The sequence below is a fragment of the Rodentibacter mrazii genome (assembly GCF_001998825.1).
GTDB classification, from domain to species: domain Bacteria; phylum Pseudomonadota; class Gammaproteobacteria; order Enterobacterales; family Pasteurellaceae; genus Rodentibacter; species Rodentibacter mrazii.
Map to the genome: position 1 here is coordinate 1 of NZ_MLHG01000008.1, position 57,671 is coordinate 57,671.

At 40.8% G+C, this 57,671-nt stretch carries 56 protein-coding genes (1 of these 56 running past the window's edge); 37 read left to right on the forward strand and 19 right to left on the reverse strand.

The window, feature by feature from the left end:
- The 3 genes from BKK47_RS12605 to BKK47_RS00805 all read left to right on the forward strand — a co-directional run.
- A partial coding sequence (locus BKK47_RS12605) for a hypothetical protein (RefSeq protein ID WP_208603955.1) occupies positions 1–182 on the forward strand: 182 nt, incomplete at its 5' end.
- Positions 183–246: 64 nt separating this feature from the next.
- Entirely contained in the window at positions 247–1,353 is a 1,107-nt protein-coding gene (locus BKK47_RS00800; protein WP_077493054.1) for a YdcF family protein, read from the forward strand.
- A gap of 92 nt (positions 1,354–1,445) precedes the next feature.
- On the forward strand, positions 1,446–2,447 hold the full coding sequence (locus tag BKK47_RS00805; protein ID WP_077493055.1) for a porin: 1,002 nt from the start codon (positions 1,446–1,448) through the stop codon (positions 2,445–2,447).
- Positions 2,448–2,641: 194 nt separating this feature from the next.
- Here the strand turns inward: BKK47_RS00805 and BKK47_RS00810 are convergent, their stop codons facing one another.
- Positions 2,642–3,937: an NAD(P)/FAD-dependent oxidoreductase gene (locus BKK47_RS00810; RefSeq protein ID WP_077493056.1), complete on the reverse strand. Its 1,296-nt coding sequence runs from the start codon at positions 3,935–3,937 to the stop codon at positions 2,642–2,644.
- Between the two features lie 134 nt (positions 3,938–4,071).
- Between BKK47_RS00810 and BKK47_RS00815 the strand changes: the two genes are divergently transcribed.
- On the forward strand, positions 4,072–5,124 hold the full coding sequence (locus tag BKK47_RS00815; protein WP_077493057.1) for an extracellular solute-binding protein: 1,053 nt from the start codon (positions 4,072–4,074) through the stop codon (positions 5,122–5,124).
- Positions 5,125–5,219: 95 nt separating this feature from the next.
- Complete coding sequence (gene proS / locus BKK47_RS00820) at positions 5,220–6,932, forward strand: proline--tRNA ligase (RefSeq protein ID WP_077493058.1); 1,713 nt, start codon at positions 5,220–5,222, stop codon at positions 6,930–6,932.
- Positions 6,933–7,020: 88 nt separating this feature from the next.
- Here proS and BKK47_RS00825 read toward each other — a convergent pair whose 3' ends face one another.
- From BKK47_RS00825 to BKK47_RS00835, 3 genes are all read right to left on the reverse strand, one after another.
- Positions 7,021–9,795, reverse strand: a complete 2,775-nt coding sequence (locus tag BKK47_RS00825) for a M16 family metallopeptidase (protein WP_077493059.1) — start codon at positions 9,793–9,795, stop codon at positions 7,021–7,023.
- A gap of 71 nt (positions 9,796–9,866) precedes the next feature.
- Positions 9,867–12,230: a TonB-dependent receptor plug domain-containing protein gene (locus BKK47_RS00830; RefSeq protein ID WP_077493060.1), complete on the reverse strand. Its 2,364-nt coding sequence runs from the start codon at positions 12,228–12,230 to the stop codon at positions 9,867–9,869.
- 251 nt (positions 12,231–12,481) lie between these two features.
- Entirely contained in the window at positions 12,482–13,201 is a 720-nt protein-coding gene (locus tag BKK47_RS00835; protein ID WP_077493061.1) for an MgtC/SapB family protein, read from the reverse strand.
- A 155-nt stretch (positions 13,202–13,356) separates the two neighbouring features.
- Here BKK47_RS00835 and rimO point away from each other — a divergent pair, with 155 nt between their 5' ends.
- The 5 genes from rimO (at position 13,357) to mutS (ending at position 21,722) form a co-directional block, all read left to right on the forward strand.
- Positions 13,357–14,694 (forward strand): 30S ribosomal protein S12 methylthiotransferase RimO, encoded by a 1,338-nt coding sequence (gene rimO, locus BKK47_RS00840; RefSeq protein WP_077493062.1) that lies wholly within the window; start codon positions 13,357–13,359, stop codon positions 14,692–14,694.
- A gap of 23 nt (positions 14,695–14,717) precedes the next feature.
- On the forward strand, positions 14,718–16,745 hold the full coding sequence (locus BKK47_RS00845; RefSeq protein ID WP_077493063.1) for a UDP-glucose:protein N-beta-glucosyltransferase: 2,028 nt from the start codon (positions 14,718–14,720) through the stop codon (positions 16,743–16,745).
- 141 nt (positions 16,746–16,886) lie between these two features.
- Positions 16,887–18,002 (forward strand): aspartate-semialdehyde dehydrogenase, encoded by a 1,116-nt coding sequence (gene asd / locus BKK47_RS00850; protein WP_077493064.1) that lies wholly within the window; start codon positions 16,887–16,889, stop codon positions 18,000–18,002.
- A gap of 52 nt (positions 18,003–18,054) precedes the next feature.
- On the forward strand, positions 18,055–19,056 hold the full coding sequence (locus BKK47_RS00855; protein WP_077493065.1) for an alpha/beta fold hydrolase: 1,002 nt from the start codon (positions 18,055–18,057) through the stop codon (positions 19,054–19,056).
- An 80-nt stretch (positions 19,057–19,136) separates the two neighbouring features.
- On the forward strand, positions 19,137–21,722 hold the full coding sequence (mutS, locus tag BKK47_RS00860) for a DNA mismatch repair protein MutS (RefSeq protein ID WP_077493066.1): 2,586 nt from the start codon (positions 19,137–19,139) through the stop codon (positions 21,720–21,722).
- Between the two features lie 99 nt (positions 21,723–21,821).
- On the opposite strand, the gene purL is transcribed toward mutS, so the two are convergent.
- Positions 21,822–25,715, reverse strand: coding sequence for a phosphoribosylformylglycinamidine synthase (purL, locus tag BKK47_RS00865; RefSeq protein WP_077493067.1), 3,894 nt, complete (start codon positions 25,713–25,715; stop codon positions 21,822–21,824).
- Positions 25,716–25,871: 156 nt separating this feature from the next.
- Here purL and BKK47_RS00870 point away from each other — a divergent pair, with 156 nt between their 5' ends.
- Positions 25,872–26,411 carry a DUF924 family protein gene (locus BKK47_RS00870; RefSeq protein ID WP_077493068.1) on the forward strand — a complete coding sequence of 180 codons (540 nt, stop codon included), beginning with the start codon at positions 25,872–25,874 and terminating at the stop codon, positions 26,409–26,411.
- Between the two features lie 46 nt (positions 26,412–26,457).
- Here BKK47_RS00870 and BKK47_RS00875 read toward each other — a convergent pair whose 3' ends face one another.
- The 3 genes from BKK47_RS00875 to lpxH all read right to left on the reverse strand — a co-directional run bounded on the left by BKK47_RS00875 (position 26,458) and on the right by lpxH (position 28,763).
- Positions 26,458–27,252, reverse strand: coding sequence for a formate/nitrite transporter family protein (locus BKK47_RS00875; RefSeq protein WP_077493069.1), 795 nt, complete (start codon positions 27,250–27,252; stop codon positions 26,458–26,460).
- 107 nt (positions 27,253–27,359) lie between these two features.
- Entirely contained in the window at positions 27,360–27,911 is a 552-nt protein-coding gene (locus tag BKK47_RS00880; RefSeq protein WP_077493070.1) for a carboxymuconolactone decarboxylase family protein, read from the reverse strand.
- A 141-nt stretch (positions 27,912–28,052) separates the two neighbouring features.
- Positions 28,053–28,763 carry a UDP-2,3-diacylglucosamine diphosphatase gene (gene lpxH, locus BKK47_RS00885; RefSeq protein WP_077493071.1) on the reverse strand — a complete coding sequence of 237 codons (711 nt, stop codon included), beginning with the start codon at positions 28,761–28,763 and terminating at the stop codon, positions 28,053–28,055.
- 86 nt (positions 28,764–28,849) lie between these two features.
- Here lpxH and BKK47_RS00890 point away from each other — a divergent pair, with 86 nt between their 5' ends.
- Entirely contained in the window at positions 28,850–29,596 is a 747-nt protein-coding gene (locus BKK47_RS00890; RefSeq protein WP_077493072.1) for a 1-acylglycerol-3-phosphate O-acyltransferase, read from the forward strand.
- Positions 29,589–30,998 (forward strand): multicopper oxidase domain-containing protein, encoded by a 1,410-nt coding sequence (locus BKK47_RS00895; protein ID WP_077493073.1) that lies wholly within the window; start codon positions 29,589–29,591, stop codon positions 30,996–30,998. The genes BKK47_RS00890 and BKK47_RS00895 overlap by 8 nt, the downstream gene beginning before the upstream one ends.
- A 148-nt stretch (positions 30,999–31,146) precedes the next feature.
- On the opposite strand, the gene BKK47_RS00900 is transcribed toward BKK47_RS00895, so the two are convergent.
- Positions 31,147–31,368 (reverse strand): SlyX family protein, encoded by a 222-nt coding sequence (locus tag BKK47_RS00900; protein WP_077475856.1) that lies wholly within the window; start codon positions 31,366–31,368, stop codon positions 31,147–31,149.
- 91 nt (positions 31,369–31,459) lie between these two features.
- Between BKK47_RS00900 and BKK47_RS00905 the strand changes: the two genes are divergently transcribed.
- The 22 genes from BKK47_RS00905 to rplQ all read left to right on the forward strand — a co-directional run bounded on the left by BKK47_RS00905 (position 31,460) and on the right by rplQ (position 42,656).
- Positions 31,460–32,182: an FKBP-type peptidyl-prolyl cis-trans isomerase gene (locus BKK47_RS00905; RefSeq protein WP_077493074.1), complete on the forward strand. Its 723-nt coding sequence runs from the start codon at positions 31,460–31,462 to the stop codon at positions 32,180–32,182.
- A 96-nt stretch (positions 32,183–32,278) separates the two neighbouring features.
- On the forward strand, positions 32,279–32,941 hold the full coding sequence (locus tag BKK47_RS00910) for a helix-turn-helix transcriptional regulator (protein ID WP_077493101.1): 663 nt from the start codon (positions 32,279–32,281) through the stop codon (positions 32,939–32,941).
- Positions 32,941–33,321, forward strand: coding sequence for a sulfurtransferase complex subunit TusD (tusD, locus tag BKK47_RS00915; protein ID WP_077493075.1), 381 nt, complete (start codon positions 32,941–32,943; stop codon positions 33,319–33,321). Before BKK47_RS00910 ends, tusD begins: the two co-directional genes overlap by 1 nt.
- Positions 33,318–33,677 carry a sulfurtransferase complex subunit TusC gene (gene tusC, locus BKK47_RS00920; RefSeq protein WP_077493076.1) on the forward strand — a complete coding sequence of 120 codons (360 nt, stop codon included), beginning with the start codon at positions 33,318–33,320 and terminating at the stop codon, positions 33,675–33,677. The genes tusD and tusC overlap by 4 nt, the downstream gene beginning before the upstream one ends.
- 10 nt (positions 33,678–33,687) lie before the next feature.
- Complete coding sequence (locus BKK47_RS00925; protein ID WP_077493077.1) at positions 33,688–33,975, forward strand: DsrH/TusB family sulfur relay protein; 288 nt, start codon at positions 33,688–33,690, stop codon at positions 33,973–33,975.
- A 160-nt stretch (positions 33,976–34,135) separates the two neighbouring features.
- Positions 34,136–34,507: a 50S ribosomal protein L14 gene (gene rplN, locus BKK47_RS00930; protein ID WP_005548786.1), complete on the forward strand. Its 372-nt coding sequence runs from the start codon at positions 34,136–34,138 to the stop codon at positions 34,505–34,507.
- 13 nt (positions 34,508–34,520) lie between these two features.
- Complete coding sequence (gene rplX, locus BKK47_RS00935; protein WP_018356927.1) at positions 34,521–34,832, forward strand: 50S ribosomal protein L24; 312 nt, start codon at positions 34,521–34,523, stop codon at positions 34,830–34,832.
- A gap of 17 nt (positions 34,833–34,849) precedes the next feature.
- On the forward strand, positions 34,850–35,389 hold the full coding sequence (rplE, locus tag BKK47_RS00940) for a 50S ribosomal protein L5 (protein WP_018356926.1): 540 nt from the start codon (positions 34,850–34,852) through the stop codon (positions 35,387–35,389).
- An 11-nt stretch (positions 35,390–35,400) separates the two neighbouring features.
- Positions 35,401–35,706, forward strand: a complete 306-nt coding sequence (rpsN, locus tag BKK47_RS00945) for a 30S ribosomal protein S14 (RefSeq protein WP_005701877.1) — start codon at positions 35,401–35,403, stop codon at positions 35,704–35,706.
- Between the two features lie 36 nt (positions 35,707–35,742).
- A complete protein-coding gene (gene rpsH / locus BKK47_RS00950; protein ID WP_018356925.1) occupies positions 35,743–36,135 on the forward strand; it encodes a 30S ribosomal protein S8 in 393 nt (130 codons plus the stop codon).
- A gap of 15 nt (positions 36,136–36,150) precedes the next feature.
- Complete coding sequence (gene rplF / locus BKK47_RS00955) at positions 36,151–36,684, forward strand: 50S ribosomal protein L6 (RefSeq protein ID WP_077475846.1); 534 nt, start codon at positions 36,151–36,153, stop codon at positions 36,682–36,684.
- A gap of 13 nt (positions 36,685–36,697) precedes the next feature.
- A complete protein-coding gene (gene rplR, locus BKK47_RS00960; RefSeq protein WP_018356923.1) occupies positions 36,698–37,051 on the forward strand; it encodes a 50S ribosomal protein L18 in 354 nt (117 codons plus the stop codon).
- 14 nt (positions 37,052–37,065) lie between these two features.
- A complete protein-coding gene (rpsE, locus tag BKK47_RS00965) occupies positions 37,066–37,566 on the forward strand; it encodes a 30S ribosomal protein S5 (protein ID WP_059366021.1) in 501 nt (166 codons plus the stop codon).
- A gap of 6 nt (positions 37,567–37,572) precedes the next feature.
- Entirely contained in the window at positions 37,573–37,752 is a 180-nt protein-coding gene (gene rpmD, locus BKK47_RS00970; RefSeq protein ID WP_026215457.1) for a 50S ribosomal protein L30, read from the forward strand.
- Positions 37,753–37,755: 3 nt separating this feature from the next.
- Complete coding sequence (rplO, locus tag BKK47_RS00975) at positions 37,756–38,190, forward strand: 50S ribosomal protein L15 (RefSeq protein ID WP_077493078.1); 435 nt, start codon at positions 37,756–37,758, stop codon at positions 38,188–38,190.
- 7 nt (positions 38,191–38,197) lie between these two features.
- The gene (gene secY, locus BKK47_RS00980) at positions 38,198–39,523 is read left to right on the forward strand and encodes a preprotein translocase subunit SecY (RefSeq protein ID WP_077493079.1); all 1,326 of its coding nucleotides are present in this window, start codon (positions 38,198–38,200) and stop codon (positions 39,521–39,523) included.
- A gap of 30 nt (positions 39,524–39,553) precedes the next feature.
- The gene (gene rpmJ, locus BKK47_RS00985; protein ID WP_005625868.1) at positions 39,554–39,667 is read left to right on the forward strand and encodes a 50S ribosomal protein L36; all 114 of its coding nucleotides are present in this window, start codon (positions 39,554–39,556) and stop codon (positions 39,665–39,667) included.
- Between the two features lie 139 nt (positions 39,668–39,806).
- Positions 39,807–40,163, forward strand: a complete 357-nt coding sequence (gene rpsM / locus BKK47_RS00990) for a 30S ribosomal protein S13 (protein ID WP_059366018.1) — start codon at positions 39,807–39,809, stop codon at positions 40,161–40,163.
- A 12-nt stretch (positions 40,164–40,175) separates the two neighbouring features.
- Positions 40,176–40,565, forward strand: a complete 390-nt coding sequence (gene rpsK, locus BKK47_RS00995) for a 30S ribosomal protein S11 (RefSeq protein ID WP_005543603.1) — start codon at positions 40,176–40,178, stop codon at positions 40,563–40,565.
- A gap of 29 nt (positions 40,566–40,594) precedes the next feature.
- Complete coding sequence (gene rpsD / locus BKK47_RS01000; RefSeq protein ID WP_018356917.1) at positions 40,595–41,215, forward strand: 30S ribosomal protein S4; 621 nt, start codon at positions 40,595–40,597, stop codon at positions 41,213–41,215.
- A gap of 31 nt (positions 41,216–41,246) precedes the next feature.
- Entirely contained in the window at positions 41,247–42,230 is a 984-nt protein-coding gene (locus BKK47_RS01005; RefSeq protein ID WP_077493080.1) for a DNA-directed RNA polymerase subunit alpha, read from the forward strand.
- A 39-nt stretch (positions 42,231–42,269) separates the two neighbouring features.
- Positions 42,270–42,656 carry a 50S ribosomal protein L17 gene (gene rplQ / locus BKK47_RS01010; protein WP_077493081.1) on the forward strand — a complete coding sequence of 129 codons (387 nt, stop codon included), beginning with the start codon at positions 42,270–42,272 and terminating at the stop codon, positions 42,654–42,656.
- Positions 42,657–42,906: 250 nt separating this feature from the next.
- Here the strand turns inward: rplQ and galU are convergent, their stop codons facing one another.
- From galU to BKK47_RS01050, 8 genes are all read right to left on the reverse strand, one after another.
- On the reverse strand, positions 42,907–43,794 hold the full coding sequence (gene galU, locus BKK47_RS01015; RefSeq protein ID WP_077493082.1) for a UTP--glucose-1-phosphate uridylyltransferase GalU: 888 nt from the start codon (positions 43,792–43,794) through the stop codon (positions 42,907–42,909).
- A 19-nt stretch (positions 43,795–43,813) separates the two neighbouring features.
- Positions 43,814–44,005, reverse strand: coding sequence for a carbon storage regulator CsrA (gene csrA / locus BKK47_RS01020; protein ID WP_077493083.1), 192 nt, complete (start codon positions 44,003–44,005; stop codon positions 43,814–43,816).
- Between the two features lie 84 nt (positions 44,006–44,089).
- Complete coding sequence (gene alaS, locus BKK47_RS01025; protein WP_077493084.1) at positions 44,090–46,714, reverse strand: alanine--tRNA ligase; 2,625 nt, start codon at positions 46,712–46,714, stop codon at positions 44,090–44,092.
- Positions 46,715–46,977: 263 nt separating this feature from the next.
- Positions 46,978–47,403, reverse strand: coding sequence for a universal stress protein UspA (gene uspA, locus BKK47_RS01030; RefSeq protein ID WP_077493085.1), 426 nt, complete (start codon positions 47,401–47,403; stop codon positions 46,978–46,980).
- A 93-nt stretch (positions 47,404–47,496) separates the two neighbouring features.
- Positions 47,497–48,795 carry a Xaa-Pro aminopeptidase gene (gene pepP / locus BKK47_RS01035; RefSeq protein ID WP_077493086.1) on the reverse strand — a complete coding sequence of 433 codons (1,299 nt, stop codon included), beginning with the start codon at positions 48,793–48,795 and terminating at the stop codon, positions 47,497–47,499.
- Positions 48,796–48,824: 29 nt separating this feature from the next.
- Entirely contained in the window at positions 48,825–49,373 is a 549-nt protein-coding gene (locus BKK47_RS01040; protein WP_077493087.1) for a YecA/YgfB family protein, read from the reverse strand.
- 113 nt (positions 49,374–49,486) lie between these two features.
- Positions 49,487–51,130, reverse strand: coding sequence for a chaperonin GroEL (groL, locus tag BKK47_RS01045; RefSeq protein ID WP_077493088.1), 1,644 nt, complete (start codon positions 51,128–51,130; stop codon positions 49,487–49,489).
- Positions 51,131–51,204: 74 nt separating this feature from the next.
- Positions 51,205–51,495, reverse strand: coding sequence for a co-chaperone GroES (locus tag BKK47_RS01050; RefSeq protein ID WP_077493089.1), 291 nt, complete (start codon positions 51,493–51,495; stop codon positions 51,205–51,207).
- A 225-nt stretch (positions 51,496–51,720) separates the two neighbouring features.
- Between BKK47_RS01050 and aspA the strand changes: the two genes are divergently transcribed.
- On the forward strand, positions 51,721–53,139 hold the full coding sequence (gene aspA / locus BKK47_RS01055; protein WP_077493090.1) for an aspartate ammonia-lyase: 1,419 nt from the start codon (positions 51,721–51,723) through the stop codon (positions 53,137–53,139).
- Between the two features lie 237 nt (positions 53,140–53,376).
- Here aspA and pckA read toward each other — a convergent pair whose 3' ends face one another.
- Together pckA and BKK47_RS01065 are read right to left on the reverse strand one after the other, a co-directional pair.
- Entirely contained in the window at positions 53,377–54,993 is a 1,617-nt protein-coding gene (pckA, locus tag BKK47_RS01060; protein WP_077493091.1) for a phosphoenolpyruvate carboxykinase (ATP), read from the reverse strand.
- Between the two features lie 181 nt (positions 54,994–55,174).
- Positions 55,175–57,490, reverse strand: coding sequence for a Tex family protein (locus BKK47_RS01065; RefSeq protein WP_077493092.1), 2,316 nt, complete (start codon positions 57,488–57,490; stop codon positions 55,175–55,177).
- A 111-nt stretch (positions 57,491–57,601) separates the two neighbouring features.
- On the opposite strand from BKK47_RS01065, the gene greB reads away from it, so the two are divergent.
- Positions 57,602–57,671 carry the 5' portion of a transcription elongation factor GreB gene (greB, locus tag BKK47_RS01070; RefSeq protein ID WP_077493093.1) on the forward strand. It continues 410 nt past the right edge of the window, so only the first 70 of its 480 coding nucleotides appear in the window; its start codon is at positions 57,602–57,604; the stop codon falls past the right edge of the window.

A 57,671-nucleotide genomic window follows, 5' to 3' on the forward strand; every position in this document is an offset into this window, starting at 1 on the left:
AACATAGTGAAATTGTTTTTATGGTAATTAATCTTAATATTAATCAGAATACTCAGAAGCTAAAAATGTTGATGAATATTATTAAACAAATAGCAAGGCATCAACTTGATTTACGCCAGCTTTGTTTAAGCGAAAATCCGAATTATCAATTCTTTTTTATGAAGGATGATTACAACATTTAAAGCGATAGAAAATGAAGATATTATCTTCATTATTCCCAAACTGAATATTGTTAAGGAGTGATCCATGAAAATGTTTAAAACCCGCCAAATTTTAACCGCACTTTTATTGGGAATGGGCGCATTCTCTCTAACTGGATGCGTGCAAAATGCTCAACCGATTTCACCTCTTGGATTGACCTTATCGGACAGTATCAGTGCACCACTAGGTAAAGAAAGCGGGCGTGGGCAACCGATCGAGAATCTCGTAGTAAAATATGCAGAAGATTATGTGAATGATCCTTACTTGAGAGAAGATGTGGTAGCTTTTCGCCGTTGGGAATGGCAGAAACTTTATCATTCTTTAGATCAAAAAGTGAAACAAACTCCCGATTATCTTAATAGTTACCGTGTTCAGGCCGAAGCCTATCTCATTAATAAAGACTACCGCCCCGCTCTTTCCCAATTAGATCAAATTTTGCGCCGTAAACCGGATGATTTACATGCACTTGCCGTCAGTATTTTGGCGGCGAAAACGCTGGAAGATGAGACACAAGTGAAACAACGTTTAAATGCCTTGGAAAAACGTTCGCCACAAGCCGCACAGGCTATGCGTGATTTTTTTCGTTTCACCGAAAGTATTCTACAACAATCGTTTTCCGACCAACCTCAAAGCCAATTATCATTTGATGCCATTGCTGTATTCGGGCAATCCCCCAATCCGGATGGATCACCCTCAAAAGGCTTATTACAACGTTTAGAAAAAACCAAGGAAATGGCGGAAAAATATCCCAATGCCAAATTGGTGCTAAGTGGTGGGCCGGTTAAAACGCCTTATGCAGAATCCGATGTGATGGCAAAATGGCTTAAAGAAAATGGGGTAAATCCAAACCGTTTTTTACTTGATCCGATTGCCCGTGATACGCCGGGAAATGCAATTGGTATGGTCAAACTATTTAAGCAACATAACTTGCATACTATTCTCGGTATAGGGACACAACTTCATATCCCAAGAGCCACCGCTGTTCTAAAAGGTTACGCTGATTATGTGGGCTATCCACTCAAGATTGATGGCGTAGGTGGCGGTAATCCACCAAGTGCCGAGAAAAAACATATTGAAGCGCTTTATACCTATGTCAATGTTGCTCGTTCAATGGGATTATTTACTCTCAGTGATTTTCAACGTTTCCAATAATCATTAAAAACCTACAATTTTTCGAGTCATCCTTCCCCGTTTAAAAGCAAAACGGGGAAGGGCTTAACACGCTTTTTAATAAGGTAAATCTGATGAAAAAACTATGTTTATTTTTACTGGTTTCGAGCATTATTCCTTCTTCTTTTGCCGTCCCGCTCTACCAACAAGAAAATTCCCGTATAGATTTACGCGGTTCACTTCGCTTTCAATTACAACATAAACAAGGTGTTCCCACAGACTTGGTCGATAACAGTTCTCGTATCAGTTTACGGCTTACCCATAAAATTAATGAAAATTTGACCGCACTTGGTAACCTAGAAATGCGTTTTACTGATAAAAGTCTCGGAGATTCAGTTTATACCCGCTATCTTTATGCAGGCTTTCAGCATAAATCACTAGGCACATTGACTTTCGGTAAACAAACAACGAATGGTGATTTACTTAGCACTGCCGATTATAGTTATAACTTAACTGATGTAAAAAAAGTAATCAAACGAGCTGACCAAGTGATTCACCTTACATCGAAGGATTTCTATGGTTTTAAACTGGGAGCTGATTATATTTTTGGTGAAAGTGGGAAACAAACCACCGACAAAAACGGGAAAGTCAAAAACCTACCCAATACCAATGGCTATGTTCTCGCACTATTTTTCAATAAAGCTTTTCAAGATTGGAAAATAGATGTCAAAGCGGGGTTTAGCCGACAGCGAAAATCAGAAACGAATGTTGATCGCAGTTTAGGCTTCGGTATGGCATTCCGCTATCAGGATTTCGCAGTCGGGTTAGATTACGGCAAGCGCCGTTATTATCAACAATACGGATTTGGCTGGCGGGGGCAACAAGTTGAATCAAAAGGCAAACAAAGTAATGCCCAATTCCGTCAAGTGGAAGAATGGTTGATTGCTGCCAAATATCAACTTAATCCGAAAAGTAAAATCTTTGCCGGCTATTTATGGGGTAAAGCCCAATCACCCATTAAAAATGGAAAAGAAAATTTCACGGCGAGAAAATTAAAAGGGGTGATTTTAGGTGCAGATTACAAATTACATCGTCAGGTTGTCGCTTTTCTTGAAGGGGCGAAATACCGCTATTAGGGAGGTGAATCAGTAAAATGGAATTTTGTTAATAATTCGGACTATGTGGTTAGTTTAGGGCTGAGAATTCATTTTTAAAGAAACGCATAAGGCTGCCGCTTCTAATTGATATGACAGTATCTGTACAGATACTGTCATATTGGCAAACTCATTAAATCAGCACTATTAAAGTGCGGTCAATTTTAAATCTGTTTTTAACGATATTTATCTAAAAACTGATAGTATTTTACTCCAATCTTCGTGGCTAAATTTTTCACCCATTTTCCGCCATAAACAGAAGGCACTTTTAATTCTTCAAAAATTTGCAGACGTTTGTCATTGCCTAAAATGGCTTCCGCAACAATACGCCCGGCTAATCCCGTTAAAGCTACGCCATGCCCCGAATAGCCATGGGCGAAATAAATATGAGGGGAAATTCGCCCAAAGTGCGGGGTTGAGTTCATGGTCATATCAATAGGTCCAGCCCAACCATAGTCAATTTTCACATTTTCTAACTGTGGGAAAACATGCAACATATTTTGTCGCATTACCGATACCATATCTTTTTCCGAACTGGAATCGCTACCGAAAAGCAGGCGATTATCCGCACTCAACCGATAATAATCGAGCAATAAATTGTTGTCGCATACGGACATACCATTATTAATCACAGAATCCGCCACAGTTTGGCTTAATGGTTCGGTAGCAATAATAAAACTTTCTACCGGCATAATTTTTCGGTTAATGCCATGGTGAATAGATTTAGGGAGAGCATCAATATAAGCATTGGTGGCTAAAACAACATCTTTAGAAATGACCGCACTTTGGTCGGTTTTCACTTCAATACAGCCGTTTTTTTCGATGAGATCCACTACCGGCGATTGTTCAAAAATCTGCACGCCAAGATCTAAACAGGCTTTCGCCAATCCCAAGCAATAATTGAAAGGATGCAAATGACCGGAATTGCTATCATATAAACCGCCCACATAAATATCGCTGCCCAGATGCTGTTTGAGTTTTGCCTTATCCCAAAGCTGCATATTTTGATAGCCAAAATTTTTGTGGCTGGCTTTTTCCATTTCAATCAGATCATCCATACGGCGATGGTTCAACGCAAGGGTGGCATAGCCTTTTTTCCAGTCGCATTGAATACCATACTTTGCGATACGTTCATCAATAATATCAATGGCCTCTAGCGACATTTCCCAAAGTTGACGGGCTTTATCAAAGCCAACTTGTTTAATATATTCATCAATGCCTTCTTCAAAACCGTTTATGGCCTGGCCACCACTTCGACCGGATGCCCCAAAGCCCACCCGAGCACCTTCCAATACCACGACTTTTTTTCCTTTCTCCGCCAATTCTAATGCCGCGGATAACCCAAAAAAGCCCGCACCGATCACACAGACATCGGCGTGTTCAATTTGTGTTAAAGCGGGAAGTTGGAAATCTTGATTGCGTGAATCAAAATAATAGGAAGGAACGTGTTCTTGATGAGCAAAAGTTAGCATAAAACCTCTCGGTGATAAAAATTGGCGAAATCTTACTCTGATGGGGAAATATGTCAAACCCTTTACAAAAAAATGCTATACTGCCCCACGCGTGTATACGCTCTTATTCACTTTTACCCTAGGAGGTCAATAAATTGAAAAAATCCCTTACTCAGCAACTCAAAAATCTTTTCCTTTCTGCAACCGCACTTTTTGCGGCCTCTGCCTTTGCCAACAACAAACTTTATGTTTATAACTGGACGGACTATGTGCCTTCCGATCTCGTTGCACAGTTCACGAAAGAAACCGGTGTAGAAGTCATTTATTCCACCTTTGAAAGCAACGAAGAAATGTATGCCAAATTAAAATTGACGGAAAACACCGGTTCTGGCTATGACGTAGTGTTTCCCTCAAGTTACTACGTTAACAAAATGATCAAGGAGAATATGTTACAGCCTCTTGATCACAGTAAATTAGAGAATTTAAAACAAATCCCAAAACACCTGTTGAACAAAGAATTTGACTCTGAAAACAAATTCTCCCTGCCTTATGTTTACGGTTTAACAGGTATTGAGGTCAATTCTGATGAGATTGATCCAAAAACCATCACCAGTTGGGCAGATTTATGGAAACCTGAATTTAAACACAAAGTGTTGATGACCAGTGATGCCCGTGAAGTTTTCCATATCGCCCTATTGTTAGATGGAAAATCCCCTAACACCACTAACGAAGAAGAAATCAAAGCGGCTTATGAACGTTTGGTGAACTTATTGCCTAATGTGATTACTTTCAATTCAGACTCACCGGAAGTGCCTTATGTGCAAGGTGAAGTAGCACTTGGAATGATTTGGAACGGCTCTGCCTATCTCGCTCATAAAGAAAATCCAAGCCTACAATTTATCTACCCGAAAGAAGGGGCGATTTTCTGGATGGATAACTATGCAATCCCTAAAACCGCAAAAAATGTGGAAGGGGCACACAAATTTATTGATTTCCTCCTTCGTCCTGAAAATGCCAAGGTAGTGATTGAGCGTATGGGCTTTTCAATGCCGAATGAAGGCGTGAAAGCCTTGCTGAGTCCGGAACTGGTAAATGACCCAACCTTGTTCCCACCTTCAGAAGAAGTGGAAAAAGGTATCATGCAAGGTGATGTGGGTGATGCCGTGGATATTTACGAAAAATATTGGAATAAATTAAAAACCAATTAATTTCTTCTTTCAAAAAAGTGCGGTTAAAAATGACCGCACTTTTTGTTATACTCCCACCAATTTTTTCTTCATTTAACGAATTTAAGGTTAATTCAATGCGTACAAGTCAATATTTATTTTCGACATTAAAAGAAACCCCGGCGGAAGCCGCCATTGTCAGCCATCAACTGATGCTACGGGCAGGAATGATTCGCCCTCTCGCAGCGGGACTTTATAACTGGATGCCAACAGGGTGGCGGGTACTACGTAAAGTAGAAAAAGTGATCCGTGAAGAAATGGATAAAAGCGGTGCGCTAGAAATTAAAATGCCGGTGGTACAACCGGCGGAACTTTGGCAAGAATCCGGTCGTTGGGAGCAATATGGCCCGGAATTATTGCGTTTTACTGATCGTGGAGAGCGTGGTTTTGTGATTGGCCCGACGAATGAAGAAGCCATTACGGATTTAATGCGTCGTGAAGTTACCTCTTATCGACAGTTACCTATTAATCTTTATCATATTCAAACCAAATTCCGTGATGAAGTCCGCCCACGTTTTGGTGTGATGCGTAGCCGTGAATTTATCATGAAAGATGCTTATTCTTTCCACACTGATAAAGAAAGTTTGCAACAAACTTATGATGTGATGTATCAAACCTATAGTAATATTTTCACTCGGTTAGGGTTGGATTTCCGTGCAGTGCAAGCAGATACGGGATCCATTGGCGGCAGCGCTTCCCATGAATTCCAAGTGTTGGCGAATAGTGGGGAAGACGATGTGATTTTCTCGACCGAATCCGACTATGCCGCCAATATTGAATTAGCGGAGGCAGTGGCGATAGGCGAACGTGCTGCCTCAACAAAAGCGATGGAATTGATTGATACGCCAAATGCTAAAACCATTGCAGAATTGGTCACACAATTTAATCAGCCTATTGAAAAAACCGTGAAAACGTTGATCGTCAAAGGGGCGAGTGAGGAGCAACCACTGGTGGCGTTAATCATTCGTGGTGATCACGAGTTGAATGAAATTAAAGCGGAAAAATTAGCGGAAGTGGCATCACCTTTTGAATTTGCCGATGAAGCAGAAATTAAAGCCAAAATTGGGGCAGGCGTAGGATCATTAGGGCCGGTCAATCTTAATATTCCTGTGATTATCGATCGTTCGGTAGCACTGATGTCAGATTTTAGCGCTGGCGCAAATATTGACGGCAAACATTATTTCAACATTAACTGGGAACGTGATGTTGCCTTGCCGAAAATCGCGGATATTCGTAATGTGGTGGAAGGCGATCCGAGTCCGGATGGCAAGGGAACGCTACTGATTAAACGTGGTATTGAAGTAGGGCATATTTTCCAACTGGGCAAAAAATATTCCGAAGCCATGAATGCCACCGTGCAAGGAGAAGACGGTCGCCCAATGGTGGTAACGATGGGTTGTTATGGTATCGGAGTAACCCGTGTGGTTGCGGCGGCCATCGAACAACATCATGACGAGCGGGGCATTATTTGGCCGACCGATGAAATTGCGCCTTTCACTGTGGCAATTGTGCCGATGAATATGCACAAATCTGAAAGTGTCCAACAATATGCAGAGGAACTTTACCGCACTTTACAGGCACAAGGCGTGGATGTGATTTTTGATGATCGCAAAGAACGCCCTGGCGTAATGTTTGCGGATATGGAGCTTATAGGTGTTCCACATATGATCGTGATCGGTGAGAAAAATTTAACAAACGGTGAAATTGAATATAAAAATCGCCGTACCGGTGAGAAAGAAATGATTGAAAAAGATCAATTATTTGATTTTCTGAAAGCAAAATTAGCTTAATTGACATAAGTGATCAGCCCCTCAAAATAGCGATATTTTAAGGGGCTGATTGTTTTATGGCTAACCTAATGGTCTAAAGTGCGGTCAATTATTGGCGTAAAATTGCCTCAAAACGGGCGGGTTTAACTAGCACTTTTTTAGCAAGTGCCTCAATCTTAGGTTTACTTGCAAGTTGCTCTAAATGTTGATAGAGATAAATTGATTGCGGATCGCCTTGTTGCCAATAGCTCTCTTCAATTAAACTTGCCACTGAGACCAATGAGTCAAATTGACGTTTAATTTGTTGCAACTGTTCAGCCTGTTTTTTGCGAAGCAAAGTTTCATCAATGCCTTGTTCAATGATCTCATCTAAAATTTGATGGGTTAATTTAATCAGTTCATCTGCTCTCTCCGGCGCACAACTAAATTCAATTTTTCCTTCAATTTGCGGCATATAGGATTCTTGACTAAACCAACTATTCACGGAATAAATACCCGATGCTTTTTCCCTCAAAACAAGGCGTAGTTTTTCTTGCACGATATCGCCAAGAATGTCTAAGGCGTATTTTTGTTCTGCTTGCCATTGGTTTTCTGCAGTAAGATAAATTTCCACATCCGCTCGTGGTTCACTTAATCCTCTCATTGAGAATGTTTTGTTCGGTGTATGGATAGGGGTAGGTTGATAAACCCGAGATTGTGTTTTCACTTCAACCGTTGCCAAATATTGTTTTGCTAATTTTTCAACATCATCTCGTGAAATATCACCAATAATGAAATAAGTGAAATCCGTTTTATCTAAGATCTTCTCTTGATAAATTTGGCTTAATTGTGCCGTAGTAAAACCCAATAATTCCGCTTGATTTTGAGTATATGCGGTGGCGATATTCGGTTGGCGTAAACGGGAAACCGCCTGCATAAATTTGGTTTCCACATCAATTTGTTTGAAATAATCTTGCGTTTCCCGGCGATATTTTTGTAGTGCGCTGTCTGAAATCGGAGCGGATTGGAGTTTTAAACGAAACAGCGTGAGTAAATTCTCCAAATCCTGTGATTTTCCTACGCCGGTGAAACCTTGCTTATCATCATCAATCACTGTTGCCAACACAAGGGGATTTTGCCCAAAAAGATGATTGATATCCGAAGAGGCAAGTTCACCTACACCGGTATCATCTACCAAAATAGTCGCCGTGCGTAATAGATGATAATCTTGATTCGGAACGGTGCGTAATCCACCACTTGTTACCGCTCTAAAATGCACTTGATTAGGTGTTTTATCGCTGTAATGGTAAATCAATTTTGCCCCGTTACTTAGGCGATATTCATCAATATTGCCTTTATCCCAATGTTTTTCCAACACCAATGAGCCGTCTTCAGAGGAAAAGTGCGGTCGTTTTGCTTGGTGTTTTTCCTTTTGCCAAGGGGATTGGGCTTGACGCATAATTTGTTCCCAACGCTGTTCAATATCTGTGGCATTGAATGGGAGTTTTTGTTCCGGTAGCGGTTGGGTCACCAATAATAATTTGGCTTTTAATGCTAACGTCTTATTAAAGGTTTCATTGATATCGCTGAGCTTGATTTCATCTAAAAAACGGCGATTTAGTTTGTAGCGGTCTTTGGCATTTAACGTGATTTGATGGTTGGCCGCAACAGCAATCAGCTCATCGGCAATTCTTAAACTGCCGCTACGAATCTCTTTTTGTTTTTCATTGAGGTGGCGAAGCCTTGTAATTTCTGCATTGAGTTCTTCCTGAGTAAAGCCGTGTTGCCGAATTTCAGCCAGAAAGGTAAACAGTGCTGTAATATTTTTTAAGTAATGCGTATTGAATAATTGCAATGAAAAAACCATTTGTAGGGTTTCTTTACCTAGATGAGAACGGTAAAAATTAGCTGAATCCAACCAGTCGCCTTGATGTTCTTCCCATTTTTGCAAACGTAAATTGACCAAACGGGTCACAATTTGCTGAATGAGATCTTGTTTGTAGTCTGTAACAGTTTCCTGCTGTTTATCCTCCTCAAAAAAACTGAGTTCCAATGCCGGAATGTTTGTGCCTTGTTCGGCAACACTTGCTACCCGCCAATGCTGAATAAGCGGAATAGAAAAGTCAATTTTATCAAGTGGTGTTTGTAAGCGTGGATCGGATTGTGCTAAGGCGTTATTCAGCAAGGTTTTGACTTGATTCGGGTCAATATCCCCCACTACGATCACCGACATATTATCCGGTCGATACCATTTATGATAAAAATCCGCCACCCGCTCACGGGAAATACGGCGAATAATCTTCATATCCCCAATGGGATCACGTAATACATAGCGTGAACCGACCATTTCAATGGCACTTTTTTTATCACCGAGGCGCAACATCGGGCTTAATCGGCGACGCCATTCTTCTTCAACCACACCACGCTCACCGTCAAGGTCTTTCGGCAAAATAGTGAGATGATTCATCCATTGATTGATGACATCAAAGGCAAGAGAGAGCTTTTCCGGGCTGTTATCGTCCAGATTTAGGGTATAAACGGTATTTTCAAAATCGGTGAAGGCATTGATATCACGGGCAAACTTCATGCCTAACTTTTCCAATGCAGTAATGATAGTATTTTCGGGATATTTTTTCGAACCGTTAAACGCCATATGCTCCACTAAATGGGCGATACCTTTTTGATCGTCATCCTCGTGCATTGAACCGGCATTGACCACTAAACGAAGATACACCCGATTTTTAGGCTCGCTGTTGTGCAAAATATAATATTGCAGTCCATTAGCCAACTTACCCTGTTTAATATCGGGATCGAAAGGCAATGTGTCGGCATCTGCTTTGTTTTGACAGGCGATAAGCCCGCCCAAAGTACAAAGTAGTAAAAAAAGTGCGGTTAGTTTTTTCATCATTTTTGCTTAAATATAAAAAAAGAAAATCTACGCCAATTCACATTAGCGTAGAAAGAATCAACATTAACTTAAAATTTGTAGCCGACTTCCAACCAAAATTCACGACCGGGCGTGTAGATACCGTATTCATCATTCGTTGAAATGGCTCTAACGGTTTTGGATTTACGGGTTTGATTGAGTACGTTTAGGATATCAACCTGTAAATAAACACTGTGATTACCAGTAATTGTCGGTTGCCAACGAATGCTGGAATCCCACTGAGTATGGCGACCATAATGGTATGAGCGGTAACGGGAAATATCATCGTCAAAATTACTATCCAGTAATTCGTAGCTGCGAATCGGGGCTTTCATATAAACTTTATTTGACCAAGTAATATGGTAATCCGGAATCGTCATATCCACACCCAATCGGGCAATCCAATCTTCGGTGGAACTATTGACTTTACTTAGCATGGCACGGCGGCTCATTAATTTACCATCAAGATAAACGGGTTCATTCGGATCAAGCTCTCGACCGATATCGGCACGTTTTGTTTTTAGCCAATCAAATCCTAAAGAGGTTGTCCAATAGCTTTTGCCCAATTTCCAAGGTTCAATGTTATTGACTTGGAATGTATAAACATCCACGCTGAAATCACCGCCGTTATGATAGGAATTCACTCGGTTGGCATCACGTTTTAACACAATTCGATTTTTATTTTGGCGGTGAATGTAATTCAATTTAAATGCTAAATTGCCGAATTCTTGTTCTATTCCCAAACTGAGTTCATCGGCATAAGGCGTTTTTAGTGAATTGAATGCTTGATATTCACGGCTGGTATCACGGTTGATTTTTAAAATTTCATTGGTCAGTTTTAATGACGCGAAAGAGCGGCCGTAATAACGGTTCAATCCCAGTGTCAAACCGGTTTCTTCCCAAGGTTTATAGCGAGCCACAAAACGTGGGGCGATATTATTGTTTTGTAGATAATCATCACGTTCGATACGCATACCCGGACGAAATTCCAATTTTTTCCAAGTGATTAAATCCTCCGCATAAAAGACGAAATTTTGATAACGGGTTTTCGCACTGCCTTTATAGGTGATATTAGTGAATTCAATCGGATCCATATTGGGATTGCGCTGAATAATTTTAGAATGTACATCTTGAGGGCGATTAAATTTATAGTGTGTTGCCTGATAAATACCACCAACAGAAATAGAATGGCGACTTGTGCCTAAATCAAAAGGATCAACGGCAAATTCCGTTGAGAAATAAAGATTATCTTGTGTTAGGGAACTGTTACCATAACCGCCTTTTTCATAATCATAAATCTGATCAAAATTTTCATCAAAAACAGAAACAGCCTCGACATTGGCAGAGGCGGATTTTCGTTTATCTTTAAAGCGATCGTAAGCTAGGGTATTTGTCCAAATTCCTGAATCAAAGGAGTGTACCCACGCCAATGTCGTGCCGAATGCTTGATGATAATCGCTGACATCGCTATCAATATTGGTAGCGTAATATTTTTGTTCTTTATAATTGGAATAACGGAATCCTAGTTCAAAACGATCTTTTTCACTTGCCGCTAAGTTGAAATTCAGCAATAAATTATCTGAATTGCGTAGGTGATTTTGTTTATTTAATTTGGCTTCGGTATCGTATCCGATGAGTCGATTTTGTTGGATCTGGGAGTGACGTTTACTGTAACCTAGCACCATACCTAAATTATCCGTTAAGCCTTTTTCTAAAACGATGTTAAATGTCTGCTTACGATATTTAGGCTGAAATTCGGCGACACCACTGGCATCAGGTCTGATTTTATCCAGTAAATTTTGTGCCGAATTATCGGCATTCATTTTTGCCCAGCTGGAATTCGTTGTGCGATACTTGAGTGATACGCTGTCTTTGCCATTATATTGTTTCGTTTTGGCAACCACCGCTCCGCCCATAAAACCGCCTAAACCGGCGGAAATGTTGCTGTCGTGCACTTCAACTGTGGACAGCATAGAAGCATCAAAGAAATAAGCTTGTGTATGGCTAATCCCCGGTACGACTTGCATTGCGCCGTCAAAGATTTCACTATCTACCGTTAAATCGTTGTTCACATTAACATTATCGACAAAATAAGCGGTTTGGTTTGTATCCGCACCATTAATAGAGATATTTTGCGGTTTAATTTCGCCACGTTGAAAACCGTCTTGATCGCTGTCTTCATAACGAATATGCGGGTTAGAACGCAAATAATCGGTAATGTTATTATTGCTTGTGGGTGTTTTTTCTATCTCCGTGGAAGTGAGCGTTTGAGTGGAGGAAAGGGATTTATTATTGTCTCCATATACCACAATTTCTGGCAGCATATTAGCGTGATTTGTCGTTTTTTCTTCAGAAAAAGCGCGAGAGGCGCATAATGTTAGGCAAATAAAAAATGTAATTTGGTTTTTATACATGGTATTCCTTAAGCTCTAAAAATAAGAATCGTTATCATATTCATCTTATTTTTAATGTAAAGGAATTTTTATCAATTAACGAACGTTTGAGCTTCAATTGTACTTAAAAAGAGAGAAAGAGAGGCGATGAAAAATATTTGGGAATAAAACTATCGAAAGGTAAGTCGCTGAGAAGTGGCGATGATAACGGGCAGTAAATAGTTTTAAACAATATTTAAAGATAATTAAGGGGGAACCACTATTCCCCTTTTTTAATTTTCAAATAATTCAACGCTCAATACACCTTCTTCCGTTTTTAATAATGTGTAAACATCTTTAATCATAGCGCTGTCGATAGCAAAACATCGGATCTGTACTCTCACCTCGCCGTTGGGTAAATCTTTTACGAAGAGGTTTTCAATGCGGTAATCATTTTGAATGAGTAAATTCGTGATGACGGCAATAGAAGCTGATGAGCTCAGATGAATGATAATTTTGGTTTTCTTTTTTCGCCCTCTATGACGGGCTAAACGTTGTATCATTGGGCTAAAACGAATAGCGATTAAAATCATCGACGTAGCGATCAAAGCATCAAAAATAAAACCGGCACCGGTTGCAATACCGATTGCGGCGGCTGCCCAGATAATTGCTGCGGTAGTTAATCCTGAAATTGCATCATTTTTCTTATGTAAAATTACGCCGGCACCTAAGAAACCAATACCGCTGATAACTTGTGCCGCAAGGCGCATCGGGTCGGTGCGAATGTTTTCGGATACTTGTGCGTAATGTTCTGCCGCTTGAATAGAAACCATAGTTAACACACAAGTGGTAATCGCAATAATTGAGCAGGTTTTAATGCCAACGGGTTTGTGTTTTAACTCACGTTCTAAACCGATAATACTACCTAAAAGTAACGCCAAAAACATTTTGCCGAGAATCGTTAAATAATGGGGGCTTAAAAGTGCGGTCAAAATAAGGGATGAATTTTCCATAATGCTATTTTTTTATTCATAAAGTATGAGATTCTAACGACTTGAAAAATAAAAATATAGTTAATTTTACAATCTTTTGCTTTTCTTCGGTCGCCTTTTACTCGGAAATTCAGTAAAATTAGCCGTTTTTATAGAAATGGAATAGAGATAACTTTATGCAAAATTCAACCCCGAATATTGGCTTTGTTAGCTTGGGTTGTCCTAAAAACTTAGTGGATTCTGAACGTATTCTGACAGAATTACGTAGTGATGGCTATAATATCGTACCGAGTTATGAAAATGTTGATTTGGTGATCGTCAATACTTGTGGTTTCATTGATAGCGCAGTACAAGAATCTTTAGAAGCTATCGGAGAGGCGTTAGAAGAAAACGGTCGGGTGATTGTTACCGGTTGTCTCGGTGCAAAAGAAGATCGTATTCGTGAGGTACACCCGAAAGTATTGGAAGTCTCCGGCCCTCATAGCTATGAAGCTGTGATGGCGCAAGTACATAAATATGTACCGAAACCGACACGTAACCCTTACTTTAGCCTTGTGCCTAAACAAGGGGTGAAATTAACACCAAAACATTATGCTTATTTGAAGATTTCTGAAGGCTGTGATCATCGTTGCACCTTTTGCATTATTCCTTCCATGCGTGGTGATTTGGAAAGCCGCTCCATCACTCAAGTACTAGATGAAGCTAAACGTTTAGCCGAAGCCGGGGTGAAAGAATTACTAGTCGTATCGCAAGATACTTCAGCGTATTCTTTGGATTTAAAACGCCAAGAGGGAGGGGTAAAAACCTCATTCTGGAACGGAGTGCCGATTAAAAACGATTTAATGACGCTTTGTAAACAACTCGGGAAACTCGGCATTTGGGTGCGTCTGCATTATGTTTATCCGTATCCACACGTTGATGATTTAATCCCTCTTATGGCAGACGGCACGTTATTGCCCTATTTGGATATTCCTTTGCAGCACGCCAGCCCGAAAATTCTCAAAGCAATGAAAAGGCCGGGAAGTATTGACCGCACTTTAGAGCGGATTAAAAAATGGCGTGAAATTTGCCCCGATTTAACCTTGCGTTCCACCTTTATTGTGGGTTTCCCGGGGGAAACGGAAGAAGATTTTCAATTATTACTTAATTTCTTAAAAGAAGCGCAGCTTGACCGTGTCGGCTGTTTTAAATTTAGCCCGGTAGAAGGTGCACCTGCAACTGAGATGGCAGATCAAGTGCCGGAAGAGGTTAAAGAAGAACGTTTTCATCGCTTTATGCAATTACAACAGGAAATTTCAGCCAAGCGCTTAACCCAAAAAGTGGGAAAAACTTTGGATGTCTTGGTTGATGAAATAGATGAAGAAGGTATCATCGGTCGTTCCAAAGCGGATGCACCGGAAGTGGATGGCTTGGTTTATGTTGAGAATATCAGCGGCATTGATGTGAAAGTCGGTGATGTAATTAAAGTTACTATTACCCAATCAGATGAATATGATCTGTGGGGAACTTGTTAAATTAAAATAAAAAGGAAAATAAAATGTCTGAAGTGAAAAAGCCAAGTGTTGTACGTTTTGAAGAAAAAGTTGCAGCAAAAAACTATGAAGATGCTTGTGTCGAGCTGCTTGATATTCTTGGTCAAATTGATTCGAATTTTGGCGAAATTAATGATATTGAAATTGATGTCCCCAAACAGCTTGAAAATCTTACCCAAGATAGACATATCTACTTTGCTACTCGTATGGCGGTGGCAATTACAGAATTATTCACCGACCCGAAATTAGACATTTCTATTTCCGGTGCACAACGTTTCTTAACTTTACAACGCTGGCTAAATCTGATTTTTTCTGCCTCGCCTTTTGTCAATGCAGATCATATTTTACAAACCTACAATCGCAATCCAACCCCTGCGGACCCGTTAGATATTGATTTGGAGGCGTCTCAATCAGCATTAATCAAGTTCTGCATTTTATATTTGCCTGAATCAAATGTTAATCTCAACTTAGATGCTTTGTGGAATCTTGATCCGGAACTTTGCGCATCACTTTGTTTTGCATTACAGTCACCTCGTTTTATTGGTACACCGCAAGCATTTAGTAAACGTGGTGCCTTGTTGCAATGGTTCCCTGAAAAATTAGCGCAGATCGAAAATTTAAACAATCTACCTAGCGGTATTTCTCATGATGTATATATGCACTGTAGCTATGATATTGCTGCTAACAAACATAATGTAAAACGTGCATTAAACCAAGTTATCCGCCGTCACCTTATTGAAAACGATTGGACTGATCGTGATGTGACAAAATTAGGTGAACGTAATGGTAAACCGGTAATGGTTGTGCTTTTAGAGCATTTCCACTCCGCGCATTCAATTTATCGTACGCATTCCACTTCTATGATTGCGGCTCGTCAGCATTTTCATTTGATCGGGATTGGTGGGGAGGCCGTAGATGAGGCTGGTAGAGCAGTATTTGATGAGTTCCATTTAATCAAAGGTAATAGTATCTTTGAAAAATTGCTGTTCTTAAAAGAGATTTGTGATGAAAACGGTGCAGCTATGCTTTATATGCCAAGTATTGGGATGGATCTCACAACAATTTTTACCAGCAACACCCGCCTTGCGCCGATTCAAGCCATTGCATTAGGGCATCCAGCCACAACTCACTCAGACTTTATTGAATATGTAATTGTTGAAGATGATTATGTCGGTTCGGAAGCCTGTTTTAGTGAAACCTTATTACGTTTACCAAAAGATGCACTTCCTTATGTGCCATCCGCTCTCGCACCACAGAATGTGGAATATCGCTTACGCACTAATCCGGAAGTGGTGAATATCGGTATTGCCTCCACAACAATGAAATTAAATCCTTATTTTTTAGAGGCATTAAAAGCTATTCGTGATCGTGCCAACGTAAAAGTCCACTTCCACTTTGCATTGGGTCAATCCAGCGGCATTACCCACCCTTATATTGAGCGTTTTATTAAATCTTATTTAGGTGATGATGCCACAGCCCACCCACACTCACCTTATCACCGATATCTTCAAATTTTGCATAATTGCGATATGATGGTAAACCCATTCCCGTTTGGAAATACAAACGGCATTATTGATATGGTGACTCTTGGCTTAGTCGGTATTTGTAAAACCGGTTCTGAAGTACATGAACATATTGATGAAGGCTTATTCAAACGTTTGGGCTTACCTGAATGGTTAATTGCCAATACTGTCGATGAATATGTGGAGAGAGCGATTCGTTTAGCAGAAAATCATGAGGAACGTTTGGCATTACGTCGTCATATTATTGAAAATAACGGCTTACAAACACTCTTTACCGGCGATCCAAGCCCAATGGGGAAAGTACTGTTAGAAAAATTTAATGACTGGAAAGTGGTTAATTTAGGTGAAAAAACCAAGAGAAAAACGGCAACGAGAAAGCCTGCAACAAAGAAAGCCACCGCCCAAACAAAAACTGCAAAAACTGTAGCTAGGAAAAGTGCGGTCAAATCTGAAGCTAAATCTACGTCGAGAAAAGTTGCAGTGAAAAAAGCAACCAGCAAGACGGCTTAAAAAATTAAAAATCCCCGAAAGGGGATTTTTTCTTGAATATTAATTAATTTGTTTATATTCATCATAAAAAAACTTGATTTTGACCGCACTATCTTGTAATTAATAACCCCATTCAAACACAACATCAACAAAGGAAAAACTATGAAAAATGTCGGTTTTATCGGATGGCGCGGAATGGTCGGTTCCGTATTAATGGATCGTATGGTGCAAGAAAATGATTTTGCCAACATCAATCCTATTTTCTTCACCACTTCCCAAGCAGGGCAAAAAGCCCCTGTCTTTGCCGGCAAAGAGGCGGGCGAACTCAAAAATGCCTTCGACATTGACGAACTCAAAAAATTAGACATTGTCGTCACTTGTCAAGGCGGTGACTACACCAATGAAGTGTATCCAAAATTAAAAGCAACGGGGTGGAACGGCTACTGGGTTGATGCCGCCTCAGCACTACGTATGGAACAAGACGCCATCATCGTACTCGATCCGGTAAACCAAAATGTGATTGACGAAGGCTTAAAAAACGGCATTAAAACCTTTGTGGGCGGAAATTGCACGGTAAGCCTAATGTTGATGGCTATCGGTGGCTTATTTAAGAAAGATTTGGTTGAGTGGGTTTCTGTTGCCACTTATCAGGCTGCTTCCGGTGCGGGGGCAAAAAATATGCGTGAATTGCTTTCTCAAATGGGCTTATTGCGTGATGCGGTGAAAGAGGAATTAGCTAACCCGGCGTCTTCTATTTTAGACATTGAACGCAAAGTTACCGCAGAAATGCGTTCCGCTGATTTCCCAACAGAAAATTTTGGTGCAGCACTGGGTGGCAGCCTTATCCCTTGGATCGACAAATTATTACCGGAAAGCGGGCAAACCAAAGAAGAATGGAAAGGCTATGCGGAAACCAACAAAATTCTTGGTTTAAGCGACACCCCAATTCCGGTTGACGGCTTATGCGTGCGTATCGGTGCATTACGTTGCCACAGCCAAGCTTTCACCATCAAACTGAAAAAAGATTTACCGCTTGCGGAAATCGAACAAATTGTTGCTTCTCACAATGAATGGGTGAAAGTCATTCCAAACGATAAAGAAACCACATTAAAAGAACTCACCCCGGCGAAAGTTACCGGAACATTAAGTGTGCCTGTCGGACGTTTACGCAAACTCGCCATGGGTGGTGAATACCTCGCAGCATTCACCGTGGGCGACCAACTCTTATGGGGTGCGGCAGAACCGGTTCGCCGTATTTTGAAACAGTTGGTGGCATAATTATTTACTTACCAATAGGGCGTTGTTTATGCCCTTTATTTTATAAATTCCTATGATTCGAGAACCCCATTTTTGCCAATTTGCCTTAGTGGAATTGTTGCCTTTTTTTGAAAGCGCGCCCACCCAATATCTGATTGGGAAAGGCAATATTCGTATTGCCTATCGTCATTTTGTTCAGCAGGAAAGTGCGGTCAAAAAATTGATGATTTTGGTGAATGGGCGGGCAGAAAATATGATGAAATGGTCGGAATTGGCTTATGATTTTTATCATCAAGGTTACGATGTGTTGCTGTTTGACCACCGTGGACAAGGCTATTCTGACCGGCTTTTAGCCGATCCGGAAAAAGGGCATTTGGACGAGTTTCGTTTTTATGTAGAAGATATGCAAAAAGTGATTGAAAAAATCACCGCACTTTTTGACTATCAAACCCAACATCTGGTTTCCCATTCTCTTGGTTCGCTGATCGCCGCCTATTATTTGGCAAATTGCGATCATCGCATTAACAAAGCGGTGCTTTCTTCCCCTTTCTTTGGTGTACCGTTAAAACAGCCGATTCGGGACGAACTGATCATCGCCGCGATGAATTTACTGGGGCAAGGGGAGCGTTATGTGTTTGGCAAAGGGGCTTACAGACCGGCGCATCTTGAACGCAATGAACTCAGTTTTTGTAAAACCCGAATGAAATGGATGAATCGAATCAACCGAAAATATCCCGCCCTTCATCTTGGCGGTCCGACTTTTCGTTGGGTGCATTTATGCCTTAATGCGATAAAACACCTGCCTACGATTGTCCCCCGCATTGAAATTCCCGTGCTGATTTTGCAATCGGAGAAAGAAAAAATCGTGGATAACAAAACTTTGGAAAAACTGACTGCTCTTTTCCCTAATGCTCATTGTGAGTTGGTTCATCAAGCGAAACACGAGATTTTGTTTGAACGGGACGGGTTAAGGGAGAATGTGATAAAAAATATCACACAATTTTTGAGTGTTCCCAATGTTTTGGTTCATAGTTTCTGCATAATGGTGATTGCAATTGGCTTTTTCTTTTCTTAACCTCTAAAATAGCTTACGTTTAAACCTATATTTTTCGATTAATATTTCTGTCTATTTTCTTATCAAAAACAGGTAACTCAATGATTTCAGAAGATAATTTTTCTCAACATACTCCAATGATGCAACAATATCTCAAGCTAAAAGCAGAAAGTCCGGATATTTTGTTGTTTTATCGAATGGGGGATTTTTATGAGCTGTTTTATGATGATGCGAAAAAAGCGGCAGCATTGTTAGATATTTCCCTTACCAAACGGGGGCAATCCGCAGGGCAGCCTATTCCCATGGCAGGCGTGCCCTATCACGCCGTAGAAGGCTATTTGGCGAAATTGGTTCAGCTGGGCGAGTCCGTTGCCATTTGTGAGCAGGTGGGCGATCCGGCAACGAGCAAAGGGCCTGTTGAGCGTCAAATTGTGCGTATTGTTACACCGGGTACAGTGAGTGACGAAGCCCTGTTATTAGAACGACAAGACAATTTGATTGCTGCCGTCTATCAAGAGAAAGATAAATTTGGTTTAGCCACATTGGATATGACATCCGGCCTTTTCCAACTGAGTGAGCCAGAAAATAAAGAAACTTTACGTGCGGAATTACAACGCATTGCCCCGGTGGAATTGCTCTATTGCGAAGATTTTAGTGACATGGCAATTATTGAACATTGTAAAGGACTACGCCGCCGTCCTATTTGGGAATTTGAACTTAGCACGGCGATAAACTTGCTTAATCGTCAATTTGGCACACAAGATTTACGTGCTTTCGGTGTAGAAAAATCGCCTCTTGGCTTGAGTGCGGCTGGCTGTCTATTGCAATATGCTAAAGAAACCCAACGCACCGCCTTACCGCATATTAACAGCATTAGTGTGATTCAAAATCAAGATTACATTCAACTGGATGCTGCCACAAGACGCAATTTAGAGCTTACCCAAAATCTCGCCGGTGGTACGGATAATACCCTCTCTTCGGTGTTGGATAAATGTGTCACCCCAATGGGAAGCCGTTTGCTCAAACGTTGGATTCATCAACCTATTCGGGATACTCAAAAACTCAGCCAACGCCAACAGGCGATTGCAGAAATCTTAAATTTTGATCTGGTGGATGAATTACAGCCCTATTTAAAACAAGTGGGGGATATGGAACGCATTTTGGCTCGTGTGGCATTGCGTTCGGCTCGTCCACGAGATCTCACCCGTTTGCGTACTGCATTGGAGCAACTTCCCGAATTACGAGCGATCATTCAACAAAAAACGCCCCCGTTTTTGACCGCACTTTTTACCCAAATCGCTGATTTTTCTGAGCAGTGCGACTTACTTCAACGTGCCATTATTGAAACGCCCCCGCTTTTGATTCGTGATGGCGGGGTGATTGCACAAGGATACCATGCAGAATTGGATGAGTGGCGAATTCTTTCTGACGGCGCGACTCAATATTTAGAAAATCTAGAAAAACGCGAGCGCGAAAATACGGGGATCGACACCCTAAAAATCGGCTTTAATGCCGTTCACGGTTATTACATTCAAATTAGTCAAGGGCAAGCCCACAGAGCGCCGATGCATTATGTGCGTCGCCAAACCTTAAAAAATGCGGAGCGATATATTATTCCGGAACTCAAGGAATATGAAGATAAAGTGCTGAAATCAAAAGGTGCTGCGCTCGCATTAGAAAAACAGCTTTACGAGGAATTATTCGATTTACTGCTCCCGCATTTAGGCGCATTGCAATTGGCAAGCCTTGCCTTATCGGAATTAGATGTCTTAGTGAATTTAGCGGAGCGTGCCGACCGATTAAATTATGTCATGCCCACATTCTGTGACGAAATCAGCATGAAGATTGAAAACGGTCGTCATCCTGTGGTGGAACAGGTACTTAAAGAGCCTTTCATTGCAAATCCCGTTGAACTTAATAAAGATCGTCATTTGCTCATCATTACCGGACCTAATATGGGGGGGAAAAGCACTTATATGCGTCAAACCGCATTGATTGCTTTAATGGCGTATATGGGAAGTTTTGTACCGGCAGAACAGGCAAAAATCGGACCGATTGATCGCATTTTTACCCGTATCGGTGCCTCTGATGATCTTGCCTCCGGTCGTTCAACCTTTATGGTAGAAATGACGGAAATGGCGAATATTCTCCATCAAGCTAGCGCACAAAGTCTGGTATTAATTGATGAAATCGGGCGTGGAACCTCCACCTATGACGGGCTTTCCCTTGCTTGGGCATGTGCTGAGTGGTTGGCAAAAAATATCCGTTCGCTCACCTTATTCGCCACCCATTATTTTGAATTAACTGCTTTGCCGGAACAATTTTCCGGAATTGTGAACGTGCATTTAGATGCCCTTGAACACAATAACACCATTGCCTTTATGCACAGCGTACAAGAAGGGGCGGCAAGCAAAAGCTATGGTTTAGCCGTTGCCGCCTTAGCCGGTGTACCGCAACAAGTCATTAAACTGGCAAAGCAAAAATTGACGCAATTAGAAAAAATATCGGGTCATGCTGCCGATCAGCAAATTCAAGCCTTGCGTGAGGCTAATCGACATCAAGGTGAACTTGCCTTTGAACAGGAAACAGACGCACTTCGTGAAGCCATTGAAAAGCTTGATCCAGACGAACTAAGCCCGAAACAGGCTTTAGCGTATTTATACCAACTGAAGAAAATGGTGGATTAAAACACAAAGAAAAACGACCGCACTTGCGGTCGTATATTCAGCTTATATCGGGCTTTAAGCATAAATCACATCGACGCTTTAAAGCCCAATAGTTTCCTGTTATTTAAACTGCACCCGTGCATTTCTAAATAAACGCATCCAAGCACCATCCTCACTCCAATCTTCCGGATACCAAGAGTTGCTCACGGCACGGAATACCCGTTCAGGGTGCGGCATCATGGCTGCGATTCGACCGTCCGTATTAGAAATCGCCGTGATACCTAAGACAGAGCCGTTTGGATTTGCCGGATAGCTTTCCGTTACATTTAGGTGGCTATCAATATATTGCCCAACAATTAAATTTTGTGCTTGAAGTGCGGTTAAATTTTCCGGTGTTTTGAATTCAACACGTCCCTCACCATGAGATACGGCGATTGGCATATGTGAACCCGCCATACCTTGGAACCATAAGGAATGCGTGTCATTGATTTTCACTAAACCAACACGGGCTTCAAAACGCTCGGATTTATTTCGCACAAAGCGAGGCCAGTTTTCTGCACCCGGAATGATTTCCGCAAGATTAGAGATAAACTGACAACCATTACACACCCCTAAAGAAAGGGTATTTTCATTGGCGAAGAATTGGCTGAATTGTTCACGTAATTGTGGGTTAAACAAAATGGATTTTGCCCAACCACCGCCGGCGCCGAGAACATCACCGTAAGAGAAACCGCCGCAAGCGACCATGGCATTAAAATCGTCCAAATGGTAACGACCTGCCATTAAATCACTCATATGTACATCAACCGCCGCAAATCCAGCACGATCAAACGCCGCCGCCATTTCCACATGGCTGTTTACACCTTGTTCACGTAACACGGCAACTTTTGGTTTTGCCCCTTTCGCAATATAAGGTGCGGCAATATCTTCATTCGGATCGTAGGTTAAGCAAGCAGATAATCCGTTGTTGTTCGGATCTTTTTTCGCCTCAAATTCTTGATCGGCACATTCCGGGTTATCCCGTAAACGTTGCATTTGATGGGTTAATTCCGCCCAAATACCACGCAATTCAGAACGTTTTTCACTGAGTAATTTTTTATTGCCACGAGCGATTTCAATGTGATTTTCCGTTGTAACTGCACCGAGTTCGTGGGTAAACGGTAATAAATTGTGCGCATTTAAAATTTCCCGTACGGCGGTTAATTCGTTTTCCGCTACTTGAATGACCGCTCCCAGTTCTTCGTTAAATAATACCGCGAGATCATTATCGCCTAAGGCGGAAATATCCACTTCAATACCACAGTTTCCGGCGAATGCCATTTCCGCCAAGGTGACGATTAATCCACCGTCGGAACGGTCGTGATAAGCTAATAATTTACGTTCTGCCACAAGGGTTTGCATTGCTTCAAAGAAGTGTTTCAATGCCCCTACATTTTCTACATCTGCCGGTTTATCACCGAGTTGTTTGTAAACCTGGGCAAGTGCGGTCGCACCAAGGCGATTTTTACCTTCACCCAAATCAATCAGCAACAGTCGGGACGCACCTTTATCGGTACGAAGTTGCGGTGTGACGGTTTTGCGTACATCTTCCACGCGGGCAAACGCACTGATCACTAAAGAAAGTGGGGCGGTGACCGCTTTTTTCTCGCCATTTTCTTCCCAAGTCGTTTTCATTGACATGGAATCTTTGCCTACCGGAATGGTGATGCCAAGAGCAGGGCAAAGTTCTTCACCGACGGCTTTCACCGCTTCATAAAGTCCGGCATCTTCACCACCATGGCCGGCTGCTGACATCCAGTTGGCGGAAAGTTTAATGCGTTTAATCTCGCCAATATTGGTAGCGGCGATATTGGTGATGGATTCCGCTACGGCCAAACGAGCAGAGGCACCAAAATCAAGTAATGCCACTGGTGCACGTTCGCCCATTGACATGGCTTCACCATGATAGCTATCAAGACTTGCGGTGGTGACGGCCACATCGGAAACCGGAATTTGCCATGGACCGACCATTTGATCCCGTGCCACCATACCGGTGACAGAGCGGTCGCCAATGGTAATGAGGAAAGTTTTTTCTGCCACCACCGGTAAACGTAATACACGGTGGAGGGCTTCTTTCAACACTATATTATCTTGTGAAACTGGTGGATTTTTGACCGCACTTGATTGCACATTGCGGGTCATTTTTGGCGTTTTACCGAGCAGCACGTTCATTGGTAAATCAATCGGATTATTATCGAAATGGCTGTCGTGCAAGGTTAAATGTTTTTCTTCCGTAGCTTCACCAATCACCGCAAAAGGCGCGCGTTCACGTTCACAAAGTGCGGTGAATAAATCCAATTTTTCCGGTGCAATGGCTAAAACATAGCGTTCTTGTGACTCGTTACACCAAATTTCAAGAGGCGACATGCCTTTTTCATCACAAAGAATGGAACGTAAATCGAATTTTCCACCTCGCTCGCCATCGTGTACCAATTCAGGCATGGCATTGGATAAACCGCCTGCGCCTACATCGTGAATAAATAAAATCGGGTTATCTTCACCGAGTTGCCAGCAACGGTCGATCACCTCTTGGCAACGGCGTTCCATTTCAGGGTTTTCCCGTTGAACGGAAGCAAAATCCAAATCTTCTTTTGATTTACCGCTATTCATTGAGGAGGCCGCACCACCACCTAAACCGATATTCATCGCCGGGCCACCTAATACGATAAGTTTTGCGCCAACAGGAATTTCGCCTTTTTGCACATGTTCGGCACGAATATTACCGATACCGCCTGCCAGCATAATCGGTTTGTGATAACCACGGACTTCCTCGCCGTTAAAACTGTTCACTTTTTCTTCATAAGTGCGGAAATAGCCGAGCAATGCCGGGCGACCAAATTCATTGTTAAATGCCGCACCGCCTAACGGACCTTCAATCATAATATCGAGGGCAGATGCAATGCGGTTAGGCTTCGAAAGCGGATTTTCCCAAGGTTGCTCAAAGTTTGGAATCACCAGATTTGATACGGAAAAACCGGTTAAACCTGCCTTCGGTTTTGCCCCACGACCGGTTGCCCCTTCATCACGAATTTCCCCACCGGAGCCGGTTGCCGCCCCCGGGAAAGGCGAGATCGCTGTTGGGTGATTGTGCGTTTCCACTTTCATCAAAATATGAGCATCTTCATTGTGGTAACGATATTGCCCGTCTTGATCGGCAAAGAAACGTCCCACTTTAGAGCCTTCCATCACAGCGGCGTTATCTTTATAGGCGGAAAGCACGAAATCCGGCGTTTTCTCAAAGGTGTTTTTGATCATTTTGAACAAGGATTTTTCTTGTTTTTCACCGTCAATCACCCAGTCCGCATTAAAGATTTTATGGCGACAATGCTCGGAATTCGCTTGGGCGAACATATAAAGTTCAATGTCGTTCGGGTTGCGTCCAAGGGCGGTGAAATTTTCCACCAAATAATCAATTTCATCTTCCGCTAAAGCAAGCCCCAGTTCAATATTGGCGGTTTCTAACGCTTTTCGGCCACCGCCTAAAATATCCACGGTAGTGAACGCTTTGGGTGCTTGGTGGCGGAATAAAACTTCGGCCTCTTTGGCATCACGCACCACGGTTTCCATCATACGGTCGTGCAAAAGTGCGGTTAATTTTGACTGTGTTTTTTCATCTAAAGATTGGTTAAATTCAAAGTAATAGGCAAGACCACGTTCAATTCGATCCACTTCTTTTAAGCCGCAATTATGGGCGATATCTGTCGCTTTGGATGACCAAGAGGAAATGGTGCCGACACGTGGGATAACAATAAAGGTTTCACCTTTTGCTTCGTGTTCTGCCAAGGTAGGGCCGTAATGGAGCAAGGCTTTTAGTTTGCTTTCCTGTTCGCCGGAAAGCGGTGCATTGAGTTCGACAAAATGGATATACTCGGCATAGACAGATTTTACCGGTAGCCCGTTTTGTTGGAATTTTTGCATTAAACCATTGATGCGGAATTCGGAAAGGGCAGGTGAGCCACGAAAAATTTGAAACATAAGGATTCCCTTTGAGCCTAAATAGAAATGAAAATTGCGCACTATTATAAAGGAAAAGGGAGAAAAACGAAAACGTTTGCGTTTGTTTTCCGGCATTCTTTATCAAGCGGTTTTCTTGTAAAATATTACTCGTTTTTTTATTGAGAGGAGAAAGCAATGTCTTACCAACGCGTACTTGATTTTTGGTTTAATGAGGAAACAAAACCGTTTTGGTTTGCTAAAAGTGAGGCGTTTGACCGCAAAATCCGTGAGCAATTTTATGAGTTATGGCAGCAGGCGGCACAATCGGAATTAAGCCATTGGCGTGAAACAGTACATGGTCGGTTGGCTGAGATTATTGTATTAGACCAGTTTTCACGCAATTTACATCGTGATAGCCCTTTGGCATTTGCACAGGACAATATGGCTATTGCGTTGGCACAAGAGGCGGTGAAACAACCTGAATTTAAAACTATGACTGTGCGTGAACGTCATTTTATGCTAATGCCGTTAATGCATAGTGAAAGCAAAGTGATTCATGAACAAGCCGTGCCTTTATTTGAACAATTTGGCCCCGAGGAAAGTGTGGATTTTGAATTAAAACATAAGGTGATTATTGATCGTTTTGGACGCTATCCTCATCGTAATGCCGTATTAGGGCGGGAAAGTAGCGCAGAAGAAATCGAATTTTTAACCCAACCGGGATCGAGTTTTTAATAGATGGAACAAAAGTGCGGTTGATTTTAACCGCACTTTATGAAATTTAGATCTGATAGTCTTCTTTCAATAAATGACGATAAGCATACAAATAAGAAGCGCCCACAAATGCCGCGCCACCTGTAACGTTACCAAGAAAAACCGGAATCATATTTAAGAAAAATTCTCCCCAAGTGATATTCGCACCGGCAAAAATTCCGGCAGGAATGATAAACATATTAGCGACAAAATGTTGTAAACCGATAAGCACGAAAATCATCACAGGAAACCACATGGCAAGGATTCGTCCTGAAGTTTGTTTTGCGCCAAAATAAAACCAAATTCCCATACAGACCATCCAGTTACAGGCAATGGCAGAAATGAAGGCGCGGGAAAAATCCATTTGTACTTTCGCTTCTGCAATAGCGATAGTTTTAGCGGAGGCAATACCTTCTGCCAAGCCCACATAATGTCCTAAGAAAAATGCCATAAACAGTGCACCGGCAAGGTTACCAAGGCTGACAATCCCCCAGTTTTGGACTAATTTTTTGAAACTGACACGTTTACTGAGTCGCCCTAATGCCATCATCATCATGTTTCCGGTGGCGAGTTCTCCTCCGCCGATGAGGATACAGATTAAACAAATAGGAAACACAGCCGCACCTAATAAGGTGGCAAGCCCGCTCCACTCGGAGGGGATTCCGCTCACCACTTTCAAATAAGCCATATAACCGAAGCTGACATAACCGCCACCTAAAAAACTGAGAATGGCGAGGGTTTTAAGATGGCCTTGTGATTTGGCATAACTTTTGTCAATAACATCTTGTAAAATTTCATGAGGGTAAAGATCACGGCTGTTCATTATATTTCCTTTTTTATTAATAACTTATTGATGATTAAAGGTGACAAAATATCTACATACCCTAGAAAAATGGCAAAGATAATACTTTGCCATAAGGAGAGAAGGAATTATGCGAAGGGTTGTAATTCCGGGTTGATTGGGGTTTCTGCAATATTATTGACATAGTTACATAATGTGGCGAGGCTCACGCCAAGGATGACATCAATCGCATTTTCTTGTGTATAGCCTGCGTCAAAAAAGGCTTGAAGTTGCGCCGGTGTGAGTTTTGCTTTTTGCAAGATGACCGCAAGGGTAAAACGGGCGAGGGTATCAAGTTTATCATCGCTTTCAATGCGTGCGGTGGCACGGATTTGGTTCACAAGCCCTTCCTCTAACTTTAATACTTTTAAGGCAATTTTCGTATGTCCTGCCACACAGAATCCACAGCCGTTTACCACGGCCGCGGTAATTTGTACGACCTCACGTTCTGTTGCGGTAAGGCTATTTCTACCGTTAATGCCGCCCACGGTGCGATAGGTTTCTAAGGCGGTGGGGGCATTAGCCAATACGCCGATTAAATTTGGAATAAATCCATTGGCATTTTTGATCGCAGTTAAGGCTTCTTTTGCGGCTTCCGGTGCGGTGTCAATATTGTGGATAATAAATTGAGATTGAGACATAAAAAACTCCTGTTGTAAAAATCACTTGCCGCTTGATAGTACGTGAGGAGTTTTGGTTTTGGAAAGAAATAAAGGCTATTTGATAGATGAAAAAGTTATAAGTGTGAAAGGATTATTCGAATATTTTCACACGGAATTACGCTACTTTAGGAAACCAATTTCCCCATTTTCTTCCGCCACTAGAATTGATGCATAATCGGTTCGCCAATCACCTAGTACAATGCGTTTTTTGCCCTCATAGTGATGAATCGCTTCTCGGTGGGTATGCCCGTGAATTAAGAGAGGGGCATTGCATTGCTGCATTTTGGCTAAGGTGAAAGGAAGGTTTACATCCATAATTTCATCAGCTTTGTGTGCTTTGTCTTTTCGGCTTTTTGCCCGAATTTTCTCCGCAATTTTTAACCGCACTTTTAAGGGTAAATGAAGGAAAAGCCATTGCCGCCATTTTTGATGAACCTTGAGGCGGAATTGTTGATAGTTGACATCATCAATACAAAGGGTATCGCCGTGGCAGAGTAAGGTAGGCATACCGTAAAGATTAATCATTTGATAATCGGGCAGTAAAATTATCCCTGTTTCTTTAGTAAAGCGTTTTCCAATAAGAAAATCACGGTTGCCGTGGATAAAGTAGCAAGCGATACCTTGTCCTGTGAGATGTTTAATTGCACCTTTAACTTGAGTAATTAATGGCGATTGTTCGTCATCACCGATCCAAAAATCAAATAAATCGCCGAGGATGTAAACTGCCTCCGCTGTTGGAGCAAGATTGTGCATAAAGTCTAAGAAAAGAGCGGTCAATTTTGGTTGTGTTTCGCTCAGGTGAAGATCTGCAATGAAATAAGTCTTTTTCATAAAATTTCCGTAAATTTTTGTCTAGATTAGCACAAAATTCCTTCTAATTTGCTATACTTCCGCGAAATTTTCTCATAGGTATTGATATGTTAAAACTGGTTCGAATCCTCATTGTGGTGATTTGCTGTATTTTAATTTGTGTGCTTGGCACGATTTATTCCTTTATCCGCTTTAAAAATCCCAGCAATGTAGGTGTAATGGCTCGATGGTTTGGGCGTTTGTACCCGCTTTTCGGGTTGCAAGTGGAACACCGTTTTCCGGAAAATAAAGAAAACTTTGGGCGTGCGATTTATATTGGTAATCACCAAAATAACTACGATATGGTGACGATTTCTTATATGGTGCAACCTCGTACCGTGAGTGTTGGGAAGAAAAGCCTGATGTGGATACCGTTTTTCGGTATTTTGTATTGGGTAACGGGCAATGTTTTTTTGGATCGGGAAAATCGTTCTAAGGCTCATGGCACAATGACACAGCTTGCAGAGCGTATTAATAAAGATAACCTTTCTATTTGGATGTTTCCGGAAGGCACGCGAAGTCGTGGACGGGGATTATTACCTTTTAAAACCGGTGCGTTTTATGCTGCAGTTGCCGCTGGTGTACCGATTATCCCGGTGGTGTGTTCAACCACTCATAATAAAATCAATCTAAATCGTTGGGATAACGGCAAGGTGATTTGCGAAATGATGGCGCCGATTGATACGAGCGGTTATAGCAAAGAAACCGTGCGAGATTTAGCCACATATTGCCACGATTTGATGGAAAAGCGTATTGCCGAATTGGATGTGGAAATTATGCAATTCCATCAAAATAAGGAAAGTTCAAATGCTTAAACTTTCCCGCCGACAGTTGCTAAAAACAAGTGCAATTTCCACCGCACTTTTTACTGTGCCGACACCTCTCATTGCCGCGACACGACCTAAATTGGTCGTACCGCCATTGGTTGAAGTGCGCCGTGGTCGCCCGATTATTCTGACTATGGAGGAAACGGGATATAAGCTGGACGGCGAACATCAGGTCAGCGTATGGGGCTTTAACGGTAATTATTTAGGGCCGACAATCAAAATTAAGTCGGGTAGTTTTGCGAAACTCAATTACCACAATAATTTACCTCAACACGTCTCCCTTTCCATCCAAGGTTTACAGGCTTCCGGTGAATTGTTTGGTGGGGCGGCACGAGTACTTAAAAAAGGCGAGTCTTGGGCACCGATTGTGCCGATTGAGCAACCTGCCGCCACTTGTTGGTATCGCTCTGCGACATTGGCTAACTCTGCTTATCAAACCTATCGGGGATTAGTGGGAATGTGGTTGGTTGAAGATGAGCAAAGCACTAAATCCGCTCTTCCCCGTAAATATGGGGTAGATGATATTCCATTGATTTTACAGGATATGGAATTTAATAGTGAAGGGTTACAACTATTCAAACAAAATCAACCGCACTTTGTGGGGAATCGCTTATTAGTCAATGGCTTGGAAGCCCCTTATTTAGATGTGCCTCGTGGGTGGGTGAGATTGCGTTTGCTCAACGCCTCTTTGGCTCGGGCTTATGATCTGCGTTTGGATAACGATCAAGACATCACGGTGATTGCAAAAGATTTAGGCTTTCTTCCTCAAGGTAATGTGGTGAAATCCTTTATTTTGGCTCCGGGCGAGCGGACAGAAATCTTAATTAATCTAAGTGAAGGTGGTAATGTTTCGCTTATTTCAGGGCATAAACGGGGTATTTTTGACAAAGTGAAACAGGTGTTTTCCTCTGACGGTGAATTAGTGGAAAATACCGTATTAGAATTACGCCCTCAAGGTGATTTTTCCGCTTTCGCTCAAAAAATGGACGTAAAATTTGAGACAGATGCAGTGTCTATGCTAAATGCAAAAATTGAACGAGAGCGAACATTTGTTTTGGATGTCACAGGCGCTTTAATTAACCAACAACGTTTTGATCCTCGCCGTGTGGATGTTGTGGCAAAACAAGGCTCGGTGGAACGCTGGATTTTAACCAGTTCTCTACCGGTTGGGTTTACCCTTCAAGGGGCGAAATTTATCGTGGAAAGTAATGAGAATGGTGTGTCGAAAGAGAGTGAGTTAGCTTGGAAAGATACAGTATGGGTGAGAGGAAAAACGCAAATTTTAGTGCGTTTTGATCAACCTTCCTCCAATAATTATCCGTTTATTTTTGGCGCATCGAATCTTATGCTTGCCGATATGGGCTGCATTGGAATAATGATTGTGCAATAAAAAGTGTGGTCTATTTTTTTAGTTTATTTTTATTAGTTTTACAGGGAAAACAATAAAAAGATGGGAAAAGTTTATCAAGATTTATCGTTTAGCGTGGTGAAATAATCACAAGTAAAAATGGATAATCATTGTTGATTATCCATTTTTTTCAGTAATGCGGCGGAGGGGTTTCTTCTGCTTGGCTGGCAATATTTGAGGGCTGGAAATCTTTCAATTTATTCGCCATATAACGTAATTGCAGCTGCATTCTATCCATATCAAATTGTTGTTGAACTAATGCTTGGTTTAATTCCTCTAACAATTGTTCTTGAAATGCCACTTTCATTTCAAGTTCGGTAATGCGATTTTCTAACCTTTGTTGAATTTGCATGATTTTTCTCTAAATTTTAAAAAAAAGTTGAGAATAGCTTAAATCCGATTTAATCTATTCGGCACTTTTCTATTATAAAGGATTAATAACAATGTTAAAGGTTCAAAAATTTTCATTGGCGGCATTAATGGTAAGTGCGGTTGTTTCCGGCGTTGTTTTTGCAGATGAAAAGGCGGATGTGAAATTTAATGATGATGTATCTTATGCCTTAACCGCCTATTCTATGACGCAGGCAAAATTATTGGCACAGCAAGGTGAAATTAAATTAAACGAAACGCAAGTAAATAAAGCGGTGGATGATGTACTGAAAGGTAAATTTACCGAAGAAAAAATTGGTGAATTGACGCAAACTTTAGAGCAGTTTCAACAAAAAATCGTTGCGCGTGAACAAGCGAAAATGAAAGAGATTGCACAGAAGGCACAAAATGAAGGCGATAAATATCGTGCTGAGTTTGCCAAAAAAGAAGGGGTGAAAACCACAAAATCCGGTTTATTATATCGTGTTGTTGAAGCCGGAAAAGGTGAGGTGATTAAGCCAACGGATACGGTAAAAGTACATTACACGGGCAAATTACCAAACGGTAAAGTTTTCGATAGTTCGGTAGAGCGTAGTCAACCGGCAGAATTTCGTTTAGATCAAGTAGTGAAAGGCTGGACAGAAGGGCTTCAATTAGTGAAAAAAGGCGGCAAAATTGAGTTGGTACTTCCTCCTGAATTAGCTTATGGTAAACAAGGAGCCGGGGCTTCCATTCCACCAAATGCCACACTTTATTTTGAAGTTGAAGTGTTAGATGTGAATCCAAAAGCAAAATAATAAATAATTTTGATGGAAGCACAAGCGTTTGCTTGTGCTTTGTTATTAGTGGCACATAAAGTGCGGTCATTTTTAGTGTCGATTTGGGATTTGTCCATGTTACATGAAAAATATATTTTCACAGATGAAGATCACGCAATTTTAAATTCTTATAAAGCCGTAGTGGATGGTGTGAGCGCACTTATCGGTGAGCATTGTGAGATTGTTTTGCATTCTTTGGATGATATTGAACATTCCGCTATTTGTATTGCTAACGGGCATAATACCAATCGTCAAGTGGGTTCCCCTATTACCGATTTAGCATTGCGTTCTTTGCGTAATATGCAAAGTGAAAGTGTTTCTCATCCCTATTTTACAAGGGCAAAGGGCAATATCTTGATGAAATCGGTTACGATCGCTATTCGTAATAAAAATCAACGAATGATCGGGTTACTATGTATTAACATTAATCTTGATGTTCCTATCTCACAATTTATTCAGTCTTTTATGCCTGCTATTGAAGTTGCAGAAACATCCTCTGTAAATTTTGCTAATTCTATGGAAGATCTGGTTTCGCAAACCGTTGAAAAAACGATTGAGGAAGTCAGTGCGGATCGTGCCGTAGCAAATAACAATAAAAACCGCCAAATTGTGATTTCATTATATGAAAAAGGGATTTTTGATATTAAAGATGCCATTAATTTAGTCGCAGAACGTTTGGATATTTCCCGCCATACCGTCTATCTTTATATTCGTCAAATTAAACAAGAGCAAGAATAATGGACTATGTACTTGCGGTAAAAAGCCCGGTTTATGGTATACAAGGGGCTTATCTCGCTTATCAATTCGCAGAAGCCTTAATTGAAAAAGGGCATAGCATTAAACAGATTTTCTTTTTTCAAGAAGGGGTGAGCAATGGTAACTCTTTTGTTTATCCGGCTAGTGATGAGGTGAACTTACAGCGATATTGGCAAGTTTTTGCCGATAAATATGATGTTCCTTTATATTTGTGTGTGGCGGCCTCACAACGTCGAGGTGTAGTAAATGAAATGACGGCGGAAAACAGGAAAAGTCATAATCTGGCAGAGGGCTTTATGATTACCGGTTTAGGGGAATTTATGGCTGCGATATTAAATGTCGATAGGGTTATTACATTATGAAAATTGCCTTTTTGTTTCGTTCTGTTCCCCATGGTACATCTTCTGCACGGGAAGGGTTGGATGCCTTGTTAGCGGCAACCGCATTTTGTGATGAGGATGACATTGGAGTGTTTTTTATCGATGATGGTGTGCTTAATTTACTAAATGGGCAACAACCGGAGCAGTTATTACAAAAGGATTTTATTCGCACGTTTAAGTTATTGGACTTATATAATATCGAACAACGTTTTATTTGTCGGGAGTCTCTTGATAAATTCGGTATCGTAGAGGATAGCCTTATAGTATCGGCAAAAAAAATTGACCGCACTTTGTTATTCGCTAAGCTGGACCAAGCAGAGAAATTACTCACATTTTAAGGGATATTTTATGCTCTATTGTTTTTCTCAAGCAACTTACGATAAGGAAGAATTAATCGCCTATCTTTCTTTGGTTACAGAAAATGATGCGATTATACTTTGGCAAGATGCGGTTTTGTTGATGATAAAATATCCCGATTATTTTAAACTTTGTAAGGGAGATTGTTTTGCCTTGGAACAGGATATTTTAGCAAGAAATTTGACCGCACTTTTACCTAAAGAAAATAGAGTACAGTTCATTTCTTTGTTAGATCTTGTTGATATTACAGAACAATATTTTCCACAGATAGCATTGTAAAAATATTTATTTTTCCTCAGCCTTTTCACATTTTATCTATAAATCTTATTGATTCACCTAGTCCTTTATGCTATATTCCGCAACCTCTTACATCTGTCTTATGTTTATGTAAGTAGGTTCGTCCCGAAAGGGTGTTTTTTTAACTTAACGGAGCACTAATATGATCCAAGAACAGACTATGCTGGATGTTGCTGACAACTCAGGCGCTCGCAGCGTAATGTGTATCAAGGTTCTAGGTGGATCGCACCGTCGTTATGCTGCAATTGGTGACATCATCAAAATTACTGTGAAAGAAGCAATTCCTCGTGGTAAGGTGAAAAAGGGTGATGTATTAAAAGCAGTTGTTGTGCGCACCAAGAAGGGTGTTCGTCGCCCAGATGGATCAGTCATTCGCTTCGATGGCAATGCTTGTGTTATTTTAAATAATAACACTGAGCAACCAATCGGTACTCGTATTTTTGGACCTGTGACGCGTGAACTACGTTCTGAGAAGTTCATGAAGATCATTTCTTTGGCACCAGAAGTACTGTAAGGAGAAGTGACAAATGGCTGCAAAAATTCGTCAAAACGATGAAGTAATTGTGCTTGCCGGTAAAGATAAAGGCAAGCGTGGTAAGGTAACTAAAGTGTTACCGAACGGTAAAGTTTTTGTTGAAGGTGTCAATATTGTCACTAAACATGAAAAACCGGTTCCTGCATTAGGCAAAGCTGGTGGCTTAGTGAAAAAAGAAGCAGCAATTGACGTTTCAAATGTTGCGATTTTTAACCCGAAAACAAATAAAGCTGATCGTGTAGGTTTTAGATTTGAAGAAGGCAAAAAAGTACGTTTCTTTAAATCTAACAATGAAATTATCTAACAAACTGGAGTAATGCGATGGCGAAACTGCATGATTACTACAGAGATCAAGTAGTAAACGAATTAAAAAATAAATTCGGCTACAAATCTGTCATGCAAGTCCCACGAATCGAAAAGATTACCCTGAATATGGGTGTGGGTGAAGCATTGACCGACAAAAAATTGCTAGACAACGCAGTAGCGGACTTAACGGCAATCAGCGGTCAAAAACCTTTAGTAACTAAAGCTCGTAAATCTGTTGCAGGCTTTAAGATCCGTCAGGGATATCCAATCGGTTGTAAAGTAACACTACGCGGTGAGCGTATGTGGGAGTTCTTTGAACGTTTAATTACAATTGCTGTTCCACGTATTCGTGATTTCCGCGGTTTGAGTGCGAAATCATTTGATGGTCGTGGTAATTACAGTATGGGTGTGCGTGAACAAATCATCTTCCCTGAAATCGATTACGATAAAGTAGATCGTGTACGTGGTCTAGATATCACTATCACAACTACTGCTAAGAATGATGAAGAAGGTCAAGCACTACTTGCTGCCTTTAATTTCCCATTCCGTAAATAAGGCAGGTTATTATGGCTAAACAATCAATGAAAGCACGCGATGTAAAACGCGTTAAATTGGCTGAAAAATTCTATGCTAAACGTGTGGAATTAAAGAAAATCATTTCAGATGTCAATGCCTCTGACGAAGATCGTTGGAATGCGGTATTAAAGTTACAAACTTTACCACGCGATTCTAGCCCATCTCGTCAGCGTAACCGTTGCCGCCAAACTGGACGTCCACACGGCGTTCTTCGTAAGTTTGGTTTAAGCCGTATTAAGGTCCGTGAAGCTGCAATGCGCGGTGAAATCCCAGGCCTTAAAAAAGCGAGTTGGTAATATACCACTTTATTTTGGAATCGGAGAAAAAGTACAATGAGTATGCAAGATCCAATCGCAGATATGTTGACCCGAATTCGTAACGGTCAAGCTGCGAACAAAGTTGCGATCAGTATGCCTTCATCCAAGCTAAAAGTGGCAATTGCCAATGTATTAGCTGCTGAAGGTTATATCGAAAGCGTTAAAGTTTTAGAAGGTGTAAAACCTGAGTTGGAAATTACTTTAAAATATTTCCAAGGAAAACCGGTTGTAGAGAGTATCCAACGTGTAAGCCGCCCTGGTCTTCGTATTTATAAACGTAAAGACGAGTTACCAAAAGTTATGGGTGGATTAGGTGTTGCTGTTGTTTCTACATCTAAAGGTGTTATGACTGACCGCGCAGCTCGTCAAGCTGGCTTAGGCGGTGAGATCATCTGTTATGTAGCTTAATAGAGAGGTAGGAAAATGTCTCGTGTTGCAAAAGCACCTGTTAATATTCCTGCCGGTGTTGAGGTTAAACTTAACGGTCAGTTATTAACAGTAAAAGGTAAAAATGGCGAGTTATCTCGCACAATTCATAATTCAGTTGAAGTTAAACAAGATAATGGTCAACTAACTTTTGCTCCACGTGAAGGTTTTGTTGATGCGAATGCCCAATCAGGCACAGCTCGTGCATTGGTTAATGCAATGGTTATCGGTGTTAATGAAGGCTTCACTAAAAAATTAGTATTGGTTGGTGTTGGTTACAGAGCACAACTTAAAGGTAATGTAGTTGCATTAAGTTTGGGCTATTCCCACCCAGTAGAGCACACTTTGCCAGCAGGTATTACTGCTGAATGTCCTTCTCAAACAGAGATTGTATTGAAAGGTGCTGATAAACAGCTAATCGGTCAAGTTGCAGCAGATATTCGTGCTTATCGTCGTCCTGAGCCTTATAAAGGTAAAGGGGTACGTTACTCTGATGAAGTGGTACGTATCAAAGAGGCTAAGAAGAAATAATTAAGGTAACACTATGGATAAGAAATCAGCTCGTATCCGTCGTGCAGCTCGTGCACGCTATATGATGAGAGAGCAAGGTGTAACTCGTTTGGTTATTCACCGTACTCCACGTCATATTTATGCACAAGTTATTGCACCGAACGGTTCAGAAGTGCTTGCCGCTGCTTCAACTGTTGAGAAAGCAATTCGTGAGCAAGTAAAATACACCGGTAACAAAGACGCAGCTGCAGTAGTGGGTAAAACCGTTGCAGAGCGTGCATTAGCAAAAGGCGTAAAAGCTGTTGCTTTTGATCGTTCCGGCTTTAAATATCATGGACGTGTCCAAACTTTAGCGGACGCTGCTCGTGAAGCTGGTCTACAGTTCTAATGAGGTAAATTGAGATGTCAAACATCGAAAAACAAGCTGGTGAACTGCAAGAGAAGCTAATCGCAGTAAACCGTGTATCAAAAACTGTAAAAGGTGGTCGTATTATGAGCTTTACCGCATTAACTGTGGTAGGTGATGGAAATGGTCGCGTAGGTTTTGGTTATGGTAAAGCACGCGAGGTTCCGGCAGCGATCCAAAAAGCGATGGAGAAAGCTCGTCGCAATATGATTAATGTAGCTTTAAATGAAGGTACATTGCAACACCCGGTTAAAGGTGTTCATACTGGTTCTCGTGTATTTATGCAACCTGCTAGTGAAGGTACTGGTATCATTGCTGGTGGTGCGATGCGCGCAGTGTTAGAAGTTACTGGTATACGTAACGTCCTTTCTAAAGCATACGGTTCTACCAACCCAATTAATGTTGTTCGTGCAACTATTGATGCATTAGCAAACATGAAATCACCAGAAATGGTTGCTGCAAAACGTGGTAAGACTGTTGATGAAATTTTGGGGTAATTAATAATGGCTAAAACTATTAAAGTAACACAAGTTCGTAGTTCAATTGCTCGTTTACCGAAGCATAAAGCTACCTTGCGTGGTCTTGGTCTTCGCCATATGAACCACACAGTTGAGTTAATTGATACACCAGCAGTACGTGGAATGATTAACCAGGTTTCATACATGGTTAAAGTAGAGGAGTAAGAGATGCGTTTAAATACTCTATCTCCGGCTGAGGGCGCCAAACATAGTTCTAAACGCCTTGGTCGTGGTATTGGTTCTGGTCTAGGTAAGACCGGTGGACGTGGTCATAAAGGTCAAAAATCTCGTACCGGTGGCGGGGTTCGTCGCGGTTTTGAAGGCGGTCAAATGCCATTATACCGTCGTTTACCAAAATTTGGTTTCACTTCAATGAAAGCTGCAGTTACCGCAGAAGTTCGTTTGAATGACTTAAATAAAGTAGAAGGCGGTATAGTAACTTTAGAAACATTAAAAACTGCAAATGTTTTAACTAAAGATATTCAATTTGCTAAAGTTATTTTAGCGGGTGAGTTGAAATCTGCAGTTGTTATCCGTGGTTTACGTGTGACTAAAGGTGCAAAAGCAGCAATTGAAGCTGCTGGCGGTTCAATTGAGGAATAATTAGCAAATGGCTAAACAACCAGGTTATCAAGCTAGAAGTACCAATAGTGGTAAAGGTGAGCTAAGAAGTAGATTGCTTTTTGTTTTAGGTGCACTTATCGTTTATCGTATTGGTTCATTTATTCCGGTTCCTGGTATTGATGCAGCCGTACTCGCTCAATTAGTTGAACAACAAAAAGGTACCATCATTGATATGTTCAACATGTTCTCTGGTGGTGCATTAAGCCGGGCTTCGATTCTTGCGCTAGGTATTATGCCATATATCTCGGCATCTATCGTGATTCAATTGTTAGCAACGGTTTCTCCTGCTTTAGCTGAGTTGAAGAAAGAAGGAGCAGCTGGTCAAAGAAAAATTACCAAGTATACTCGCTATGCCACGGTAGTTTTTGCTACTATTCAAGCTGTTGCAATTTCTACGGGGTTACCGAATATGTTACCCGGACTGGTCCCAAATGTTGGATTCAGTTTTTATTTTACCTCAGTAGTAAGTTTAGTCACCGGAACCATATTTTTAATGTGGTTAGGTGAACAAATTACAGAGAGAGGAATTGGTAATGGTATTTCGATTCTTGTTTTCGGGGGGATCGTAGCAGGTTTACCTTCAGCTATTCTAGAAACAATTGAGCAGGCTCGCCAAGGACAAATGCATCCGTTAGTTCTTTTACTAATAGCAGCAATTGTTTTTGCGGTAACTTATTTTGTTGTTTTTGTAGAAAGAGGACAACGTCGAATTCGAATTGAGTATGCTAAACGTCAGCAAGGTCGTCAGATCTTAGGTGGACACTCAACACATCTACCATTAAAAGTTAATATGGCAAATGTAATGCCAGCAATTTTTGCATCTAGCATTATCTTATTCCCAGCTACGTTAACGCAATGGTTTGGTCAGAATGATAAATTTGAATGGTTGAATAATTTATCAATGTTGTTGAATCCTGGTCAACCTCTGTATTTGCTTGTTTATGCAATTGCAATTATTTTCTTCAGTTTCTTCTACACCGGAATGCAATATAACCCGCGTGATACGGCAGATAACTTAAAAAAATCTGGTGCATTTATCCCAGGAATTAGACCAGGTGAGCAAACATCGCGTTACATTGATAAAGTAATGACTCGTTTAACTTTAATTGGCGGTCTTTATGTAACATTTGTGTGTTTGGTCCCTTATATTATGACATCGGCTTGGGATGTTAAATTCTACTTCGGTGGAACATCATTATTAATCGTTGTCGTTGTAATTATGGATTTCATTGTACAGGTTCAAAGTCACTTAATGTCGTCTCAATATGAATCTGCATTGAAAAAAGCAAACCTCAAGGGGTTAGGACAATAATTGTCCGATTAACGTAAAAAAGGATAAGCAATGAAAGTTCGTGCTTCCGTAAAGAAAATGTGTCGTAACTGCAAAATTGTTAAACGTGAAGGGGTTGTGCGCGTATTGTGTAGTGACCCTAAACATAAACAACGTCAAGGTTAATTGACATTTTTCTTGCAAAGAACCAGTTGAGCAGTTATACTGCCCGACTCATTTACATCCTTGGTATTCTGTTTGAGTATCCTGAAAACGGGCTTTTCAAGATCAGAATGCCAATTAATTTAGAATATAGGAGTGCATAGTGGCCCGTATTGCAGGCATTAACATTCCTGATCACAAACATACTGTGATTGCCTTAACTGCAATTTATGGTATCGGTAAAACTCGTTCAAAAGCTATTTGTGCTGCAGCGGGGATTGCCGAAGATGTTAAGATCAGAGAATTGTCTGAAGAGCAGATTGACAAACTGCGTGACGAAGTTGGTAAATTTACCGTTGAAGGTGACTTACGCCGTGAAGTAACATTAAACATCAAACGTCTTCTAGACTTAGGTTGTTACCGTGGCTTACGCCATCGTCGTAGTCTACCGGTACGTGGTCAACGTACTAAAACTAACGCGCGTACCCGCAAGGGTCCTCGTAAACCGATCAAAAAATAGTCGGGGTAAATAATGGCTAAAACACCAGTTCGTGCACGTAAACGTGTAAAAAAACAAGTTGTGGATGGCGTAGCTCATATTCACGCATCTTTCAATAACACAATCGTTACTATTACTGACCGCCAAGGTAATGCTTTAGCATGGGCAACAGCTGGTGGTTCAGGTTTCCGTGGTTCTCGTAAATCTACTCCGTTTGCTGCACAAGTTGCCGCTGAACGTTGCGCTGAAATTGTTAAAGAATTCGGCTTAAAGAACTTGGAAGTTATGGTTAAAGGTCCGGGACCTGGTCGTGAGTCAACAATCCGTGCATTAAATGCTGCGGGCTTCCGTATCACGAATATTACAGATGTGACCCCGATTCCTCATAACGGTTGTCGTCCACCGAAAAAACGTCGTGTTTAGTGACGTAATAGGATAGTTGGAGAAAGAAAATGGCAAGATATTTGGGCCCTAAACTCAAGCTCAGCCGTCGTGAAGGCACTGATTTATTTCTTAAATCAGGTGTGCGTGCGATTGATTCAAAATGTAAAATTGATACAGCACCAGGTCAACATGGTGCTCGTAAACCACGTTTATCTGACTATGGTAGTCAATTACGTGAGAAACAAAAAGTTCGTCGTATCTATGGTATTTTAGAACGTCAGTTCCGTAACTACTATAAAGAGGCGAATCGCCTAAAAGGTAACACTGGTGAAAACTTATTGGTGTTACTAGAAGGTAGATTGGATAACGTTGTTTATCGTATGGGATTTGCTGCGACTCGAGCAGAAGCTCGTCAGTTAGTAAGTCATAAAGCGATTGTGGTAAATGGTCGCGTTGTGAATATCCCATCTTTCCAAGTTGCAGTTAATGATGTAGTAGCTGTTAGAGAAAAATCTAAAAAACAAGCTCGGATTAAGGCATCATTAGAATTAGCAGAACAAAGAGAGAAACCAACTTGGTTAGAAGTTGATGCAACTAAAATGGAAGGTGTTTTTAAACGTATTCCTGAACGTTCTGATTTATCAGCAGATATTAACGAACATCTGATCGTTGAGCTTTACTCGAAATAATAGTTAAGCTTAAAAGTAAAGAGAGGATAAAATGCAGGGTTCTGTTACAGAATTTTTAAAGCCACGTTTAGTAGATATTGAGCAAGTTAGCTCAACACATGCTAAGGTGATCCTTGAACCGTTAGAGCGTGGCTTTGGTCATACTCTAGGTAATGCATTACGTCGTATTCTTCTATCTTCAATGCCGGGTTGTGCTGTAACTGAAGTAGAGATCGAAGGAGTATTGCATGAGTATAGTAGTAAGGAGGGAGTTCAAGAAGATATTCTTGAAGTTCTTTTAAACCTTAAAGGTCTAGCGGTCAAAGTACAGAATAAAGATGATGTTATTCTGACACTAAATAAATCTGGAATTGGCCCTGTTGTTGCAGCAGATATCTCCTATGATGGGGATGTTGAGATTGTAAATCAAGACCATGTGATTTGTCATTTAACTGACGAAAATGCCTCAATTAGTATGCGTATTCGTGTTCAGCGTGGCAGAGGATACGTTCCGGCTTCGACTCGTGTTCAGACAGATGAACGTCCAATTGGTCGTTTACTTGTTGATGCTTGTTATAGTCCTGTCGAAAGCATTTCTTATAATGTTGAGGCTGCTCGTGTTGAACAACGTACGGACTTGGATAAATTAGTAATTAATTTAGAAACAAACGGTACGTTGGATCCTGAGGAAGCAATTCGTCGTGCAGCAACAATCTTAGCAGAGCAACTAGATGCATTCGTTGATTTGCGTGATGTTCGTCAACCTGAAATCAAGGAAGAAAAACCGGAATTTGACCCGATTTTACTACGTCCTGTAGATGATTTAGAGTTGACAGTTCGTTCTGCTAACTGTTTGAAAGCAGAAACAATTCACTATATCGGTGACTTAGTACAACGTACAGAAGTTGAGTTGTTAAAAACGCCTAACCTTGGTAAGAAATCACTTACTGAAATTAAGGATGTACTTGCTTCACGTGGTTTGTCACTTGGTATGCGCCTTGAAAATTGGCCGCCAGCAAGTATTGCTGAAGACTGATTTGGCATAGATTAAGGTTTTTCTGAGAAGGATAATATCATGCGCCATCGTAAGAGTGGTCGTCAACTAAACCGTAATAGTAGCCATCGCCAAGCGATGTTTCGTAATTTAGCCAGTGCTTTAGTTAGTCACGAGATTATCAAGACAACTTTACCTAAAGCTAAAGAATTACGTCGTGTAGTTGAACCGTTAATTACATTAGCAAAAGAAGATAGCGTTGCAAACCGTCGTTTAGCATTCGCTCGTACTCGTAACATTGATACTGTTGCGAAGTTATTCAATGAATTAGGTCCACGTTTTGCTCAACGTGCAGGTGGTTACACCCGTATTTTAAAATGTGGTTTCCGTGCGGGTGATAATGCTCCAATGGCTTATATTGAGTTAGTTGAACGCCCGCAAGTTGTAGAAACAACAGTGGCGGAATAAGCTCTGGATAAAAATAAAAAAAGCTCGCAAGGTGCGGGCTTTTTTGTTATTTGAAATTTATAAGAAAAATAAAATAATTTCTACAAAATTTATAGTGTAAGTTTTGGTGACTGATTTTTTAATGGACATTTATAAAAATATTTGTTTTTAAATTGGCAAAAAATTGTGTTATTAAATCTATTCAATTAGCTTGTCATATTATCTTAAGATAATAAAAAAGCGGTAAAATTAACCGCTCTTTTTATGACTTTTATAAGTTCTTTGCAAGATTTTTAATAAATTTCTTAAAATCTTTACCTAGTTTTTCATGCCGAATACCGTATTCAACAAAAGCCTGCATATAACCGATTTTATCGCCGCAATCAAAAGAGTTACCAGTCATGTGGAATGCTTCGACAGTTTCTTTTTCGATCAGCATATCAATTGCATCGGTTAATTGAATCTCATCACCTACACCAATTGGGGTTTTTTCTAATAAATCCCAAATTGCAGAAGAAAACACGTAACGACCTACTACAGCAAGGTTAGATGGTGCATTTTCAATCGAAGGTTTTTCAACGATATTTTCAATTTTAGCACTTTCCCCATCTTTGAGTTCTACATTACCACAATCAACGATACCATAACTACTCACGTCTTCTTGGGCAACGGGTGCCACCATAATTTGACTAGAAAGCGTTTCATTAAAACGTTTAATCATAGCGGATAAATTTTCTTTTTTCTGATTTGCACTAAAATCGGCAAGTAATACATCAGGTAGAACAACAGCAAAAGGTTCATCTCCTACTACCGGGCGACCACATAACACAGCATGACCTAAACCTTTTGCATTACCCTGACGTACATGTATAAGGGTAACATCTTTAGGGCAAATAGAACGGACTTCCTCTAAAAGTTGGCGTTTTACACGTTTTTCCAACATTGTTTCAAGCTCAAAAGATGTATCAAAGTGGTTCTCTATAGCATTTTTTGAGGAATGAGTAACGAGTACAATTTCTTTAATACCGGCAGCAACACATTCATTTACTACATATTGGATTAGTGGCTTATCTACTAATGTAAGCATTTCTTTTGGAATTGCTTTTGTAGCAGGTAACATACGAGTGCCTAAACCGGCAACTGGAATAATGACTTTCATATATTAAAATCCATAATAATTAAGATAAATCATTAGAAGATTCATCTTGTTTCTTTTTTATTTGTTGGTAAATCTCTTCTCGGTGAACAGATATTTCTTTAGGCGCTTGTACACCGAGCTTTACTTGGTTTCCACGTACACTTAACACTGTGATAGAAATATCATCTCCAATAAGTACACTTTCGCCAACTTTACGAGTTAAGATTAACATTCTTTATCCCCTTAGTTTGCATTTATTAGATATCCCTATCTATCAAGGAAAAGTTGGCATCCCTCCAACCAAGGCTTGTACTAACTACAGCTTTTCGTTTAGCCAGTTCTGTGCAATAGTTAAGGCCTGTGCCACATTCTCTGGTTGGGAACCTCCGGCCATAGCCATATCAGGGCGACCACCACCTTTACCGCCAACCTGTTGAGCCATTAAATTCACGAGTTCACCGGCTTTTATTTTAGAGGTTAAATCGTTTGTTACACCAACAACAAGGTTAACTTTTTCATCTAAAATCGATGCAAATACGATAATACCTGAACCCAGTTGATTTTTTAAGTCATCGACCATCACCCGTAGTGATTTTGTTTCGATACCATCTAATTGATGAAGGATGACTGAAACACCGTTAATTTTGACCGCACTTTTGGCTAAATCAGAACCGGCTTGCACTGCCGCTTTCTCTTTTAAGCCTTGGAGCTCTTTTTCTAGTTTTTTTGTTTTATCCTGATATTGCTGGATTTTATCTACAAGAGTATTTACGTCGGATTTTAGTAATTCTGCGCTTTGGTTCAAAATACGTTGTTGTTTTAATATCCAATTCATCGCATTTTCACCCGTTACTGCTTCAATTCGGCGAACCCCTGCGGCAACGGCTGTTTCTACCGTAATTTTAAATAACCCTATATCACCGGTTCGTTTGGCATGAATACCACCGCATAGTTCAATGGAGAAATCTCCCATTGTTAATACCCGAACCTGATCGCCATATTTTTCACCAAACAGTGCCATTGCTCCTTTTTCTTTTGCAGCTTCAATTTCCATAATTTCTGTTTGAATTGGGAAGTTTGCCCGTATTTTTTGGTTTACAAGACGTTCTATATCGGCTAACTCCTCTTTGGTGATTGCTTCAGGGTGTGAGAAATCAAAGCGTAATGCTTTTTCTGAAACTAAAGAGCCCTTTTGTACAACATGAGTACCCAATAATTGGCGTAATGCAGCATGTAATAAGTGCGTTGCAGAATGATTAAGAGAAGTTCGATGACGGCGTTCAACATCAACAACCGCATTCACTATTTGACCAACAGAGAGTGTTCCCTGTTCTAACTCACCAATATGACCAAATACTTGACCATATTTTTGTGTATCTTTTACGTTAAAGGCGATACCTTGCGCCAGTAAATGACCACTATCACCAATTTGCCCCCCTGATTCCGCATAGAATGGCGTATTTTCTAATATCACGATTGCGCTTTGCCCGGATGAAATTTGTTCTACCGATTTACCATCATGGAAAAGTGCGGTCACTTTTGCCAATGATTCTGATTCGGTATAGCCTTCAAATTTTGTTTCACCCTCAACACGAATGATATTATTGTAATCCACACCGAACTGACTTGCTGCTTGGGCACGGGTACGTTGTGCAGCCATTTCCCGCTCAAACCCTACTTCATCGATAGTAATGTTACGTTCGCGACATACATCAGCGGTTAAATCTAATGGGAAACCATAGGTATCATAAAGTTTGAAGGCGACTTCACCGGAAAGCACCCCGTTTTTCACTTCAGAAAGCGCGTCATCCAAAAGAGTCAAACCACGTTCCAATGTGCGTGCAAATTGTTCTTCTTCCAAACGTAGTAATTTTTCAACATTTGCCTGTTTTTCTTTGATATCTTGGCCTGCGTCAGCCATCACTTCAATTAAAGTTGGTACAAGTTTGTAGAAGAAAGCTTCTTTTGCACCGAGTAAATGTCCATGACGCACTGCACGGCGGATAATGCGACGCAATACGTAACCGCGTCCTTCATTTGATGGGATCACACCATCAGCAATTAAGTAGGCACAAGAACGAATGTGATCTGCAATCACACGTAATGACTTATTGGTTAGATCGGTTGTACCAACAATTTCTGCCGCTTTTTTGATTAATGTTTTAAAAATATCAATATCGTAGTTTGAATTTACATGTTGCAGCACCGCAGCAATACGTTCTAAACCCATGCCGGTATCTACGGATGGACGTGGTAATTTTTCCATTGTTCCATCGGCTAAGCGATTGTATTGCATGAATACAACGTTCCAAATCTCGATATAACGATCACCGTCTTCTTCAGGGGAACCCGGGGGGCCGCCCCAAATATGCTCACCATGATCGTAGAAAATCTCGGTACAAGGACCGCAAGGACCGGTGTCTCCCATCGCCCAAAAATTATCTGAGGCATAAGGTGCGCCTTTGTTGTCGCCGATTCGAATAATGCGCTCTGTTGGCACGCCAACTTCTTTATTCCAAATATCGTAAGCCTCATTATCCGTTTCATAAACGGTTACCCATAATTTTTCCTTTGGTAACCCAAGCCATTGCGGAGAGGTTAAAAACTCCCATGCAAAATGAATCGCATCTTGTTTAAAGTAATCACCAAAGCTAAAGTTCCCCAACATTTCAAAAAAAGTGTGGTGGCGGGCGGTATAACCTACATTTTCTAAATCATTATGTTTACCGCCGGCACGTACACAACGTTGTGCGGTTGTCGCACGTTTGTAAGGGCGTTTGTCTAATCCTAGGAATACATCTTTAAATTGGTTCATTCCTGCGTTGGTAAAAAGTAGCGTTGGATCATTTTCAGGTACAAGCGAGCTACTTGCGACCACTTGGTGTCCTTTACTATGAAAGAAATTAAGGAACGATTGTCTAATTTCCGCTGTCGTTTTCATCATAAACCCGTTGTAAAAGTAATTTAAAGTAAAAAATAAAACGTATTATTGTTGCATATTTTTTCAGTTTATAAAAAGGCTTTTTGCTTGTGATTATCTAATGTTGTTTGTTATTTGAGCGATTTATTGTTTTTCTTGAAGAAAAATAATCAAGCAAAATTTTCACCGAAATCTAAAAAATAAAAACCGCACTTCATTACATGATATAAAGAAGTGCGGTTGAAATTTATTTATTTTTTATTTTAAAAACAAGCAAGTGCTATTTAATCGTCAAGAAGTGGAACAACTAACATATCAATTTTGATCGTGTTCATTACTTGGCGTGTTGAAGACATTAATTTACTCCAAAAGTCTTGGTGATGACCTGTAACCAATAAATCAACATCGTATTGTTCTATTGCGTCGGTAAGCACCTGCCCTAGATCGCCACTACCACTCAATTTTTCCAAAATAGGATAATCGGCTTCTTCTGCGAGTTCCAATAATGCTTTTTGGGTTTCGCTTGAAATTCGATCTTGCATGGAATACATATTGACATCAATCAATCCGGTATAAAGATCCGAAAAGTTTACATCTACATGGATAATTGAAAGTTTTGCATCATGGCGTTTTGCTATACCCGCTGCTTTTTTAACCAAGAATTCACTTTCATCTGAAAGATCCACTGCGACTAAAACATGTTTATACATAATCGACTCCTTATCTGATGGACTTATTTTATTCAATAGGATAGTAGCATTTCACTGCTCAAAAAAACTTGCTCTAGATCACATTTTGGGAAATTACCAGTCTTTTTTCATCAGTTTTTCAATTTCTTCGATCTCTTTTGGCACGGCTGCCGTCAAGATTTTATTGCCGTATTCCGTCATTAATAAATTATCTTCAATGCGTACCCCAATGCCTTTATATTGTTCCGGTACATCGGCATCTTCGGATATATACAGACCGGGCTCTACCGTAATGACCATGCCAACTTCTAAAGTGCGGTTGCGTTCTTCGCCATATTCACCTACATCGTGTACATCCAGCCCGAGCCAATGACCTAATCCGTGCATATAAAATTGGCGATAGGCTTTCTGTTCAATGAGGTCCTCTACATTACCACGTAAAAGACCTAACTCAACCAAACCCTGTACTTTTATACGAATGACCTCATCATTCGCTTTTTTTATTGAATTACCCGGGATCAATAATTCAATAGCCCGTTTTTGTGCTTTTAGGACGAGTTCATAAATGTCGCGCTGAGCTTGGGTAAATTTTCCGTTTACAGGGAATGTTCTTGTGATATCACCGGCATACATCGCAAATTCACAGCCGGCATCAATTAAGACTAAGTCACCATTTTTCAAAGGTTGATCGTTTTCTGTGTAGTGTAAAATACAGGCATTATTGCCTCCGGCAACGATGGAATTATAAGAAGCAAAACGTGCACCATGACGATTAAATTCATGCAAAATTTCACTTTCAATTTCATACTCGAAGCGATTAGGACGGGTTTCTTGCATTGCTTTGATATGAGCCAAGGCGGTAATTTGCCCGGCTTGCTGCATTAAGCGAATTTCATTGAGGGATTTAATCAGGCGCATTTCACTAATGATAGGGCGCCAATCTAAAATTTCCGTAAAATTAACCGCACTTTCCGAAAGTAATTTGTCCTCCCATAAATGAAGCTCCGGTGCATAGTAAAGTGCGGTTAGATTTTCGGTAATTTTAGGAAAAACGGCATTAAAATCATCTATAGAATATGCCTCATTTATATTGAGTTTTTCAGGGGCCCGTTCTACGCCTAAACGACGTCCATTCCAAGTTTCAAGTAAAGGATCTCGTGGTCGAAGAAAGAGGATTGTTTTTTCGGATTGTGCTGTTTTCATCAATAGCAAGGCGGCATTTGGTTCATTAAAACCGGTTAAATACCAAAAATAGCTGTCTTGGCGAAAAGGAAAAGTACAATCGTTGTTACGGCGTTTTTCAATTTCAGAAAACAGTAACAAAGCAGAATTAGGCTGCATTTTTTCCAAAACCTGTTTCCGGCGTTCCGCAAATTCTTGTTGAGGCAATTCAGCCATATACGCAAGATCCATTTTTCTCTCCTTTTATGTGTGTTTTTTAATTAGTGTAGTATTGGTTTTCCCGTGTTGGAGGCTTGATTAAATTGAGTGTAAAACAATGTTGCGATGGTTCGCACATATTCAATAATTTCTTCAAGTGCTTCGCTCATTTCTTCTTCATCGTCGTCTTCATCATATCCTAATTGGCAAATATCATGTAAATCCTCAACGGCTTCGCCGATTTCACCTTTTTCTTTATCTAAATAAGGTTGAGCTAATCCCAAACCCAGTAAAAAATGATTTGCCCATTCAGATAAGCTGTCTGCTCGGGCGAATACGTTTTCGTTTTCAGTTAAGCCTAATTCAAAAGAAAAACTTTCAACATCCGCTAATGTTTTGGAAATGGTTTGATAAATCTCATTGATCTGTTCTAAAAGTGCGGTCGGATAAGCGTGATTATCGTGAGTAAATTGGTAGAGTAGTGGTTGCCAACTTTGATCTTTGATACCACCACAAACTAAGCCACTTAAGAAACCGTGAAGTTCTGTTGCATTAATACCGATACCGGCAGATTTGAGTTGTTGATTAAGTTCGCTTTGAGATGTTGTCATTATTGATTCCTGTGATAAAAATTCTTTTCAGTGTAAACCTTTATAAATAAAAAAGCGATCGCTTTTCCATGATAGAAAAACGACCGCACTTTTTTATTTTGTTACAGGGGGGATTACATCATTCCGCCCATTCCACCCATGCCGCCCATTCCGGCACCAAGATCTGCTTTTTCCTCTTTTGGAAGCTCGGTAACCATACATTCGGTGGTAATCATTAAGCCTGCTACCGATGCGGCAAATTGCAATGCAGAACGGGTGACTTTTGTTGGATCTAAGATACCCATTTCTAACATATCGCCGTATTGTTCAGTGCTTGCGTTATAACCGAAGTTGCCTTCGCCTGCTTTTACCGCACTTGCCACAACAGAGGCTTCTTCACCGGCATTGGTGACGATTTGACGTAAAGGTGCTTCCATCGCACGTAATGCGAGTTTGATCCCCACATTTTGTTCTTCATTGTCGCCTTGTAGGTTTTCTGCTACTTTGGAGGCAGCACGCACTAATGCTACACCACCACCGGCTACAATACCTTCTTCTACCGCTGCACGGGTTGCGTGTAAAGCATCATCCACGCGGTCTTTTTTCTCTTTCATTTCCACTTCAGTTGCTGCGCCAACTTTGATTACCGCAACACCGCCGGCTAATTTAGCCACACGTTCTTGAAGTTTTTCTTTGTCATAATCAGAGGTGGATTCTTCAATTTGTTGACGAATTTGTGCCACACGACCATTAATTTGCGTTTGGTCACCGATACCGTCAATAATGGTCGTATTATCTTTGTTGATCACGACACGTTTTGCCTGACCAAGATCTTCTAATGTCGCTTTTTCAAGCTCCATACCAATTTCTTCAGAAATGACAGTACCTGCGGTGAGAATCGCAATATCTTGTAACATCGCTTTACGACGATCACCAAAGCCCGGTGCTTTTACTGCCGCTACTTTCACAATACCGCGCATAGTGTTCACCACTAAAGTAGCAAGCGCTTCGCCTTCCACATCTTCTGCAATAATTAACAATGGCTTACCGGCTTTCGCCACGGCTTCTAATACCGGTAATAATTCACGAATATTAGAGATTTTTTTATCGACTAATAGAATGTATGGGTTGTCCAATTCAACGGTTGCGGCTTCCGGTTTATTGATGAAGTATGGGGAGAGATAGCCACGGTCGAACTGCATTCCTTCTACAACCGCTAATTCATCTTCAAGACCTGTACCGTCTTCCACTGTAATTACACCTTCTTTACCCACTTTTTCCATCGCCTGTGCGATTAACTGACCCACAACGCTGTCAGAGTTTGCAGAAATAGTCCCTACTTGTTCGATTTCTTTTGAAGTTTCGCAAGGTTTAGAAAGGTTTTTAAGCTCAGAAACCACCGCACTTACGGCTTTATCAATCCCACGTTTTAAATCCATTGGGTTCATTCCTGCCGCTACTGCTTTTAATCCTTCGCTCACAATAGCTTGAGCAAGGACAGTTGCTGTCGTTGTACCATCACCTGCTGCGTCATTGGCTTTAGAGGCAACCTCTTTCACCATTTGTGCACCCATATTTTCAAATTTATCTTCTAATTCAATCTCACGCGCGACGGATACCCCATCTTTAGTGATAGTTGGTGCACCGAATGATTTATCTAAAATCACATTACGACCTTTCGGGCCAAGAGTGACTTTTACTGCGTCCGCTAATACATTCACGCCTTTCAACATTTTTACGCGTGCATCATTACCAAATTTTACATCTTTTGCTGCCATTTTATTTTTCCTTTTCTTCCAGAATTGTAGGTTTCAGCCTATTTGTTTTTGGATTGAGTAAAATCTATTCAATCTTATTCTACAATTGCCAAAACATCGCTTTCAGAAATGATTAACACTTCTTCACCATCGATTTTTTCGCTTTTCACACCATAACCATCATTGAAAATCACTGTATCACCTACTTTAACATCTAGAGGTTGAACTGTGCCGTTTTCCAAAATACGACCTTTTCCCACCGCTAATACTTTTGCACGGGTGGACTTTGTCGCCGCAGAACCGGTTAATACGATACCGCCTGCTGATAAGGTTTCAATTTCTTCACGTTTGATAATCAAACGATCGTGTAATGGACGAATATTCATGATTAATTTCCTTCTCTTAAAAAATGTGAAATTCTCACTTTATATGGGAATGAAAATTTTGCTTTCAAGAGGAGATTTTAAAAAATTTTAGCCCTAAAAAAACTAATTTGAATGATGAAAATATATCTTGAAATCTCATATCAGAAATGTGATCTCAATCAATTTTTTTCTTGTGAAAATTTCTATAATAACCACAAATTAATCAACTCAAGATAGGGGATCAACATGACACAATTTAGAAAAGAAGTCGATTTATTGGGTGAACGTGAAGTACCGGCAGAGGCTTATTGGGGCATCCATACATTAAGAGCGGTTGAAAATTTCAATATTTCTAATGTAACCATTTCCGATGTACCGGAATTTGTACGAGGTATGGTAATGGTAAAAAAAGCGACTGCTTTAGCGAATGGCGAATTAGGGGCAATTCCTGCGGACATCGCAAAAGCGATTGTTTCTGCCTGCGATGAGATTTTAACGACCGGCAAATGCCTCGATCAATTTCCTTCGGATGTGTATCAAGGCGGCGCAGGTACTTCTGTAAATATGAATACTAATGAAGTGGTTGCGAATCTTGCTTTGGAAAAACTAGGGCATCAAAAAGGGGAATATCAATTTTTAGATCCAATGGATCATGTAAATGCCAGTCAATCGACTAACGATGCTTACCCTACCGGTTTTCGTATTGCCGTATATAACAGTATCTTAAAGCTCATTGATAAAATCCAATATTTACAAGACGGGTTTGAAAATAAAGCGAAAGAATTTAGTAATATACTGAAAATGGGGCGTACTCAGTTACAAGATGCCGTACCAATGACAGTGGGACAAGAATTTAAAGCTTTTGCCGTATTGCTTGAAGAAGAAGTACGCAATTTAAAACGCACTGCTGAATTGTTACTTGAAGTAAACCTCGGTGCAACGGCAATCGGTACCGGTTTAAATACGCCGCAAGGCTATGCTCCGCTTGCTGTGAAATATCTTGCCGAAGTAACTGGGTTACCTTGCGTGTTGGCTGAAAATTTAATTGAAGCCACCTCCGACTGCGGTGCTTATGTCATGGTGCATAGTTCACTAAAACGTACCGCAGTGAAACTTTCTAAAGTATGTAATGACTTACGTTTACTTTCTTCCGGTCCGCGCGCAGGCTTAAAAGAAATCAATCTTCCTGAATTACAAGCCGGTTCTTCTATTATGCCGGCAAAAGTAAACCCTGTTGTACCTGAAGTGGTAAACCAAGTTTGCTTTAAAGTGATTGGTAATGATACTACTGTGACTTTCGCATCAGAAGCCGGTCAATTACAATTAAACGTGATGGAACCGGTAATAGGTCAAGCTATGTTTGAATCTATCGACATCTTAACCAATGCCTGTGTAAATTTACGTGATAAATGTGTTGATGGCATCACGGTAAACAAAGAAATTTGTGAAAACTATGTCTTTAGTTCAATCGGCATTGTGACTTATTTAAACCCATTCATCGGTCATCACAATGGTGATTTAGTGGGTAAAATCTGCGCAGAAACCGGCAAAAGTGTGCGCGAGGTCGTATTAGAAAAAGGATTACTCACTGCAGAGCAGCTTGATGATATTCTCTCTGTCGAAAACTTAATGAATCCGACTTATAAAGCGAAATTAAATAAATAGTTTCATAAGTTAAGCGAACCAAGAGTGCGGTCAAGATTTTTGACCGCACTCTTTTATTGCTAAAAAACAACGGTAGTTTGTGGTGGTTTTGCCAAACCTAATATTTGTAGGAACACTGTGTTAAACGTAGGTGATTAATTTATTCGAGATAAGTATTCTGTAATTTTAGTCAGAATATTCTAACGAAAAGAAAAAACCGCACTCAAAAGTGCGGTTGATTATTTAGATATTTTTTGATTACGCTTCAGGACCTGCTGAGATTAATGCTTTACCTTCAGCATTGGTTGCATATTTTTCGAAGTTTTTCACAAAACGACCCGCTAAATCTTTTGCTTTTGCTTCCCATTGAGCTTTATCTGCATAGGTATCACGCGGATCTAAAATCGCAGAATCGACGCCCGGCAACGATTTTGGAATCGTTAAGTTAAAGATTGGTAATTTACCCATTTCCGCTTTTTCGATTGAACCGTCTAAGATCGCATCAATAATACCACGGGTATCTTTGATAGAGATACGTTTACCCGTGCCGTTCCAACCGGTATTGACTAAATAGGCTTCTGCACCGGCCGCTTTCATTCGTTTTACTAAAACTTCGGCATATTGTGTTGGGTGAAGAGTTAAGAATGCTGCACCAAAACAGGCAGAGAAGGTTGGTGTCGGCTCGGTAATGCCTCGTTCCGTACCTGCCAATTTTGCCGTGAAACCAGATAAGAAATAATATTTGGTTTGTTCCGGTGTTAATTTAGAAACCGGTGGTAAAACACCAAAAGCATCAGCCGTTAAGAAAATAACTTTGGTTGCATGACCCGCACGGGAAACCGGTTTGACAATGTTGTCGATATGATAGATCGGGTAAGATACACGTGTATTCTCGGTTTTTGAAGCGTCATCAAAATCAATGGAGCCGTCTGCACGTACAACAACGTTTTCTAATAATGCATCACGACGGATTGCTCGATAAATATCCGGTTCATTTTCTTCAGAAAGATGAATGGTTTTGGCGTAACATCCCCCTTCAAAGTTGAAGACGCCTACATCATCCCAACCGTGTTCATCGTCACCGATTAATTCACGTTTCGGATCGGTAGAGAGCGTGGTTTTACCGGTACCGGATAGACCGAAGAAAATAGCGACATCACCGTCTTTACCAACATTTGCAGAGCAGTGCATTGCCCCTACACCTTTTAACGGAAGGAAGTAGTTCATCATGGAGAACATACCTTTTTTCATTTCACCACCGTACCAAGTACCACCGATTAATTGAATTCCTTCAGTTAAGTTGAACGCAACAAAATTTTCAGAATTTAAACCTTGTTCTTTCCAGTTTGGATTTGTTACTTTTGAACCGTTCATCACGACAAAGTCAGGTTCAAAGTCTTTTAGTTGTTCTTCCGTTGGACGAATGAACATATTTTTCACAAAGTGCGCCTGCCATGCTACTTCAGTCACAATACGGACGGCAATGCGATCTTTTTCGCTTGCTCCGCAGAAACCATCAACGACAAATAAACGTTTACGGGATAATTGATTGGTTACCAACTCTTTAAGACTTTGCCAAGTGGCTTGATTCATTGGTTTATTGTCGTTTTTAGCAGCATCAGATGTCCACCAAACGGTATCTTTGGTTTTTTCATCTAAAACAATATATTTATCTTTCGGGGAACGACCGGTAAAGATACCGGTATCAACGGCTACGGCGCCGGTATCGGTTAATGTCCCTTTTTCAAAACCCTCCAATCCGGGTTTGGTTTCTTCCTCAAATAATTGCTCGTAGCTTGGGTTATAGACAACTTCTTTTACGTCATAAATACCAAGGGTTTCAAGCGCTTTAATTACTTTGTTTAAGTCTGTCATAAGTCACCTCTGTATAAAAGATTAAAATTTAGCTACGCGCTATTTTAAAGAAAGTAAATCAGAAAAAATGTTAACTTGATCTCATTTTTGAAAATTCACATTAATTTCTACCTATTTAGAGTTGGTTTGACGGACGAAATGAAAAAATAAGGGGAATATTACATTCCCCTATAAATATCGATTATTTTTTCCAATTTTTTAGTGCATTTGCGAAGGCATTCCCCATCATACTGTTATTTTGGCTGCGTGAATGGCGATCTTGATGTGTCGTATTAGGCTTCGATCTGGTCGATAAAGTGCGGTCGGATTTATCAGTATTTTTTACCGCACTTTCATCCAATCGCATTGTCAGTGCAATGCGTTTACGCGGTATATCCACATCTAATACTTTGACTTTCACAATATCGCCGGTTTTCACTACTTGGTGTGGATCTTCTACAAATTTGTCGCTGAGTGATGAAATGTGTACCAACCCGTCTTGATGTACGCCGATATCGACGAATGCGCCAAAATTGGTGACATTCGTAATTGTGCCTTCTAAAATCATACCGACTTTTAAATCGGTGATTTCTTCCACGCCTTCAATAAAGGTGGCGGTTTTAAATTCACCACGAGGGTCACGTCCCGGTTTTTCCAATTCTTTGAAAATATCTTGCACCGTTGGTAACCCAAAACGTTCATCGGTAAATTGTGCGGCGTTAAGCTGACGCACCGTATGGCTTCCCATTAATTCTTGAATGGATTGTTGGGTCGCTTGTAAGATTTTTTCTACCAATGAATAAGCCTCTGGATGAACCCCTGACGCATCCAGTGGATTTTTTCCGTCTGCAATTCGCATAAAACCGGCACATTGTTCAAAGGCTTTTGGTCCCAAACGAGGTACTTTTTTCAGTTGTTCACGGCTGTCAAAGCGACCGTTTTCATCACGATAAGCCACAATATTTTGCGCTAAGGTTTTTGTCATTCCGGCGACTCGGGCAAGTAATGGTGCGGAAGCCGTATTCAAATCAACACCCACTGCATTTACGCAGTCCTCTATCACCGCATCTAATTTACGGGCTAATTGGGATTGGTTGACATCGTGTTGGTATTGCCCCACGCCAATCGCTTTTGGTTCGATTTTCACCAGTTCCGCTAACGGGTCCTGTAATCGGCGGGCAATGGATACCGCCCCACGCAAGGAAACATCTAAATTTGGAAATTCATTGGCGGCAAATTCGGAAGCGGAATAAACCGAAGCGCCCGCTTCGCTCACTACCACAGTCTGCGGTTTATTTTCTTTGATTTCTTTAATCACTTCTTTCGCAAAACGTTCCGTTTCACGAGAGGCCGTGCCATTACCAATGGCAATAAGTTCCACATTATGCTGGCAAATCAAGCCAAATAAGGTCATTCGCGCTTCACTCTCACGACCGGTGTGAGGATAAATGGTCGCTGTATCCAATAATTTCCCTGTGTTATCCACCACGGCAACTTTCACCCCGGTGCGTAACCCCGGGTCAAGCCCCATAGTATTTTTTGACCCGGCTGGTGCCGCCATTAAAAGAGCGGTCAGATTTCGGGCGAAAACATCAATGGCTTCTTCCTCCGCTTTTTCACGCAAGGCACTCATTAATTCTGTCTCTAAATGCAGAGAGACTTTAATTTTCCACGTCCAAGCAATGACTTGTTCACGCCATTTATCCGCCGGCAGACCGTTTAAACGAACGCCCAAGTGTTCTCGGATAATTTCTTCACAATAACTGTGGCGTGTTCCTTCTTCTGCATCGGGATCCGCATTTAAGGTAAGCTGTAAAATGCCTTCATTACGCCCTCTGAACATCGCCAAAGCACGGTGCGAAGGCACATTTTTCAATAATTCCTGATGGTCAAAATAATCTTGGAATTTTGCCCCTTCTTGTTCTTTACCTTCTACCACTTTTGCTTCAATTTGTGCATTTTGCTGTAAATATTGACGCACTTTTGCCAATAATTGTGCATCTTCGGCAAAACGTTCCATTAAAATATAGCGTGCCCCGTCTAACGCAGCTTTCGTGTCCGCTACGCCTTTTTCGGTATCAACGAAAGAAAGTGCGGTCGTTTCCGGATCATTTTTTGGCTCGTTCCAAAGTAACTCTGCGAGTGGCTCAAGCCCTGTTTCAATGGCAATTTGTCCTTTCGTGCGGCGTTTAGGTTTATAAGGTAAATAGAGATCTTCAAGCTCGGTTTTACTTTGAGTCGCTCCAATTTGCGCACGTAATTCATCGGTGAGTTTGCCTTGTTCCTCAATGGATTTCAAAATACTTTGACGGCGTTCTTCAAGTTCACGTAAATAGCCTAAGCGGGTTTCGAAATGGCGGAGTTGAGTATCATCTAAACCGCCTGTCACTTCTTTACGATAACGTGCGATAAATGGAATGGTGTTACCGTCATCCACGAGTTGAATGGCAGCAAGAATCTGATTGGGTGCAACATTAAGTTCTGTTGCGATAATTTGACTGATTTGTTGATTTAACATCGGAATACGTCTTTGTTGAAAATAAAGTTAATGAAAATCGGGCATAGAATACTGGTTTTGATACCTTGGCTCAAATATAATTCAATAAATTTTCCGACCTTATATAAATAAATGGCAAAATCAAATTACATCACACTCCAAGGCTGGAACGCTTTGGACAAAGAACTCAAATTTTTGTGGA

Excerpts from the sequence above, each read along its gene's own strand:
- BKK47_RS00800 (WP_077493054.1), top strand. The coding sequence starts at position 247 with ATGAAAATGTTTAAAACCCGCCAAATTTTAACCGCACTTTTATTGGGA.
- BKK47_RS00805 (WP_077493055.1), top strand. The coding sequence starts at position 1,446 with ATGAAAAAACTATGTTTATTTTTACTGGTTTCGAGCATTATTCCTTCT.
- BKK47_RS00810 (WP_077493056.1), bottom strand. The coding sequence starts at position 3,937 with ATGCTAACTTTTGCTCATCAAGAACACGTTCCTTCCTATTATTTTGAT.
- proS (WP_077493058.1), top strand. The coding sequence starts at position 5,220 with ATGCGTACAAGTCAATATTTATTTTCGACATTAAAAGAAACCCCGGCG.
- BKK47_RS00825 (WP_077493059.1), bottom strand. The coding sequence starts at position 9,795 with ATGAAAAAACTAACCGCACTTTTTTTACTACTTTGTACTTTGGGCGGG.
- BKK47_RS00830 (WP_077493060.1), bottom strand. The coding sequence starts at position 12,230 with ATGTATAAAAACCAAATTACATTTTTTATTTGCCTAACATTATGCGCC.
- BKK47_RS00835 (WP_077493061.1), bottom strand. The coding sequence starts at position 13,201 with ATGGAAAATTCATCCCTTATTTTGACCGCACTTTTAAGCCCCCATTAT.
- rimO (WP_077493062.1), top strand. The coding sequence starts at position 13,357 with ATGCAAAATTCAACCCCGAATATTGGCTTTGTTAGCTTGGGTTGTCCT.
- BKK47_RS00845 (WP_077493063.1), top strand. The coding sequence starts at position 14,718 with ATGTCTGAAGTGAAAAAGCCAAGTGTTGTACGTTTTGAAGAAAAAGTT.
- asd (WP_077493064.1), top strand. The coding sequence starts at position 16,887 with ATGAAAAATGTCGGTTTTATCGGATGGCGCGGAATGGTCGGTTCCGTA.
- BKK47_RS00855 (WP_077493065.1), top strand. The coding sequence starts at position 18,055 with ATGATTCGAGAACCCCATTTTTGCCAATTTGCCTTAGTGGAATTGTTG.
- mutS (WP_077493066.1), top strand. The coding sequence starts at position 19,137 with ATGATTTCAGAAGATAATTTTTCTCAACATACTCCAATGATGCAACAA.
- purL (WP_077493067.1), bottom strand. The coding sequence starts at position 25,715 with ATGTTTCAAATTTTTCGTGGCTCACCTGCCCTTTCCGAATTCCGCATC.
- BKK47_RS00870 (WP_077493068.1), top strand. The coding sequence starts at position 25,872 with ATGTCTTACCAACGCGTACTTGATTTTTGGTTTAATGAGGAAACAAAA.
- BKK47_RS00875 (WP_077493069.1), bottom strand. The coding sequence starts at position 27,252 with ATGAACAGCCGTGATCTTTACCCTCATGAAATTTTACAAGATGTTATT.
- BKK47_RS00880 (WP_077493070.1), bottom strand. The coding sequence starts at position 27,911 with ATGTCTCAATCTCAATTTATTATCCACAATATTGACACCGCACCGGAA.
- lpxH (WP_077493071.1), bottom strand. The coding sequence starts at position 28,763 with ATGAAAAAGACTTATTTCATTGCAGATCTTCACCTGAGCGAAACACAA.
- BKK47_RS00890 (WP_077493072.1), top strand. The coding sequence starts at position 28,850 with ATGTTAAAACTGGTTCGAATCCTCATTGTGGTGATTTGCTGTATTTTA.
- BKK47_RS00895 (WP_077493073.1), top strand. The coding sequence starts at position 29,589 with ATGCTTAAACTTTCCCGCCGACAGTTGCTAAAAACAAGTGCAATTTCC.
- BKK47_RS00900 (WP_077475856.1), bottom strand. The coding sequence starts at position 31,368 with ATGCAAATTCAACAAAGGTTAGAAAATCGCATTACCGAACTTGAAATG.
- BKK47_RS00905 (WP_077493074.1), top strand. The coding sequence starts at position 31,460 with ATGTTAAAGGTTCAAAAATTTTCATTGGCGGCATTAATGGTAAGTGCG.
- BKK47_RS00910 (WP_077493101.1), top strand. The coding sequence starts at position 32,279 with ATGTTACATGAAAAATATATTTTCACAGATGAAGATCACGCAATTTTA.
- tusD (WP_077493075.1), top strand. The coding sequence starts at position 32,941 with ATGGACTATGTACTTGCGGTAAAAAGCCCGGTTTATGGTATACAAGGG.
- tusC (WP_077493076.1), top strand. The coding sequence starts at position 33,318 with ATGAAAATTGCCTTTTTGTTTCGTTCTGTTCCCCATGGTACATCTTCT.
- BKK47_RS00925 (WP_077493077.1), top strand. The coding sequence starts at position 33,688 with ATGCTCTATTGTTTTTCTCAAGCAACTTACGATAAGGAAGAATTAATC.
- rplN (WP_005548786.1), top strand. The coding sequence starts at position 34,136 with ATGATCCAAGAACAGACTATGCTGGATGTTGCTGACAACTCAGGCGCT.
- rplX (WP_018356927.1), top strand. The coding sequence starts at position 34,521 with ATGGCTGCAAAAATTCGTCAAAACGATGAAGTAATTGTGCTTGCCGGT.
- rplE (WP_018356926.1), top strand. The coding sequence starts at position 34,850 with ATGGCGAAACTGCATGATTACTACAGAGATCAAGTAGTAAACGAATTA.
- rpsN (WP_005701877.1), top strand. The coding sequence starts at position 35,401 with ATGGCTAAACAATCAATGAAAGCACGCGATGTAAAACGCGTTAAATTG.
- rpsH (WP_018356925.1), top strand. The coding sequence starts at position 35,743 with ATGAGTATGCAAGATCCAATCGCAGATATGTTGACCCGAATTCGTAAC.
- rplF (WP_077475846.1), top strand. The coding sequence starts at position 36,151 with ATGTCTCGTGTTGCAAAAGCACCTGTTAATATTCCTGCCGGTGTTGAG.
- rplR (WP_018356923.1), top strand. The coding sequence starts at position 36,698 with ATGGATAAGAAATCAGCTCGTATCCGTCGTGCAGCTCGTGCACGCTAT.
- rpsE (WP_059366021.1), top strand. The coding sequence starts at position 37,066 with ATGTCAAACATCGAAAAACAAGCTGGTGAACTGCAAGAGAAGCTAATC.
- rpmD (WP_026215457.1), top strand. The coding sequence starts at position 37,573 with ATGGCTAAAACTATTAAAGTAACACAAGTTCGTAGTTCAATTGCTCGT.
- rplO (WP_077493078.1), top strand. The coding sequence starts at position 37,756 with ATGCGTTTAAATACTCTATCTCCGGCTGAGGGCGCCAAACATAGTTCT.
- secY (WP_077493079.1), top strand. The coding sequence starts at position 38,198 with ATGGCTAAACAACCAGGTTATCAAGCTAGAAGTACCAATAGTGGTAAA.
- rpmJ (WP_005625868.1), top strand. The coding sequence starts at position 39,554 with ATGAAAGTTCGTGCTTCCGTAAAGAAAATGTGTCGTAACTGCAAAATT.
- rpsK (WP_005543603.1), top strand. The coding sequence starts at position 40,176 with ATGGCTAAAACACCAGTTCGTGCACGTAAACGTGTAAAAAAACAAGTT.
- rpsD (WP_018356917.1), top strand. The coding sequence starts at position 40,595 with ATGGCAAGATATTTGGGCCCTAAACTCAAGCTCAGCCGTCGTGAAGGC.
- BKK47_RS01005 (WP_077493080.1), top strand. The coding sequence starts at position 41,247 with ATGCAGGGTTCTGTTACAGAATTTTTAAAGCCACGTTTAGTAGATATT.
- rplQ (WP_077493081.1), top strand. The coding sequence starts at position 42,270 with ATGCGCCATCGTAAGAGTGGTCGTCAACTAAACCGTAATAGTAGCCAT.
- galU (WP_077493082.1), bottom strand. The coding sequence starts at position 43,794 with ATGAAAGTCATTATTCCAGTTGCCGGTTTAGGCACTCGTATGTTACCT.
- csrA (WP_077493083.1), bottom strand. The coding sequence starts at position 44,005 with ATGTTAATCTTAACTCGTAAAGTTGGCGAAAGTGTACTTATTGGAGAT.
- alaS (WP_077493084.1), bottom strand. The coding sequence starts at position 46,714 with ATGAAAACGACAGCGGAAATTAGACAATCGTTCCTTAATTTCTTTCAT.
- uspA (WP_077493085.1), bottom strand. The coding sequence starts at position 47,403 with ATGTATAAACATGTTTTAGTCGCAGTGGATCTTTCAGATGAAAGTGAA.
- pepP (WP_077493086.1), bottom strand. The coding sequence starts at position 48,795 with ATGGATCTTGCGTATATGGCTGAATTGCCTCAACAAGAATTTGCGGAA.
- BKK47_RS01040 (WP_077493087.1), bottom strand. The coding sequence starts at position 49,373 with ATGACAACATCTCAAAGCGAACTTAATCAACAACTCAAATCTGCCGGT.
- groL (WP_077493088.1), bottom strand. The coding sequence starts at position 51,130 with ATGGCAGCAAAAGATGTAAAATTTGGTAATGATGCACGCGTAAAAATG.
- BKK47_RS01050 (WP_077493089.1), bottom strand. The coding sequence starts at position 51,495 with ATGAATATTCGTCCATTACACGATCGTTTGATTATCAAACGTGAAGAA.
- aspA (WP_077493090.1), top strand. The coding sequence starts at position 51,721 with ATGACACAATTTAGAAAAGAAGTCGATTTATTGGGTGAACGTGAAGTA.
- pckA (WP_077493091.1), bottom strand. The coding sequence starts at position 54,993 with ATGACAGACTTAAACAAAGTAATTAAAGCGCTTGAAACCCTTGGTATT.
- BKK47_RS01065 (WP_077493092.1), bottom strand. The coding sequence starts at position 57,490 with ATGTTAAATCAACAAATCAGTCAAATTATCGCAACAGAACTTAATGTT.